This window comes from Serratia sp. YC16 (genome assembly GCF_009707615.1).
GTDB classification, from domain to species: domain Bacteria; phylum Pseudomonadota; class Gammaproteobacteria; order Enterobacterales; family Enterobacteriaceae; genus Serratia; species Serratia surfactantfaciens.
In genome coordinates this window covers 792,196-847,769 of sequence record NZ_WLYN01000002.1, presented here as the reverse complement: position 1 = coordinate 847,769, position 55,574 = coordinate 792,196, and the positions used below count along the sequence as shown (strand labels likewise).

54 protein-coding genes (2 of these 54 only partly in view) are annotated in these 55,574 nt (G+C 60.5%); 27 read left to right on the top strand and 27 right to left on the bottom strand.

The annotated features are described in order from the left end of the window. Positions 1 to 738, top strand: the 3' portion of a protein-coding gene (gene mnmA / locus GKN89_RS11555) for a tRNA 2-thiouridine(34) synthase MnmA (protein ID WP_019454808.1). The gene continues 363 nt to the left of window position 1, outside the view; the window shows 738 of its 1,101 coding nt (coding positions 364-1,101); its start codon lies beyond the left edge, outside the window; its stop codon occupies positions 736 to 738. Positions 739 to 784: 46 nt separating this feature from the next. Here the strand turns inward: mnmA and kup are convergent, their stop codons facing one another. Beyond that, positions 785 to 2,653: a low affinity potassium transporter Kup gene (kup, locus tag GKN89_RS11550; protein ID WP_019454807.1), complete on the bottom strand. Its 1,869-nt coding sequence runs from the start codon at positions 2,651 to 2,653 to the stop codon at positions 785 to 787. Between the two features lie 331 nt (positions 2,654 to 2,984). Here kup and hflD point away from each other — a divergent pair, with 331 nt between their 5' ends. Beyond that, complete coding sequence (gene hflD / locus GKN89_RS11545; RefSeq protein ID WP_019454806.1) at positions 2,985 to 3,611, top strand: high frequency lysogenization protein HflD; 627 nt, start codon at positions 2,985 to 2,987, stop codon at positions 3,609 to 3,611. A 22-nt stretch (positions 3,612 to 3,633) separates the two neighbouring features. After that, the gene (purB, locus tag GKN89_RS11540) at positions 3,634 to 5,004 is read left to right on the top strand and encodes an adenylosuccinate lyase (protein ID WP_154747010.1); all 1,371 of its coding nucleotides are present in this window, start codon (positions 3,634 to 3,636) and stop codon (positions 5,002 to 5,004) included. A 48-nt stretch (positions 5,005 to 5,052) separates the two neighbouring features. Here the strand turns inward: purB and GKN89_RS11535 are convergent, their stop codons facing one another. The 3 genes from GKN89_RS11535 to GKN89_RS11525 all read right to left on the bottom strand — a co-directional run bounded on the left by GKN89_RS11535 (position 5,053) and on the right by GKN89_RS11525 (position 7,859). Continuing rightward, positions 5,053 to 5,760, bottom strand: coding sequence for a GNAT family N-acetyltransferase (locus GKN89_RS11535; RefSeq protein ID WP_195934005.1), 708 nt, complete (start codon positions 5,758 to 5,760; stop codon positions 5,053 to 5,055). 15 nt (positions 5,761 to 5,775) lie between these two features. Beyond that, positions 5,776 to 6,228 carry a GNAT family N-acetyltransferase gene (locus GKN89_RS11530; protein ID WP_154747009.1) on the bottom strand — a complete coding sequence of 151 codons (453 nt, stop codon included), beginning with the start codon at positions 6,226 to 6,228 and terminating at the stop codon, positions 5,776 to 5,778. 116 nt (positions 6,229 to 6,344) lie between these two features. After that, a complete protein-coding gene (locus GKN89_RS11525) occupies positions 6,345 to 7,859 on the bottom strand; it encodes a PLP-dependent aminotransferase family protein (RefSeq protein WP_025160270.1) in 1,515 nt (504 codons plus the stop codon). Positions 7,860 to 7,991: 132 nt separating this feature from the next. On the opposite strand from GKN89_RS11525, the gene GKN89_RS11520 reads away from it, so the two are divergent. Continuing rightward, complete coding sequence (locus tag GKN89_RS11520) at positions 7,992 to 8,756, top strand: GntR family transcriptional regulator (RefSeq protein WP_063919253.1); 765 nt, start codon at positions 7,992 to 7,994, stop codon at positions 8,754 to 8,756. Here GKN89_RS11520 and GKN89_RS11515 read toward each other — a convergent pair. After that, the gene (locus GKN89_RS11515) at positions 8,753 to 9,781 is read right to left on the bottom strand and encodes an ADP-ribosylglycohydrolase family protein (protein WP_154747008.1); all 1,029 of its coding nucleotides are present in this window, start codon (positions 9,779 to 9,781) and stop codon (positions 8,753 to 8,755) included. The two genes, GKN89_RS11520 and GKN89_RS11515, sit on opposite strands and share 4 nt — an antisense overlap. A 379-nt stretch (positions 9,782 to 10,160) precedes the next feature. On the opposite strand from GKN89_RS11515, the gene phoP reads away from it, so the two are divergent. The 3 genes from phoP to GKN89_RS11500 all read left to right on the top strand — a co-directional run bounded on the left by phoP (position 10,161) and on the right by GKN89_RS11500 (position 13,501). Then, a complete protein-coding gene (gene phoP / locus GKN89_RS11510) occupies positions 10,161 to 10,832 on the top strand; it encodes a two-component system response regulator PhoP (RefSeq protein WP_004941169.1) in 672 nt (223 codons plus the stop codon). A gap of 5 nt (positions 10,833 to 10,837) precedes the next feature. After that, positions 10,838 to 12,295 (top strand): two-component system sensor histidine kinase PhoQ, encoded by a 1,458-nt coding sequence (phoQ, locus tag GKN89_RS11505; protein WP_025160271.1) that lies wholly within the window; start codon positions 10,838 to 10,840, stop codon positions 12,293 to 12,295. An 84-nt stretch (positions 12,296 to 12,379) separates the two neighbouring features. Further along, positions 12,380 to 13,501, top strand: coding sequence for a cupin domain-containing protein (locus GKN89_RS11500; RefSeq protein ID WP_019454798.1), 1,122 nt, complete (start codon positions 12,380 to 12,382; stop codon positions 13,499 to 13,501). A 40-nt stretch (positions 13,502 to 13,541) separates the two neighbouring features. Here the strand turns inward: GKN89_RS11500 and GKN89_RS11495 are convergent, their stop codons facing one another. From GKN89_RS11495 to pepT, 5 genes are all read right to left on the bottom strand, one after another. Next, entirely contained in the window at positions 13,542 to 14,630 is a 1,089-nt protein-coding gene (locus GKN89_RS11495) for a malate/lactate/ureidoglycolate dehydrogenase (protein WP_154747007.1), read from the bottom strand. A 262-nt stretch (positions 14,631 to 14,892) separates the two neighbouring features. After that, the gene (locus tag GKN89_RS11490) at positions 14,893 to 15,165 is read right to left on the bottom strand and encodes a hypothetical protein (protein ID WP_154747006.1); all 273 of its coding nucleotides are present in this window, start codon (positions 15,163 to 15,165) and stop codon (positions 14,893 to 14,895) included. Continuing rightward, on the bottom strand, positions 15,162 to 15,755 hold the full coding sequence (locus GKN89_RS11485; protein WP_370520196.1) for an S-type pyocin domain-containing protein: 594 nt from the start codon (positions 15,753 to 15,755) through the stop codon (positions 15,162 to 15,164). Before GKN89_RS11485 ends, GKN89_RS11490 begins: the two co-directional genes overlap by 4 nt. 129 nt (positions 15,756 to 15,884) lie before the next feature. Further along, entirely contained in the window at positions 15,885 to 16,142 is a 258-nt protein-coding gene (locus tag GKN89_RS11480; RefSeq protein WP_154747004.1) for an immunity protein, read from the bottom strand. 292 nt (positions 16,143 to 16,434) lie between these two features. Then, positions 16,435 to 17,664: a peptidase T gene (pepT, locus tag GKN89_RS11475; RefSeq protein WP_063919251.1), complete on the bottom strand. Its 1,230-nt coding sequence runs from the start codon at positions 17,662 to 17,664 to the stop codon at positions 16,435 to 16,437. A 57-nt stretch (positions 17,665 to 17,721) separates the two neighbouring features. Here pepT and GKN89_RS11470 point away from each other — a divergent pair, with 57 nt between their 5' ends. From GKN89_RS11470 to potD, 5 genes are all read left to right on the top strand, one after another. Continuing rightward, positions 17,722 to 18,012 carry a hypothetical protein gene (locus tag GKN89_RS11470; RefSeq protein ID WP_139285533.1) on the top strand — a complete coding sequence of 97 codons (291 nt, stop codon included), beginning with the start codon at positions 17,722 to 17,724 and terminating at the stop codon, positions 18,010 to 18,012. Between the two features lie 8 nt (positions 18,013 to 18,020). Further along, on the top strand, positions 18,021 to 19,136 hold the full coding sequence (gene potA, locus GKN89_RS11465; protein WP_019454793.1) for a spermidine/putrescine ABC transporter ATP-binding protein PotA: 1,116 nt from the start codon (positions 18,021 to 18,023) through the stop codon (positions 19,134 to 19,136). After that, positions 19,120 to 19,980 carry a spermidine/putrescine ABC transporter permease PotB gene (potB, locus tag GKN89_RS11460; protein ID WP_154747003.1) on the top strand — a complete coding sequence of 287 codons (861 nt, stop codon included), beginning with the start codon at positions 19,120 to 19,122 and terminating at the stop codon, positions 19,978 to 19,980. Before potA ends, potB begins: the two co-directional genes overlap by 17 nt. Next, positions 19,977 to 20,759 (top strand): spermidine/putrescine ABC transporter permease PotC, encoded by a 783-nt coding sequence (gene potC / locus GKN89_RS11455; protein ID WP_019454791.1) that lies wholly within the window; start codon positions 19,977 to 19,979, stop codon positions 20,757 to 20,759. The genes potB and potC overlap by 4 nt, the downstream gene beginning before the upstream one ends. Before the next feature lie 227 nt (positions 20,760 to 20,986). Further along, complete coding sequence (potD, locus tag GKN89_RS11450) at positions 20,987 to 22,030, top strand: spermidine/putrescine ABC transporter substrate-binding protein PotD (protein WP_154747002.1); 1,044 nt, start codon at positions 20,987 to 20,989, stop codon at positions 22,028 to 22,030. A gap of 48 nt (positions 22,031 to 22,078) precedes the next feature. Here the strand turns inward: potD and cobB are convergent, their stop codons facing one another. From cobB to lolC, 5 genes are all read right to left on the bottom strand, one after another. Further along, positions 22,079 to 22,915, bottom strand: a complete 837-nt coding sequence (gene cobB, locus GKN89_RS11445; RefSeq protein WP_015377583.1) for a Sir2 family NAD+-dependent deacetylase — start codon at positions 22,913 to 22,915, stop codon at positions 22,079 to 22,081. Between the two features lie 91 nt (positions 22,916 to 23,006). Then, positions 23,007 to 23,924 (bottom strand): N-acetylglucosamine kinase, encoded by a 918-nt coding sequence (nagK, locus tag GKN89_RS11440; RefSeq protein WP_154747001.1) that lies wholly within the window; start codon positions 23,922 to 23,924, stop codon positions 23,007 to 23,009. A 53-nt stretch (positions 23,925 to 23,977) separates the two neighbouring features. Then, positions 23,978 to 25,225 carry a lipoprotein-releasing ABC transporter permease subunit LolE gene (gene lolE / locus GKN89_RS11435; RefSeq protein ID WP_154747000.1) on the bottom strand — a complete coding sequence of 416 codons (1,248 nt, stop codon included), beginning with the start codon at positions 25,223 to 25,225 and terminating at the stop codon, positions 23,978 to 23,980. After that, entirely contained in the window at positions 25,225 to 25,929 is a 705-nt protein-coding gene (lolD, locus tag GKN89_RS11430) for a lipoprotein-releasing ABC transporter ATP-binding protein LolD (RefSeq protein ID WP_004941120.1), read from the bottom strand. Before lolD ends, lolE begins: the two co-directional genes overlap by 1 nt. Beyond that, on the bottom strand, positions 25,922 to 27,124 hold the full coding sequence (lolC, locus tag GKN89_RS11425) for a lipoprotein-releasing ABC transporter permease subunit LolC (protein WP_154746999.1): 1,203 nt from the start codon (positions 27,122 to 27,124) through the stop codon (positions 25,922 to 25,924). Before lolC ends, lolD begins: the two co-directional genes overlap by 8 nt. 38 nt (positions 27,125 to 27,162) lie before the next feature. Between lolC and GKN89_RS11420 the strand changes: the two genes are divergently transcribed. Together GKN89_RS11420 and mfd are read left to right on the top strand one after the other, a co-directional pair. Beyond that, entirely contained in the window at positions 27,163 to 27,423 is a 261-nt protein-coding gene (locus GKN89_RS11420; protein WP_019454785.1) for a hypothetical protein, read from the top strand. 10 nt (positions 27,424 to 27,433) lie between these two features. Further along, entirely contained in the window at positions 27,434 to 30,907 is a 3,474-nt protein-coding gene (mfd, locus tag GKN89_RS11415; RefSeq protein WP_019454784.1) for a transcription-repair coupling factor, read from the top strand. A gap of 32 nt (positions 30,908 to 30,939) precedes the next feature. On the opposite strand, the gene GKN89_RS11410 is transcribed toward mfd, so the two are convergent. After that, positions 30,940 to 32,040: a GGDEF domain-containing protein gene (locus tag GKN89_RS11410; RefSeq protein WP_154746998.1), complete on the bottom strand. Its 1,101-nt coding sequence runs from the start codon at positions 32,038 to 32,040 to the stop codon at positions 30,940 to 30,942. Positions 32,041 to 32,241: 201 nt separating this feature from the next. Here GKN89_RS11410 and GKN89_RS11405 point away from each other — a divergent pair, with 201 nt between their 5' ends. Together GKN89_RS11405 and dauA are read left to right on the top strand one after the other, a co-directional pair. Continuing rightward, positions 32,242 to 32,727, top strand: coding sequence for a heme-degrading domain-containing protein (locus GKN89_RS11405; protein ID WP_154746997.1), 486 nt, complete (start codon positions 32,242 to 32,244; stop codon positions 32,725 to 32,727). Positions 32,728 to 32,959: 232 nt separating this feature from the next. Next, positions 32,960 to 34,648 carry a C4-dicarboxylic acid transporter DauA gene (gene dauA / locus GKN89_RS11400; RefSeq protein WP_074054455.1) on the top strand — a complete coding sequence of 563 codons (1,689 nt, stop codon included), beginning with the start codon at positions 32,960 to 32,962 and terminating at the stop codon, positions 34,646 to 34,648. Between the two features lie 47 nt (positions 34,649 to 34,695). On the opposite strand, the gene kdsA is transcribed toward dauA, so the two are convergent. The 6 genes from kdsA to hemA are packed head-to-tail and all read right to left on the bottom strand — an operon-like array spanning position 34,696 to position 40,070. Continuing rightward, positions 34,696 to 35,550, bottom strand: coding sequence for a 3-deoxy-8-phosphooctulonate synthase (kdsA, locus tag GKN89_RS11395; RefSeq protein WP_004941087.1), 855 nt, complete (start codon positions 35,548 to 35,550; stop codon positions 34,696 to 34,698). 58 nt (positions 35,551 to 35,608) lie between these two features. Beyond that, the gene (gene sirB1 / locus GKN89_RS11390; RefSeq protein WP_015377575.1) at positions 35,609 to 36,418 is read right to left on the bottom strand and encodes an invasion regulator SirB1; all 810 of its coding nucleotides are present in this window, start codon (positions 36,416 to 36,418) and stop codon (positions 35,609 to 35,611) included. After that, a complete protein-coding gene (locus GKN89_RS11385; protein WP_171455054.1) occupies positions 36,415 to 36,816 on the bottom strand; it encodes a SirB2 family protein in 402 nt (133 codons plus the stop codon). Before GKN89_RS11385 ends, sirB1 begins: the two co-directional genes overlap by 4 nt. Before the next feature lie 41 nt (positions 36,817 to 36,857). Beyond that, the gene (gene prmC / locus GKN89_RS11380; protein ID WP_019454780.1) at positions 36,858 to 37,691 is read right to left on the bottom strand and encodes a peptide chain release factor N(5)-glutamine methyltransferase; all 834 of its coding nucleotides are present in this window, start codon (positions 37,689 to 37,691) and stop codon (positions 36,858 to 36,860) included. Then, the gene (prfA, locus tag GKN89_RS11375) at positions 37,691 to 38,776 is read right to left on the bottom strand and encodes a peptide chain release factor 1 (RefSeq protein WP_019454779.1); all 1,086 of its coding nucleotides are present in this window, start codon (positions 38,774 to 38,776) and stop codon (positions 37,691 to 37,693) included. Before prfA ends, prmC begins: the two co-directional genes overlap by 1 nt. Positions 38,777 to 38,807: 31 nt before the next feature. Beyond that, on the bottom strand, positions 38,808 to 40,070 hold the full coding sequence (gene hemA, locus GKN89_RS11370) for a glutamyl-tRNA reductase (protein WP_019454778.1): 1,263 nt from the start codon (positions 40,068 to 40,070) through the stop codon (positions 38,808 to 38,810). A gap of 308 nt (positions 40,071 to 40,378) precedes the next feature. Here hemA and GKN89_RS11365 point away from each other — a divergent pair, with 308 nt between their 5' ends. The 4 genes from GKN89_RS11365 (at position 40,379) to prs (ending at position 43,376) form a co-directional block, all read left to right on the top strand. Then, positions 40,379 to 40,645, top strand: coding sequence for a hypothetical protein (locus GKN89_RS11365; protein WP_154746996.1), 267 nt, complete (start codon positions 40,379 to 40,381; stop codon positions 40,643 to 40,645). 122 nt (positions 40,646 to 40,767) lie between these two features. Beyond that, positions 40,768 to 41,391, top strand: a complete 624-nt coding sequence (gene lolB / locus GKN89_RS11360) for a lipoprotein insertase outer membrane protein LolB (RefSeq protein WP_025160275.1) — start codon at positions 40,768 to 40,770, stop codon at positions 41,389 to 41,391. After that, positions 41,388 to 42,254, top strand: coding sequence for a 4-(cytidine 5'-diphospho)-2-C-methyl-D-erythritol kinase (gene ispE, locus GKN89_RS11355; RefSeq protein ID WP_154746995.1), 867 nt, complete (start codon positions 41,388 to 41,390; stop codon positions 42,252 to 42,254). Before lolB ends, ispE begins: the two co-directional genes overlap by 4 nt. Before the next feature lie 174 nt (positions 42,255 to 42,428). Then, complete coding sequence (gene prs, locus GKN89_RS11350; RefSeq protein ID WP_004941061.1) at positions 42,429 to 43,376, top strand: ribose-phosphate diphosphokinase; 948 nt, start codon at positions 42,429 to 42,431, stop codon at positions 43,374 to 43,376. A gap of 185 nt (positions 43,377 to 43,561) precedes the next feature. On the opposite strand, the gene ychH is transcribed toward prs, so the two are convergent. Further along, entirely contained in the window at positions 43,562 to 43,840 is a 279-nt protein-coding gene (ychH, locus tag GKN89_RS11345) for a stress-induced protein YchH (protein WP_025160276.1), read from the bottom strand. Between the two features lie 301 nt (positions 43,841 to 44,141). Here ychH and pth point away from each other — a divergent pair, with 301 nt between their 5' ends. Further along, a complete protein-coding gene (pth, locus tag GKN89_RS11340; RefSeq protein WP_004941053.1) occupies positions 44,142 to 44,732 on the top strand; it encodes an aminoacyl-tRNA hydrolase in 591 nt (196 codons plus the stop codon). Between the two features lie 37 nt (positions 44,733 to 44,769). On the opposite strand, the gene GKN89_RS11335 is transcribed toward pth, so the two are convergent. Continuing rightward, complete coding sequence (locus GKN89_RS11335) at positions 44,770 to 46,299, bottom strand: SulP family inorganic anion transporter (RefSeq protein WP_019454771.1); 1,530 nt, start codon at positions 46,297 to 46,299, stop codon at positions 44,770 to 44,772. A 334-nt stretch (positions 46,300 to 46,633) separates the two neighbouring features. On the opposite strand from GKN89_RS11335, the gene ychF reads away from it, so the two are divergent. After that, positions 46,634 to 47,725 (top strand): redox-regulated ATPase YchF, encoded by a 1,092-nt coding sequence (gene ychF, locus GKN89_RS11330; protein ID WP_004941048.1) that lies wholly within the window; start codon positions 46,634 to 46,636, stop codon positions 47,723 to 47,725. Positions 47,726 to 47,853: 128 nt separating this feature from the next. On the opposite strand, the gene GKN89_RS11325 is transcribed toward ychF, so the two are convergent. Beyond that, entirely contained in the window at positions 47,854 to 48,798 is a 945-nt protein-coding gene (locus GKN89_RS11325; RefSeq protein WP_154746994.1) for an amidohydrolase family protein, read from the bottom strand. Positions 48,799 to 48,978: 180 nt separating this feature from the next. Here GKN89_RS11325 and GKN89_RS11320 point away from each other — a divergent pair, with 180 nt between their 5' ends. Continuing rightward, positions 48,979 to 49,860 carry a LysR family transcriptional regulator gene (locus GKN89_RS11320; RefSeq protein WP_154746993.1) on the top strand — a complete coding sequence of 294 codons (882 nt, stop codon included), beginning with the start codon at positions 48,979 to 48,981 and terminating at the stop codon, positions 49,858 to 49,860. 85 nt (positions 49,861 to 49,945) lie between these two features. On the opposite strand, the gene GKN89_RS11315 is transcribed toward GKN89_RS11320, so the two are convergent. Further along, on the bottom strand, positions 49,946 to 50,398 hold the full coding sequence (locus tag GKN89_RS11315) for a tautomerase family protein (protein WP_063919240.1): 453 nt from the start codon (positions 50,396 to 50,398) through the stop codon (positions 49,946 to 49,948). Between the two features lie 166 nt (positions 50,399 to 50,564). On the opposite strand from GKN89_RS11315, the gene GKN89_RS11310 reads away from it, so the two are divergent. Next, the gene (locus GKN89_RS11310) at positions 50,565 to 51,059 is read left to right on the top strand and encodes a helix-turn-helix domain-containing protein (RefSeq protein ID WP_019454767.1); all 495 of its coding nucleotides are present in this window, start codon (positions 50,565 to 50,567) and stop codon (positions 51,057 to 51,059) included. A gap of 5 nt (positions 51,060 to 51,064) precedes the next feature. Here the strand turns inward: GKN89_RS11310 and GKN89_RS11305 are convergent, their stop codons facing one another. Then, positions 51,065 to 51,748 carry a LuxR C-terminal-related transcriptional regulator gene (locus tag GKN89_RS11305; RefSeq protein WP_230328965.1) on the bottom strand — a complete coding sequence of 228 codons (684 nt, stop codon included), beginning with the start codon at positions 51,746 to 51,748 and terminating at the stop codon, positions 51,065 to 51,067. A gap of 375 nt (positions 51,749 to 52,123) precedes the next feature. On the opposite strand from GKN89_RS11305, the gene GKN89_RS11300 reads away from it, so the two are divergent. The 3 genes from GKN89_RS11300 to GKN89_RS11290 form a co-directional block, all read left to right on the top strand. Continuing rightward, complete coding sequence (locus GKN89_RS11300) at positions 52,124 to 52,657, top strand: fimbrial protein (protein ID WP_154746992.1); 534 nt, start codon at positions 52,124 to 52,126, stop codon at positions 52,655 to 52,657. Positions 52,658 to 52,746: 89 nt separating this feature from the next. Continuing rightward, entirely contained in the window at positions 52,747 to 53,469 is a 723-nt protein-coding gene (locus tag GKN89_RS11295) for a molecular chaperone (RefSeq protein ID WP_154746991.1), read from the top strand. Between the two features lie 20 nt (positions 53,470 to 53,489). Beyond that, positions 53,490 to 55,574, top strand: partial view of a fimbria/pilus outer membrane usher protein gene (locus tag GKN89_RS11290; protein ID WP_154746990.1) — the 5' portion only. It continues 447 nt past the right edge of the window; 2,085 of the gene's 2,532 nt are visible here — the first part of the coding sequence; its start codon is at positions 53,490 to 53,492; its stop codon lies off the right edge, out of view.

The following is a 55,574-nucleotide window of genomic DNA, read 5'->3' as shown; positions in this document are numbered from 1 at the left end:
GCCGATTTCATCGCCACCGGTCACTACGTGCGCCGCCAGGACGTGGACGGTAAAAGCCGCCTGCTGCGCGGCGTCGACGGCAACAAAGACCAGAGCTACTTCCTCTACACCCTGAGCCACGAGCAGGTAGCGCAAAGCCTGTTCCCGGTCGGCGAGCTGGAGAAGCCGGAGGTGCGCCGCATCGCCGAGCAGTTGGAGCTGGTCACCGCCAAGAAGAAAGACTCCACCGGCATCTGCTTTATCGGCGAGCGCAAGTTCCGCGACTTCCTCGGCCGCTACCTGCCGGCGCAGCCGGGCCCGATCGTCAGCGTCGACGGCCAGACCGTCGGCGAACACCAGGGCCTGATGTATCACACCCTGGGCCAGCGCAAAGGGCTGGGCATCGGCGGTCTGAAAGACAGCAGCGAAGACCCGTGGTACGTGGTGGATAAAGACGTGGCCAACAACGTGCTGGTGGTCGCGCAGGGGCACGATCATCCGCGCCTGATGTCCACCGGCCTTATCGCGCAACAGCTGCACTGGGTGGATCGTCTGCCGCTGAGCGGCCCGTTCCGCTGCACGGTGAAGACCCGCTATCGCCAGCAGGACATCCCTTGCACCGTGACCCCGCTCGACGATGAACGCATCGAAGTGCGTTTCGACGAGCCGGTTTCCGCCGTCACTCCGGGCCAATCGGCGGTGTTCTATCAGGGCGAAATCTGCCTCGGCGGCGGCATCATCGAACAGCGCCTGGCGTAATTGGCCGGCAACGAAAAACGCTGCGTTATCGCAGCGTTTTTTTTATTCAAAATTCCACCTGCGCCCCCAGTTCGATCACCCGGTTCGGCGGGATTTCGAACAGATCCGGCGCCCGCAGCGCGTTGCGCTGCAACAGCTGGAACACCTTGCCGCGAATGCGCAGATACCAGGGCCGTTTGCCCAGCACCAGCGTATCGCGCGACATGAAGAACGAGGTCTCGTTCATGGTGAAACTCATCCCTTCCAGCCCGCAGCGGTAAAGAATGTCCGTCACGTTGGGCGTCTCGCGCCAGCCGTAGCTCGCCACCACCCGCCAGAAGCTCGCCGACAGCTGTTCGATCGTCACCCGCTGCACGTTGTGTACGTACGGCATGTCGGTAGTGACGATGGTCAGCAGCACCACGCGCTCATGCAGCACCTTGTTGTGCTTCAGGTTATGCAACAGCACCAGCGGCACCGCATGCGGCGTGCGCTCCATAAATACGGCGGTGCCCGGCACCCGTTTCGGCGGCGCCTTCTCCAGCGATTCGATCAGCGCGGTCAACCCCTCCTGATTGTCGCGCAGCCGGCGGATCAGACGCGAACGCTCGGTCTTCCAGGTCAGCATGATCAGCAGAATGGTCAACCCCAGCGCCACCGGCAGCCAGCCGCCGGTCGCCAGCTTGATCAGGTTGGCGCCGAACAGCGGCACGTCGATGCACAGCATGACCAGCAGCATCAACCCGCCCAGATAGCGCGGCCAGCCCCAGTTTTTCACCGCCACGATGCTCAGCAGAATCGACGACAGCAGCATGGTGCCGGTCACCACGATGCCGTAAGCCGAGGCCAGGTTGCTGGAGTGTTTGAAGCTGATAATCACGATCAACACCGCCGCGAACAGCAGCCAGTTCACCACCGGGATGTAGATCTGCCCGGACTCCTGATCGGAGGTATAGATGATGCGCATCGGCGGCAGATAGCCCAGCCGCACCGCCTGGCGCGTCAGCGAGAAGACGCCGGAGATCACCGCCTGCGAGGCGATCACCGTCGCCAGCGTGGCGATCACCAACAGCGGGATCAGCGCCCAGGTCGGCGCCAGCAGGAAGAACGGGTTGTTGATCGCCGCCGGATTGGCCAGCAGCAGCGCCCCCTGGCCGAAATAGTTAAGCACCAGCGCCGGCGCCACCAGCGTAAACCACGCCAGGCGGATCGGTTTTTTGCCGAAGTGGCCCATGTCGGCGTACAGCGCTTCGGCACCGGTGACCGACAGCACCACCATGCCCAGCGCGAAGAACGACACCGCCTTGTACTCGAGGAAGAAATTCACCGCCCAGTAAGGGTTCAGCGCCCGCAGCACGCCGGGGTGCTGCAGAATGCCGCCGATGCCCAGCAGCGCCAGCGTCAGGAACCAGATGACCATCGCCGGGGCGAACAGTTTGCCGACGCTGCCGGTGCCGTGCTTTTGGATTGCGAACAGCGCGGTCAACACCAGCAGCGACAGCGGCACGATGAAGCTGTCCAGCTCGGGGGCGATAATCTGCAGCCCTTCGATGGCCGAGAGCACCGAAATGGCCGGGGTGATGACCCCATCGCCGTAAAAGAAGCTGCCGCCCACCAGCCCGATCAGCACCGCCGCCGGTACCCAGCGCGCATCCAGCTTGCGGATCGCCAGCGACATCAGCGTCAGAATGCCCCCTTCGCCGTCGTTGTCGGCGCGCATCACGAAACAGATGTATTTAATCGACACCACCAGCGTCAGCAGCCAGAAAATCAGCGATAAAAAACCGTAGATCGAGGCCGGCGTCATGGTGATGCCCTCCTCTGCCGTCAGGCATTCGCGCAGGGTATACAACGGGCTGGTGCCGATATCGCCATACACCACGCCGATAGCCGCCAGCGTCACCGCCGGCAGCGGCTGCTTGTTTTTCACGTGCATATAAAGGTCTTTATTTGAGGGTTCACGTTGGCAGTATAGATGCAGCCGCCGCACTTTATTTGCCGCCGCAACAATATGTTCGCGTCGCCACGCCGGCCATTTTCGCCGCCTATTTGCGCAGTTCTGCGCCGCATGGCGCATCCGCTTCACCGCAGGCGTATTAGACGCTGGGTTTACCCTCGATTTTATGGCATGATCCGCGGCATTCGTTGTCATCGTTGTTACAGCCACGCCCGATCGTTCCCGTTCGCGGCCGCCGCCGTTACCCTGGCGATACACACAACCTTATGCAGTAAGCCATGTACCGTTCACAGCGTTTACAGGAGTAATCGTGGCGAAGAATTATTATGACATCACGCTGGCCATGGCGGGAATCAGCCAGGCGGCGCGTTTGGTTCAGCAGTTGGCCCATGAAGGGCAATGTAACCGCGAAGCGTTTCAGACCTCGCTGAAAAGCCTGCTGCAGATGGACCCGCCCTCCACGCTGGCGGTGTTCGGCGGTGAAGAACGCCATTTGATGGTCGGCCTCGAAACCCTGATGGGCGTGCTTAACGCCAACAACAAAGGGCCTGGCGCGGAACTGACCCGCTATACCATCAGCCTGATGGTGCTGGAGCGCAAGCTCAACGCCAACAAACAGGCGATGAACACGCTCGGCGAACGCCTCGGCCAGCTCGAGCGCCAGCTGGCGCACTTCGATCTGGAGTCGGACACCATCATCAGCGCGCTGGCCGGCATTTACGTCGACGTGGTCAGCCCGCTCGGGCCGCGCATCCAGGTGACCGGCTCACCGGCCATCCTGCAGAACCCGCAGGTGCAGGCCAAGGTTCGCGCTGCACTGCTGGCCGGCATTCGCGCCGCCGTGCTGTGGCAACAGGTCGGCGGCAGCCGCCTGCAGTTAATGTTTTCCCGTAATCGTCTGTTCAAGCAGGCGCAAAATATCGTTGCTCATTGTTAATCGATCCCAGGAGTTGCTACCGATGGAATTATCCTCACTGACCGCCGTTTCCCCCGTTGATGGACGCTACGGTGATAAAGTCAGCGCACTGCGCCCCATTTTCAGCGAATACGGTCTGCTGAAATTCCGCGTACAGGTTGAAGTACGTTGGCTGCAAAAACTGGCGGCCTGCGCAGAAATCAAGGAAGTTCCCGCTTTTGACGCCGACGCAAACGCTTTCCTCGACAAAATCGTCGCGGAATTCAACGAAGAAGACGCTCAGCGCATCAAAACCATCGAGCGCACCACCAACCACGACGTGAAAGCGGTCGAGTATTTCCTGAAGGAAAAAGTGGCGGCGGTGCCTGCGCTGCACGCGGTGTCCGAGTTCATCCACTTCGCCTGCACCTCCGAGGACATCAACAACCTGTCGCACGCGCTGATGCTGCAGAGCGCCCGTCAGGACGTGGTGCTGCCTTACTGGCGCAAAATCATCGACGCCCTCAGCGGACTGGCGCAGGAATACCGCGATATCCCGCTGCTGTCGCGCACCCACGGCCAGCCGGCGACCCCGTCGACCGTCGGCAAAGAGTTCGCCAACGTAGTCTACCGCATGGAACGCCAGTTCCGTCAGCTGGAGCGCGTGGAGATCATGGGTAAAATCAACGGCGCGGTCGGCAACTACAACGCCCACATCGTCGCTTACCCGGAAGTGGACTGGCACCAGTTCAGCGAAGCGTTCGTCACCTCGCTCGGCATCACCTGGAACCCGTACACCACCCAGATCGAGCCGCATGACTACATCGCCGAGCTGTTCGACTGCGTGGCGCGTTTCAACACCATCCTGATCGACTTCGACCGCGACATCTGGGGCTACATCGCCCTGAACCACTTCAAGCAGAAGACCATCGCCGGCGAGATTGGCTCCTCGACCATGCCGCACAAGGTCAACCCGATCGACTTCGAGAACTCCGAAGGCAACCTGGGCCTGGCCAACGCCGTGCTGGGCCACCTGGCGGGCAAGCTGCCGGTGTCCCGCTGGCAGCGCGATCTGACCGACTCCACCGTGCTGCGCAACCTGGGCGTGGGCCTGGGTTACGCGCTGATCGCCTATCAGTCCACCCTGAAGGGCATCAGCAAGCTGGAAGTGAACCAGGCGCACCTGCTGGACGAACTGGATCACAACTGGGAAGTGCTGGCCGAGCCGATCCAGACCGTGATGCGCCGCTACGGCATCGAAAAGCCTTACGAGAAGCTCAAAGAGCTGACCCGTGGCAAGCGCGTGGACGCTGCCGGTATGCAGGCGTTCATCGACGGTCTGGCGCTACCGGAAGAAGAGAAAACCCGTCTGAAGGCGATGACCCCGGCCAACTACATCGGCCGCGCCACCACCATGGTCGACGAGCTGAAGTAAGCGCTTTAGCCCCACGACGACAAGGCGGCCCACGGGCCGCCTTTTTGCTTATGATTCGCCGCGTAACACCTGCAGCCGGGCTCTCTGCCGCCCTTGCGCATCGAAGTTGTCCGGGCTCAGCCAGCTGTCCAGCGCCTGCCGGACTTCCGGCCAGCGATCGCCGGTGATGGCGAACCAGTCGGTATCCCGGCTGCGCCCCTTGGTGATCACCGCAAAGCGGAAGTTGCCCTCATAACGAAAACCAAAGCGCAGCGCGGCCTGGCGGGACGGCGCGTTATGGCTGTCGCACTTCCATTCGCAGCGGCGGTAGCCGAGCGTGTCGAAGGCGTAGCGCAGCAGCAGCGCAATAGCTTCGGTGGCGCTGGAGCGCTGCTTCATCAACGGCGACCAGCTGACGTGGCCAATTTCCAGCACGCCGTTGGCTTCGTCGATGCGCATCAGCGCCACCGTCCCCACCGGCTCCCCGTTAACGGCGTCGAACACCGTCAGGTTGACCAGCGTCGGGTTGGCCTGCAGCGTCTCCAGATGCTGCAGCATCGCCGCCGGCGTGTCGGGCCGTTCGATAGACAGATAGGTCCAGTCGCGGCCGTCCGGCGCCAGCTGAAACGCCTCGAACAGCGCGGCGTAATCCCGCTGCGGCTCGAGCGGCGCCAGCGAACAGAAACGCCCGCCGAGCGTCGCGCCGCCCGGGCGGCGAGCCGGTTGCCAATCCGGCATCGGTTCGCCAACCGGCTGACCATAACGATTCATTGCCATACACGCCTCCTGCGGTTAACGGGTATACACGATAAACGAGCTTCTTCTGCCGATTTTGTCGTACAGCGAGCGCGCCGGCGCGTTGTACTCCTGGGTCATCCAATACACCCGATCGCTGCCGCGCGCCTCCGCCAGCCGATACGCCTGCTCGAACAGTTTTTCCGACACCTTATGGCCGCGCGCCTGCGGCGACACATAGAGATCTTCGATATAACAATAGCCGACCGCGCTCCAGGTGGACGGGTGGAACACCAGATTCATCAGCCCCAACAGCCGGCCTTCGGCATCCTCCGCCACCAGCCCGAACACCTGTTCATCCTGCCCCAGACGTTCAAAGGTGCGATCGGTCACCTGCGGCGCCACGTCGGCGCGGTAAAAGTCGAGATAGCCCTGCCACAGCGCCAGCCATTGCGCTTTGTCATCGCCATTGATTCTGCGGATAGTCACTTCAGGGTTTGATGGATTCATAGCGCCTCACGGGGTTAAGATATTATTTCCACTAGGGAAACAATCGGATAGCGGCAGAATACACCGCGCGACGGCGGCGCAATACGGACCAATTCAAAACAAAGAGCAGACCAATGCTAGCCGTCGCTTTCTACCGGCAGCGCGTTGAACACCTGCGCCAACGCGGCGATAAAGCGCACGATCTCATCCGGCGTATAGGCCGAGAAACCGAGCACCAGCGCCCCGCGCTGCGGCGCACCGGTGTAAAAGTCCGCCAGGCCGTACAGCCGCATTCCCCGTTCGGCAGCGGCCGCCACCAGCCGTCGCTCCGTCGCCGCATCCGCCAACGGGCAAACCAGCTGCAGGCCGCCCTGCGGCAGCGCCGGGCGCGTCCAGGCCGCGAGATACCGGAGTACCGCGCCGTACAACACATCCAACCTTGCCTTGTACAGCGTGCGCATATTGCGCAGATGCTCGGCGTAACCGCCCTCATGCAGAAAGTGGAATAGCGTCATCTGCGCCAGCGCCGACGTGTAGCCGTCCTGAAACTGCCTGGCGGCGACCAGCGGGCGCACCAGCTGCGGCGGCGCAATCATGAAACCGATGCGCAGCCCCGGAAACAACGTCTTGCTGAAGGTGCCGATGTACAGCGTGCGCCCACCGTTGTCCAGCCCCTGCAGCGCCGCCTTGGTTTGTCGGTCGTAGTTGAACTCGGCGTCGTAATCGTCTTCGATGATCCAGGCCCGCCGGTGCTGCGCCCACTGCAACAACGCCAGACGCCGCTCGAGGCTCAGCGAATACCCCAGCGGATAGTGATGGGACGGCGTGATGTAAACGCCTCGCCCGCCACCTGGCGCGCGCGTCAATTGCCCGACATCCAGCCCCTTCTCATCGATGCCGATCGGCCGCGCCTGCAGCCCCGCCGACTGCACCAGCTTTTTCGCCCCCTGGTAGCCCGGTTCTTCGACGAACACCGCATCGCCGGGATCGAACAGCACCTGGGTACACAGCGCCAGCGCCTGCTGCGAGCTGGTTACCACAATCACCTGCTCCGCCGTCGCCTTGACACCCCGCTCCCGCTGCAAATAGAGCGCGATCTCCGCGCGCAGCTCCGGCAGCCCCTGCGGATCGGCATAGCCCAACAGCCGCTCGCCGTGCCGCCGCAGCGCCTGCTTTTCCCACTGCAGCCACGCGTCGATGGGAAACGCCCGCAGATCCGCCAGCGAAGGCGTCAGCGACGCCTGGCGGTTGGTATGCGGCGTATGGCTGACCGCCAGCAGCGCCCGGCCGCGATCGCTCAGCTCGCGCTCCGCCAGCTGCGCCTCTTGCCCCGCTGCCGTCGCCAACAGTTCACGGCCGAGCAGCGTGTCGCAACGGTAGCGAACAAAGCTGCCGCGCCCCACCGACCGGCTGATGTAGCCCTCCGCCTCCAGCCGCGCGTAGGTCTGCTCCACCGTATCGCGCGCCACCGCCAGCCGGGCCGCCAGCGCGCGGCTCGGCGGCAACTGGGTTCGCCAGGCCAGCTCCCCGGCGGCGATCAGTTGCAGCAGGGCCTGATGCAGCGCCGAACGCCGGGTCAGGCCCTGCTGACGCTGCTGCGCGAAAGCGGCCAGGATCGCCGCGTCGTGCATGTAGGATGGGTTGTCGCTCATGGGCAATCTGTTTCTCCGAACTCGGGGCGATGGCACTCTACTCTACCTCATTTCACACCCTCGGCGGCGGCGGTTGCGCTGCCCGGCGAAATCCCCTTAAATAAGCCATCGCATTGAGGCTACAGGACGGCTATGAGCAAGGAGACCAACCAGCGCCTGCTGGACAAACTGCAGCGAGATCTGGCCAGCGCGGGCGCGATGCCGCTGTATCTGCGCTTCAACGCCTCGGTGCGCCAAGCCATCGAGCAAGGATTGCTGAACGCGGGGGACTTCCTGCCCAGCGAGCGCCTGTTCACCGAACAGCTCGGCATCTCGCGCATCACGGTGCGCAAAGCGCTGGCTTGTCTGGAGCAGGACGGCATCATCGGCCGTTCGCGCGGTTACGGCACCTTTATTCAACCGCAGCGGCCCGAGCCGAAGCTGTGCTATTCGTTGGCGGACGTCAAAGGATTCTCGGGCGAGGTGATATCGCAGGGGCGCCGGCCGGATACGCAATGGATCAGCCGCGAACGGGTTCCGGCCAGCGTCGAACTGGCGGAAAAGCTCCAACTGGCGGCCGGAACGCCGATCTACCAACTCAAACGCATTCACTTTATCGATCGACGGCCGATGTCGGTGGCGGTGTCCTACGTGGTGACGGCGGCGATTGCCAACGTCGACGAGATCGGCATCTCGCTGTACGACTACTTCCGGCGCAATAACGTGGGGATGGGATCGCTGCGCAGCCAGGTCAGCGCGGCGATGGCCGACGACGAGACCCGTCAGGCGCTGCTGTTGTCAGAACCGATGCCGCTGCTGATCGTGCGCCAGACGCTGTTCGACCACCATAAAAAGCCGATCGAATACAGCGAGAGCTTCTGCCGCAGCGACATGTACGAGTTTACCAGCGAAAGTTAGCTCGTTGACGCTTCGCCCTGCCGCCGACGGCGAAAACGCACCAACGCCTGGGCATAAGCCTCGACGTCCAGCGGGTTCACCCGCCGCAACTCGGCCAGCAGCGCAGGGTCCATCGCTTCGGCGCCGTGCAGCGCGCCGCAAATCGCCGTGGCCATCGCGCCAATGGTGTCGGTATCGCCGCCCAGGTTGGCGCACAGCACGGCGCAACGGGTAGGATCGGTGTGCGCCAGATGCACCATCGCCAGCGCCGCCGGCACCGACTCGATGGTGCTCACCCCGGCGCCGATCAGCTGATACACCCGCTCGGAGGCCTGCTCGGGATCGCCTGCCTCATCCACCACCTGAAACGCCAGCTCAATGCGCGCCGCCAGCGAGGGGCTGAAGGTCGTTTCTTCGCGGCGCTGGGCATATTCCGCTACGCCCGGCAGCGCCTGGCGAATCGAGACCCAATCCGCGCCCTCTACCGCCCGCGCCACCGCCCAGGCGATCGCCACCGCACCGGCGACGGCGATGTCGGATTTGTGCGTCGGGCTGGAGGCCAGCCACACCTGCCGGCAGAAATCCTCCAGCGGTGCAGACGGCAGCACGCAGCCCAACGGCGAAATGCGCATCGCCGCGCCGTTGGTGACGCCGTTGTTTTCCAACTCGGCGATCGGCGTTCCCGCTTTCTGCTCGCTCAACGCCAGCTTGGAACTGGGGCCGAGAATGTTCTTGTTGAAGGCATCAAAACTGTCTACCCAGCGGATTACGTTGCGGGCGATCAGCGCCGGCACCACCTCACCTTCCGCTTCCAGCAGCGCATCGGCCAGCGCCAACGCCATCGCGGTATCGTCGGTATATTGCCCGGCCTTGAAGTAACAGGCGGCCGAGTTCTCCGCCGGCCCATCGAGAAAGCCGTCTATCCAGCCGAAGTGGCGCTTAACCCGCTCGCGCGGCCACAGCTCGGAAGGCATGCCGAGCGCGTCGCCCAGCATCTGTCCGTAAAGTGCGCCCGCTACGCGTTCTGCCTGGGTTAACTGCTTCATCCTTCGCTCCTGAAAAGTGTGCCGACACATTAATAATACCTTATTAGTACCTTTAAAGCTTTTCAAGCGCGCCGGTTCATACTTTCTCCTGTCGATAATGCCCGACGTGTTTAAGTTGCGTTTAACGTTGCCCCGCCGCTGTTTATCCGACGTTTATCAGAACTTGTCGATAATGGCGGCGAACAAATTGATAGCGCTTATTTTAATACATTGCTTCGGCTCTCTTGCGGGCCGGGCGGGTTATACCTACCATAGCCTCAGCACTTTTTGCCAAAATGGTTCAGGTGACCGCGCGCTATCCCCTGACACGCCGCAGAGCGTGTTCCTTTTTATCGCGTGGGTGACAGGACGTTCACCCGCATAGTCTCAGGAGTTCGCCATGCGAGTACTGGTTGTTGAAGATAATGGTTTGCTGCGCCACCACCTTTCCGTTCAGATGCGCGAGATGGGCCACCAGGTTGACGCGGCGGAAGACGCCAAAGAAGCCGATTATTTCCTGCAGGAGCATGCGCCGGATATCGCCATCGTCGATCTCGGCCTGCCGGGTGAAGATGGCCTGAGCCTGATCCGCCGCTGGCGCGCGCACCAGACCAAGCTGCCGATCCTGGTGCTGACCGCCCGCGAAAGCTGGCAGGACAAAGTGGCGGTGCTGGAAGCCGGCGCCGACGACTATGTCACCAAGCCGTTCCACCTGGAAGAAGTGATCGCCCGCATGCAGGCGCTGATGCGCCGCAACAGCGGCCTGGCCTCACAGGTGATCGTGCTGCCGCCGTTCCAGATCGATCTGTCGCGCCGCGAACTGAGCGTCAACGATCAGCAAATCAAGCTGACCGCTTTTGAATACACCATCATCGAGACCCTGATCCGCAACGCCGGCAAGGTGGTGAGCAAGGATTCGTTGATGCTGCAGCTCTACCCTGACGCCGAACTGCGCGAGAGCCACACCATCGACGTGCTGATGGGCCGCTTGCGCAAGAAGGTGCAGGCGGAATACCCGCATGAAGTGATCACCACGGTACGTGGCCAGGGCTATCGTTTTGACGCGAAGTGAACATGATGTTCAACAAGAATAAAAAACCGTTTTCGCTACGCGCCCGTTTCCTGATGGCGACCGCCGGGGTGATCCTGGCGCTGTCGCTCTCTTACGGTTTGGTGGCGGTCGTCGGCTATATCGTCAGCTTCGATAAAACCGCCTTCCGCCTGCTGCGCGGCGAAAGCAACCTGTTCTTCAGCCTGGCGCAGTGGAAAGACAACAAACTCACCATCGCCATTCCCCCCGACATCGATCTCAACTTCCCCACGCTGGTGTTTATCTACGACGATAAAGGCAACCTGCTGTGGAGCCAGCGTAAGGTGCCGGAGCTGGAGAAGCTGATCAACAAAGAGTGGCTGGAGGAGTCCGGCTTCTACGAAATTGACACCGATACCCGCATCAGTAGCGAAGTGCTGGGGGATAACCCCAAAGCGCAGGATCAGCTGAAGAATTATGATGATACCGATCAGAATGCGCTGACCCACTCGGTGGCGGTCAACACCTATGCCGCAACGGCGCGGCTGCCGGCGCTGACCATCGTGGTGGTCGACAGTATTCCGCAAGAGCTGCAGCGCTCCGACGTGGTGTGGGAGTGGTTCAGCTATGTGCTGCTGGCCAACCTGCTGCTGGTGGTGCCGCTGCTGTGGCTGGCGGCCTATTGGAGCCTGCGGCCGATCAAGGCGCTGGTCAATCAGGTGGGCGAGCTGGAGAACGGCGAGCGCGATCAGCTGGATGAGAATCCGCCCAGCGAGCTGCGCGGGCTGGTGCGCAATCTGAACATTCTGGTGCGCAACGAACGCCAGCGTTACACCAAATATCGCACCACCCTGTCGGATCTGACCCACAGCCTGAAAACGCCGCTGGCGGTGCTGCAAAGCACCCTGCGTTCACTGCGCAGCGGCAAGCAAACCACCATCGAAGAAGCCGAGCCGATCATGCTGGATCAGATCGGGCGCATCTCGCAGCAGATCGGTTACTACCTGCACCGGGCCAGCATCAACTCCGGCCAGACGGTGTTGACGCGCGAGATCCACTCGGTGCCGGCACTGCTCGACAGCCTGGTGGTGGCGCTGAACAAGGTTTATCAGCGCAAAGGGGTGGTGATCACGCTGGACATCTCGCCGGAAGTGACCTTTATGGGCGAAAAGAACGACTTTATGGAAGTGATGGGCAACGTGTTGGAAAACGCCTGCAAATACTGCCTGGAGTTCGTGGAAATCACCTCGCTGCACTCCGAGAAAAACCTCACCATCGTTATCGACGATGACGGCCCGGGCATCCCGGAAAGCAAGCGCCAGCTGATCTTCCAGCGCGGCCAGCGGGTGGATACTCTGCGGCCCGGTCAGGGCCTTGGCCTGTCGGTGGCGGCGGAGATCATCGAGCAATACGACGGCGAAATCGTCATCAGCGACAGCCCGCTCGGCGGCGCGCGCATGCAGGTTACCTTCGCCCGCCAGCACGACACCCACCACAACGAGTAAATTATGCCTCTGCGGCCCCGATCCACGGGGCCAAACTTCCGTTATAATCGCACTCAGGCTCACTCCTCTATCCTGGAATAGAACATGGATTATCAATTAGATCTGGACTGGAACGATTTTTTGCAACGTTATTGGCAAAAGCGTCCGGTGATTCTGAAGCGCGGCTTCAAAAACTTTATCGATCCGATCTCCCCGGATGAGCTGGCCGGGCTGGCGATGGAAAACGAAGTGGACAGCCGTCTGGTCAGCCACCAGGACGGCCGTTGGCAGGTTGCGCACGGCCCCTTCGAGAGCTTCGACCACCTGAGCGAAAACAACTGGTCGCTGCTGGTGCAGGCGGTGGACCACTGGCATGAGCCTTCCGCCGCGCTGATGCGCCCGTTCCGCCAACTACCGGACTGGCGGATGGATGACCTGATGATCTCCTTCTCGGTGCCGGGCGGCGGCGTCGGCCCGCACCTCGATCAGTACGACGTGTTCATCATTCAGGGCACCGGCCGCCGTCGCTGGCGCGTTGGGGAAAAAACGCCGCTGAAACAGCACTGCCCGCACCCGGATCTGCTGCAGGTGGAGCCGTTCGACGCCATCATCGACGAAGAGATGGAGCCGGGCGACATTCTCTACATTCCGCCGGGCTTCCCGCATGAAGGCTACGCGCTGGAAAACGCGCTCAACTACTCGGTGGGCTTCCGCGCGCCGAACGGCCGCGAGCTGGTGAGCGGCTTCGCCGACTACGTGCTGGCACGCGAGCTGGGCAGCAAGCGCTACGGCGATCCGGACGTTACACTGCGCGAACACCCGGCGGAGATCCTGCCGCAGGAAGTGGACGCCTTACGGCAGATGATGCTGGATCTGGTGCAACAGCCGGAACACTTCCAGCACTGGTTCGGCGAGTTTATCTCCCAGTCGCGCCACGAGCTGGATCTGGCGCCGCCGGAGCCACCGTATCAGGCCGGGGAAATCTACGAACTGCTGCAACAGGGTGAAGCCCTGCAGCGCCTGGGCGGGTTGCGCGTGCTGCGCATCGGCGATCGCTGCTTCGTCAACGGCGAGCTGATCGACACCGACCAGCTGCAGGCCGCAGACGCCCTGTGCCAGCATTTCAGCGTCGACGCCGCCCTGCTCGGCGAAGCGATGGACGATCCGTCGTTCCTGGCACTGCTGACCGCGCTGGTCAACAGCGGCTATTGGTACTTTAACGACTGATTGCCGTCACGCGAACAAGCCACCCTTCGGGTGGCTTTTTTTATGCCTGCCGCGCCTGCGCGCGATAATCCGCCAGTTCCCCCGCCGTCATGCCGGCCTGCTCCGCCGCAGCGCAAATCTGCTGCCAGGTCGTGGCGTCGATCGGAATGCCCTGCTCCAGCCGCGCCGCGCGGTTGGCCTCCTCCCACTCTCCCGGCACCGCAATCGGCTGTTCGCCGCTCGGCGGCGAAGCTTTGACCCAGCCGATAAACGCTTCGGCTTCGGCCTGCATTTGCGGGGCGTCGAAAGCCTGAGGATCGAGGATCAGGGTCGTCATGCAGTTGAAGATGGCGTCGCTGTCGGCTTTCAGCGTAGCGTCATGGGTGGTGCGGCCGCCGGAGAGCGCGCCGCCGAGGATTTCGCACATCGCCGCCAGCGCGTAGCCTTTGTGCAAACCGAACGGCAACAGCGAACCGAACGGCGCTTCGTGCATCACTTTCGGCTCGGTGGTCGGCTGACCGTGTTCGTCAATCAGATAGCCCGGCGCCACCGACAACCCTTTATTATAAGCCACCCGCGTCTTGCCGAAAGCGATGCCGCTGGTGGCGAAGTCCAACAGCAGCGGCGTGCGGCCCGGCCGCGGGAAAATGGCACAGAACGGGTTGGTGCCGAAGCGGCGATCGCTGCCGCCAAACGGCGCCACCATCGGATCGCCCACCACGTTGACGAAGTGAATCGAGATGAAACCGGCGCGGGCGCACTGTTCCGCCCAATGGCCGATGCGGCCGATATGGTGTGCGTTGTGTAGCGCCACCGCCGCCAGACCCAGCTCGCCGGCGCGCTCAATGCCCAGCGCCATCGCTTCGCTGGCCACCACCTGACCGAAGCCGCGTGCGCCGTCGAGCGTCAGCACTGCGCCGGCGTCGCGCACCACCTCGGCATGTTGATTAAGCTGCAATTGCCCCTGCGCCAACGACGCCATGTAGCTGGGGATCATGCCGACGCCGTGCGAGTCGTGCCCGGCCAGATTGGCCTGCACCAGATGGTCGGCCACCAGCTCGGCTTCACGCGCCGTGCTGCCGGCCTGGCGCCAAATCGCCTGAACGAACTGCGCCAAATGCGGGCTGGCGATGCGGTATTCGGTGCTCATCATGCGGTCCTTATGCGTGGGGAATAGGCTTCCACACTATGAGCAACGCCTTGTTGCGGCAAGCGATTATGCCGATCGCAAGCGTCCCGTTTTACCTACAGTATCCGCACGTTAACCCAGGCGACAAAAAAGCGAGGGCCGCTACTTTAGCCACCCGGCATAAAGGCTTGCGTTATGGCGCCCCCACCAGCCAAAAAAGAAACCCCCAACAAAATTTCGTTTGCCGGGGGTTAAAGAAGCACGAATCAGACCATAACCACGGCTATTCGATACCGTATTTTTTCTCGGCTACGAATTTCGGCTCTTTCCAATTGGGACCTTTTTTAACAAGCATTTTGTCACCCCATTCAATCACGCCATTCTGACGTAACTGTTCGAACACCCGCCTGAATTCACCATTCCCAATTACTGTAAAATTATGGCGACTAAAGAATCGATCCATTTGGGGATAACCAAACCCATCCTCATTTCTCACCAAAAAGGCAATGACGTCAGAAATTTTTTCTTCTTTTGCCAAGCGTTCTAAATCAATCATTTTAGCATCCTCAACTCTTGTTGTTCAGCAACGTCTAAAGCCTCCTGCGTATAGAGCAAAGCCTCGCTGTTGCCTAATTGATAATCTTCCAACGTCGCAGTATGCGTATTATTCCACACTTCCCCTTGATTATCTGGCACCGAGCCATCTCTAATACCCAAATTGCGATAACGCTCCAATTCTCTGATCTCATGTGTATAAAACCGCCTGTCAGTATCGGTGGGGTGCAGTTCTCCCTTCAGGATCTTTTCCAGGCGGCCGATCATCACTTTGTTAGCGTCTGACTCTGTAAAACGCCCAGTATGCAGTTTCACTTTATCCACGCCGGCACGGTCGATGCTGGCCCCTTTCCAATCCAGATTCTGAATGGGGCCTCCAGCTTTATTGGTGTTGTATTCACGACCGCTGTATTTGCCCCTGGCGTTGGTTTCACCATAGGGCTTGCTCACCATCACATAGACAGCTTCAACTCCGGTTTCCAGCGCATCCGGCTGCCACAGGATAAAGTCTTGCAGATCCTGCACCACATCCGCCGGGAAGGTGGTGACCACGATGCTGTCCGCCTGCCTGATGCCGGTGCCGGTATGCACTGGCGCTGCCAGCCCGGTCGGTACTAGGTTTATTAGTTTCGTTCTGCCCGGTTCATCACCAAAAGAAAACCCCCAACAAACTTTCTTTTGCTGGGGGTTAAAAATACACTAATCAGACCATAACTATAGCTATTCGATACCGTATTTTTTCTCGGCTACGAATTTCGGCTCTTTCCAGTTGGGGCCTTTAACTACTTTTCCATTTTGATCTTGAAGCACCCCTTTTTGGAATAATGCATCGTAAGTAGAAGAGAGTTCCCCGCTGGAAATTGCATCAAAGCGATTGTAGGTATATAGACGATCCAATTTACGGTAATCAGAGGTCAGCCCCAAAAAAGTTAGCACATCTTCTACACTTTCATTTTTAACGATATCTTTTAAAGGCATTATTCTTCCCTCCCATAGCATCTTTCAGCTCTTGTTCATATGCGGCTTGTAGGGCCCCATCTGTATAAAGCGACTGTTCCTTTTCATTTATTCTATAGTCTTCAAGCGTAGCAGTATTTGTCCTGTATGCATAACCAGCACTTTATCTCTGCGGATAACGGGATTTCCTCACCACAAGTTGTATGGTGAAGGGGACAACAATGAGGCAGAGAACGGCGGGCACGCTGAGCCCGCCGGGCGTATCAGAAAAGGGAATGCGGGCCGGCGCAAGCCGGCCGGGGAACAAAGGCGTTTACCGCGCCCGCTCGGCGGCCAGCGCCGCGATGCGCATGATTACCGCTACCGCTTGCTCCATGCCCTCCAGGGTCACGAATTCATGCTTGCCGTGGTAGTTGTAGCCGCCGGTGAACAGGTTCGGGCACGGCAGGCCGCGGAACGACAGCTGCGCGCCGTCGGTGCCGCCGCGGATCGGTTTCATCACCGGTTCGATGTCGCAATCGCGCATCGCCTGCTGCGCCAGCGCGATCACGTGCGGGTGCTCCGCCACCTGTTCGCGCATGTTGTAATAGCTGTCTTCGATGCTCACTTCGATATAGCAATCGCGCGGCAAGCCTTTGCCGACCTCGCGGGCGATGTCCACCATCTTGCGCTTGCGCGCCTCGAACCCCTCGCGCTCGAAGTCGCGCAGGATGTAGTGCATTTCGGCGCGCTCTACGCTGCCCTTGATGCTGCTGAGGTGATAAAAGCCCTGGTAACCTTCGGTGGTTTCCGGCGCTTCGTCCGCCGGCAGCGCCTGATGAATGCGGGTGGCCAGCGACAGCGCGTTGACCATCACGCCCTTGGCGCTGCCGGGGTGCACGCTGTTGCCAAGGATTTTGATCGTCACCGAGGCGGCGTTGAAGTTTTCGCACTCCAGTTCACCGACGCCACCGCCGTCCACGGTATAGGCCCATTCAGCATTAAAAGCTGCGACGTCGAACAGCTGCGCCCCCTTGCCCACCTCTTCATCCGGGGTAAAGGCCACGCGAATGTCGCCGTGCGGGATGTTGCGCGCGCGCAAGCGCGCCATGGCGGTGAGGATCTCGGCAATGCCGGCCTTGTCATCGGCGCCCAACAGCGTTTTGCCGTCGGTGGTGATCAGCGTCTGCCCCAGCATCTGATGCAGGATTGGGAACATCACCGGCGACAACACCTCATCGCCGATGCCCAGCGCAATGTCGCCGCCGCGATAGTTCTCAACGATCTGCGGATTGACGTGCTTGCCGCTGAAATCCGGCGAGGTATCCAGATGGGCGATAAAGCCGACCGCCGGCACCGGCCAGGCGACGTTGCCCGGCCAGGTGCCCATCACGCAGCCGTGTTCGCTGAGCGACACCCGCTCGAAGCCGAGCGCGATCATTTCCTGCTGCAACGCGCGCGCCAGCTTCAACTGCCCGTCGGTGCTCGGCACATGCTTTACGTTCGCTTTGGATTGAGTGTCGAAAGAGACGTAGTTGAAAAAGCGGTCAAGTAATTTGTCCATGGTAGCGGCCCCTCAGAATATCGCGTTTCATTATGCGGAACCGATCAGGATCAAATATTGCGTCAGGTCATTTTTAACCAGAATTCGCCAATATCATTAATCTTTGTGATGATTTCAGAGGGAAATAACACTGTCATCACAGGGTCATTTGTCGCTATCATGATGAAAAACGCGGCATCTGGGCCGGATCGGCTTTCAATTCCGGCATTCAGCGTCTATCATGCGCGCTCGAAAAATTTCCATTGGCGCAACTGGTTTGAGCTTCATTTGATCAGCGGGCATTCCCGCAAGCTCCGGCAGTCTTTTCCAGTTGCGGTTCTATCTGCATTAGCCCACGGGATAGAGTAAGACGATAAATGACTGAGACATCCTCTCGCGCACCCCTTGTTGAACTGCATGCCCTGAGCAAAGCGTTCGATGGCAAAACCATCATTGCCGATCTCGGACTGACCATTAACCACGGCGAATTCCTCACTATTCTCGGCCCCTCCGGCTGTGGCAAAACCACGGTGCTGCGCCTGATCGCCGGGCTGGAAGACGCCGATCGGGGCCGCATCGTGCTCGACGGCCAGGACATCACCGCTATCCCGGCCGAACATCGCCACGTCAACACCGTGTTTCAGAGCTATGCCCTGTTTCCGCACATGTCGGTGTTCGATAACGTCGCCTTTGGCCTGCGCATGCAAAAGGTGCCGGCGGCCGAACTGACGCCGCGCGTCGAAGAAGCGCTGCGCATGGTGCAGCTGGACGACTTCGCCCAACGGCGGCCGGGCCAGCTCTCCGGCGGCCAACAGCAGCGCGTGGCCATCGCCCGCGCGGTGGTCAACAAGCCGAAGGTGCTGCTGCTGGACGAATCGCTGTCGGCGCTGGACTACAAACTGCGCAAGCAGATGCAGAACGAACTCAAGGCGCTGCAGCGCAAGCTCGGCATCACCTTCGTGTTCGTCACCCACGATCAGGAAGAAGCGCTGACCATGTCGGATCGCATCGTGGTGATGCGCGAAGGCCGCATCGAGCAAGACGGCACGCCGCGTGAGATCTACGAAGAGCCGAAGAACCTGTTCGTCGCCAGCTTCATCGGCGAGATCAACATCTTCGACGCGGTGGTCCTGCAACGCCTCGATCCACAGCGGGTGCGCGCCAACGTCGAGGGCCGCGAATGCGACATCTACGCCGATCTGCCGGTAGAACCGGGCCAAAAACTAAAGGTGCTGCTGCGTCCGGAGGATCTGCGGGTGGAAGAAGTGAACGACAGCGCGCAACACGACGGGCTGATCGGCTACGTGCGCGAGCGCAACTACAAAGGCATGACGCTGGAATCGGTGGTCGAGCTGGAGAGCGGCAAGACGGTGATGGTCAGCGAGTTCTTCAACGAAGACGATCCGGACGTCGATCACTCGCTCAATCAGAAGATGGCGGTGACCTGGGTCGAAAGCTGGGAGGTGGTACTGGCCGATGAAGAAATCGCGTAAAGTCTTCCAGAATGTGGTGATCGTCGGCGTCGTCGCCTGGCTGCTGCTGTTCGTCTTCATGCCGAACCTGATGATCATCGGCGCCAGCTTCCTGACCCGCGACGACGCCAACCTGGTGCAAATGGTGTTCACGCTGGACAACTACCGCCGCTTGTTCGATCCGCTGTATGCCCAGGTGCTGCTGCACTCGCTGAACATGGCGCTGATCGCCACCCTGTGCTGCCTGGTGATCGGCTACCCGTTCGCCTTTATCCTGGCGCGGTTGCCGCAGAAGATGCGGCCGCTGCTGCTGTTTCTGCTGATCGTACCCTTCTGGACCAACTCGCTGATCCGCATCTACGGCCTGAAGCTATTTCTCAGCACCCGCGGCTATCTCAACGACGCGCTGCTGTGGATCGGCGTCATCGACAAGCCGCTGCGCATCATGTACACCTCGGAAGCGGTGATCCTCGGCCTGGTGTATATCCTGCTGCCGTTTATGGTGATGCCGCTCTACTCCAGCATCGAAAAGCTCGATAAATCCTGCCTGGAGGCGGCGCGCGATCTCGGTGCCAGCAAGCTGCAAACCTTTGTCCGCATTATCGTGCCGCTGACCATGCCGGGCATTATCGCCGGCTGCCTGCTGGTGGTGCTGCCGGCGATGGGGCTGTTCTTCATCGCCGATCTGATGGGCGGCGCCAAGAATCTGCTGATCGGCAACGTGATTAAAAGCCAGTTCCTCAATATCCGCGACTGGCCGTTCGGCGCGGCCACCAGCATCTGCCTGACGCTGGTGATGGGGCTGTTGCTGCTGGTTTATTACCGGGCCGCACGCCTGCTGAACAAGAAGGAGGATCTGGCATGATCGGACGTCTGCTGCGCGGCGGCTTTATGACGCTGGTATACGCCTATCTGTATATCCCGATCGTCATTCTGATCGTCAACTCCTTCAACGCCTCGCGCTTCGGCATCAGTTGGCAAGGGTTCACCACCAAGTGGTACAGCACGCTGCTCAACAACGACAGCCTGCTGCAGGCGGCGGGCCACTCGCTGACCATGGCGGTGCTCTCCGCCACCTTCGCCACACTGATCGGCTCGCTGACCGCGGTAGCGCTGTACCGCTACCGCTTTCGCGGCAAACCATTCGTCGGCGGCATGCTGTTCGTGGTGATGATGTCGCCGGATATCGTGATGGCGATTTCGCTGCTGGTGCTGTTCATGCTGCTCGGCATTTCGCTCGGCTTCTGGTCGCTGCTGTTCTCGCACATCACCTTCTGCCTGCCGTTTGTGGTGGTGACCGTCTACGCGCGCCTGAAAGGCTTCGACGTGAAGATGCTGGAGGCCGCGCGCGATCTCGGCGCAAGCGAGTTCACCATTCTGCGCAAGATCATCCTGCCGCTGGCATTGCCGGCGGTAGCGGCCGGCTGGTTGCTGAGCTTCACCCTGTCGATGGACGACGTGGTGGTCTCCTCCTTCGTCACCGGACCGAGCTACGAGATCTTGCCGCTGAAGATCTATTCGATGGTTAAAGTCGGCGTTTCGCCGGAGGTCAATGCGCTGGCCACCATTTTGCTGTTGCTGTCGCTGGTTCTGGTGATCGCCAGCCAGTGGGTGATGCGCGATCGCTCGCCCAAGGCCGAGTAATCCTTCCCGTCGGGCGCTGCGGCGCCCGTCTCTTTCATTGGCCGCAGTGATATGCCAGCGGCCGTTTTTGCTCACCCCGACTCGGTTAACCCGCTGATTTGCCGCTGGGATAACCGCCTTTACCCACCCCGCCCCGGCCCCTATAATGGCCCCTTTCTGGGGTATGGCGCAGCCGACAAACGGCGGCTCATACGGGTTCGGCTCAATACTGCTGAAGGATACGCTGCATGAAAAAGTGGTCACATCTGCTCGCAGCCGGGATGATGGCGCTGAGTATCTGCTCTGCAAACGCCTCTGACGGCAAAACACTGTACTTCTATAACTGGACTGAATACGTCCCGCCGGGGCTGCTGGAGCAGTTCACCAAAGAAACCGGCATCAAGGTGATCTATTCCACCTATGAATCCAACGAAAGCATGTACGCCAAGCTGAAGACCTACAAGGACGGCGCGTACGATCTGGTGGTGCCCTCCACCTACTTCATCGCCAAGATGAGCAAGGAAGGCATGCTGCAAAAAATCGACAAGAGCAAGCTCAGCCACTTCAAGGATCTCGATCCTGCCCTGCTGAACAAGCCGTTCGATCCCAACAACGACTACTCCATCCCTTACATCTGGGGCGCCACCGCCATCGGCGTCAACAGCGACGCGCAGGATCCGTCCACCGTCACCGCCTGGGCCGATCTTTGGCAACCGCAGTACAAAGGCCGCCTGCTGCTGACCGACGACGCGCGTGAAGTGTTCCAGATGGCGCTGCTCAAGCTGGGCTATTCCGGCAACACCACCGATCCGAAAGAGATCGAAGCCGCCTACCACGAGCTGCAAAAATTGATGCCGAATGTGCTGGCCTTCAACTCCGATAACCCGGGCAATCCGTTTATGGAAGGGGAAGTCAACGTCGGCATGGTATGGAACGGTTCTGCCTTCGTGGCACGCCAGGCCGGCACGCCGCTGGAGATCGTCTGGCCGAAGGAAGGCGGCATCTTCTGGATGGATAGCCTGGCCATTCCGGCCAACGCGCGCAACGTAGAAGGAGCGCTGAAGCTGATCGACTTCCTGCTGCGGCCGGAAATCGCGGTGCAGGTAGCGGAAACCATCGGTTACCCGACGCCGAACCTGGCGGCGAAGAAGCTGCTGTCGCCGGAGATCGCCAACGACCCGTCACTCTACCCGGATAAAGCGGTTATTGAGCACGGCGAGTGGCAAAACGACGTCGGCGACGCCAGCACGCTGTACGAGAGCTACTTCCAAAAGCTGAAAGCCGGGCGCTAACACGCCCCGCCATCCTATCAGGGCGCGCATTGCGCCCTGATGCCTTTCTCAGGGCCGGTCGGCCCGCGCCACCTTGCCCACCAGGAACTTGTGCACAAAACGCGGCACCACTTCGCTGGCCAGGCCGTAGTGTTTCTCGTCGAACTGGCTCTCCACCTGGCTCGGTTCCAGGTTCAGCTCCATGGCGTAAGCGCCGCCCAGCCGCGCCTCATGCACGAAGCCGGCCGCCGGATAGACGTGGCCAGAGGTGCCGATGGCGACGAAGAAATCGGCCTTGCTCAGCGCCTGGTAGATGTCGTCCATGCCCAGCGGCATCTCGCCAAACCACACCACGTGCGGCCGCAGCGGCGCCGGGAACTGGCAACAGTGGCAGCGATCGTCGACGCTGAGATCGCCGGGCCATTCGAACACCTGGCCCGACTGTGTGCAGCGCACCTTCAGCAATTCGCCGTGCATGTGCAGCACCCGCTTGCTGCCGGCGCGCTCATGCAGGTTATCGATGTTTTGCGTGACCAGCAGGAAGTTGTCCCCCAGCCACTCTTCCAGATCCGCCAGCGCGCGGTGCGCGGCGTTCGGGGCGATCTCTTCCGTCTGCAGCTGGCGACGGCGTTCGTTGTAAAACGCCTGCACCAGCGCCGGATCGCGCTGAAACCCTTCCGGCGTGGCGACATCCTCCACCCGGTGTTCTTCCCACAACCCATCCGCGGCGCGGAAGGTGCGAATGCCCGATTCGGCCGAAATGCCGGCCCCGGTCAACACCACCACAAACGGCTTTTTCAGCTCGGCCGCCGCCATGGTGTCACGGTGAAAAATGCGTGAACGAAAGCGCTGATGCAGCACATGCTTACTCTTGCGAAACTGACACAGCCGATGGCGAGTGTGCATTAACTCTCTCCTTACTTTTCCCTGTTTACCCTTCTTACTGGACGTTGAGGCGTTGTTGGCTGCATACATTCACGCCTGGCCTCAATGCCCATTACGTTGGGCGAGCCAAATTGAGGAACGCCGCGCCGCGCACGCCGCCGGCGTCGCCATAGCGCGCCTTCTCGATACGCGGCAGCCGGGCCACCCGCAGCAGGTGCGCCGGCAGCCGCTGCGGCAACGCCTGGTAGATGGCGTCGAAGTTCGACAACCCGCCGCCGATCACCACCAGGTGCGGATCCAGCACCGTCAGCAGGTTACCCAGGCAGATTGCCAACACGTCCATAAAGCGGTCTACATGAGCCGCCGCCTGCGGCTCACCCGCCTGATAATGCGCAATGATCTCGGTGGCGGGCAAGCGCCGGCCGTAGAAATGAGCGTACATCCATTCGAAACCGCGGCCCGATATGTAGTTTTCAATGCAACCCTGATGGCCGCATCCGCAGGCAACGCGAGGCACATCACGCCCCAGTACCTCAAGCACGTCCACCGGCAGGCGCAAATGACCGAACTCGCCGGCGATATAGTTGCGCCCCGGCACCGTCTTGCCGTCGACGATCAGGCCGCCGCCTACGCCGGTACCGAGGATGATGCCCAACACCGTCGGGTAGCGGCGGAACTCCTCGTCCCAGGCCTCCGACAGCGCAAAACAGTTGGCGTCGTTGTCGACCCGCACCTCGCGCCCGATCAGCGCCGCCAGATCGCGCGGCAGCGGCCGCCCCATCGCCGCCGGCACGTTGGCGGTAAACAGCGTGCCGTCATCGTCGTTGGGCAAGCCCGGTATGCCGATGCCGACGCTGCCGCGCCGGCCGCAAAACGCATCCGCCTCAAGGGTCAGATCGCACAGCGTGGCCAGCAGCTGCCGGTAATCTTCACGCGGCGTCGGCACCCGCTTTTGCCAAATGCGCTGCAGGTTATCGTCGAACACCCCCAGCTCAATCTTGGTGCCGCCCATATCGAAACCGTAGTACATAACCGATCCCCCGGCTAAAAAAACGGGGCGGCATCGCTGCCTCCCCGTGGGTTTTATTGTCCGCTCAGCACCCGCGCCGGATCGATGCGGCTGGCGCGCCTGGCCGGATACCAACTGGCCAACAGGCTGAGCACGATGGCGGTCGCCAGCACGATCAGCACGTCCAGCCAATGCAGCTCCGAAGGCAGGAAGTCGATGAAGTAGATATCGCCCGACAGGAAGGAATGGCCGACCAGCGTCTCGATGCCGCGGATAATGTTGGTCAGCTGCAGCGAAGCGATCACCCCGATCACCACGCCGCTCAGGCTGCCCAGCAGCCCGGCCAACAGCCCGTACCAGATGAAGATGGCGCGGATAAAGCCGTCTTTGGCGCCCAGGGTGCGCAGCACTGCGATGTCGGCGCTTTTGTCTTTTACCGCCATCACCAGCGTGGAAACGATATTGAAGCAGGCCACGCCGATCACCAGCACCATCGCCAGATACATGATGGCGCGGATCATCTGGATGTCGCGGTACATGTAGCCGTATTTGCCGATCCAACTTTTGATGTAGATATACGAATTGGTCACTTCGCCGGCGTCGCGCACCAGTTTGTTGGCGGCGAACACGTCGTTCACCTTGATGGCGATACCCGTGACGCTGTCACCTATGTCGAGATACTGCTGCGCGTCGGCCAGCGGCACCAGCGCCAGGCTGTGATCGAGCTGGCCGCTGAGCTGCAGAATGCCGGTCACGTGCAGGCGAATGCGCTTCGGCTGCAGCAGCTTCATCTCCGGGTCGCTGTTGGGAATCATGACCGTCACATAAGCGCCCTGCTTGACGCCCAGCGCGTCGGCCACGCCTTTGCCGAGGATCACCTGCTGCTCGCCGGGCTTGAAGTTGGCCCAGGCGTCGCCCTGCACATACTGCGGCAGCGCGCTCAGCCGGCTCTCCTGCTGCGGATCAACGCCTTTGACTTCCACTGCGCGCAGTTGCGCGCCGTTTTCCATCAGGCCGGTGAAATTGATGTAAGGCGCGGCGGCCAAAATGCCCGGCACCTTTTCCACCCGCTGCAGAATCGACGGCCAGCCGCTGAACGGCTGATTGACCGGCTCCAGCTCGCCGTGCGGCACCACCGCCAGAATGCGGTTCTTCAGCTCGCGCTCAAAACCGTTCATCGCGCTCAGCCCGACGATCAGCACCGCCACCCCCAGCGCAATGCCGATGGTGGAGATAACCGAGATCAGCGACACCATGCCGCCGCGTTTACGGCCGCGGCTGAAACGCAGGGCCGTCAGGAAGGACAGTGAGGCTCCCGCCATTACTCGGCCCCCATCAGGGTCAGCTGCGCCTGCAGGTGGCCGTCGGCCATTTCCAGCTGGCGGCTCAGGCGCTTGGCCAGCTGCAGATCGTGCGTCACCACCAGAAATGCGGTGCCCTGGCGCACGTTCAGCTCGCCCAGCAGATCGAAGATGCTGTCCGCGGTGCGTTTGTCCAGGTTACCGGTCGGTTCGTCCGCCAGCACCAGCGCCGGGTTGTTGACCAGCGCACGCGCGATCGCCACGCGCTGACGCTCGCCGCCGGAGAGCTCTGACGGGCGGTGTTTGCTGCGTTTTTCCAGCCCGACCGCCGCCAGCATCTCCCGCGCCTTCTCCTGCGCCTGCGCCGGTTTGGCCCCACCGATCAGCAGCGGCATGGCGGCGTTTTCCAGCGCGGTGAAATCCGGCAACAGATGGTGGAACTGATAGATGAAGCCCAGCTGGCGGTTGCGCAGCTCGGCCTTGGCCGCCGAAGACATGGCGTTCAGCGATTCGCCCTTGAAAATCACCTCGCCGGAGGTCGGCGAGTCCAGCCCGCCCAGCAGGTGCAACAGGGTGCTCTTGCCGGAACCCGAGCTGCCGACGATCGCCATCATCTCGCCCTGCTGCATGGCAAAGCTGACATTGCGCAGCACATCGGTGTGCAGATTGCCTTCCTGATAGGTCTTGCACAGGTTGTCACACTGCAGCAAAAGATGGTTACTCATAACGTAAAGCCTCAGCGGGTTGTACGGCGGCAGCGCGCCATGAAGGATAAAGCGTGGACAACAGGGAAACCGCCATCGCCACCACGGCGATGATCGTCACCTGCAGCGGATCGACCGCCACCGGCAGCGAAGCGCCGTCGATCAAGGCGCCGAGGATCGGCATCAGATTGTTCAGGTTGGTGGCCAACAGCACGCCGAGCAGCGTGCCGAGCAGCGAACCGATAATGCCGGCGCTGGCGCCCTGCACCATAAACACCGACATGATCTGGCGGCGAGTCAGCCCCTGGGTCTGCAGAATGGCGACCTCGCCCTGCTTTTCCATCACCAGCAGGCCGAGCGAGGTAATGATGTTAAACGCCGCCACCGCCACGATCAGGCTGAGCAGCAGCCCCATCATGTTCTTCTCCATACGCACCGCCTGGAACAGCTCGCCCTTGCGATCGCGCCAGTCTTTCCAGACCGTGCCCGCCGGCAACGGCTGTTGGCTGAGCGTATCGACCGCCAGCGGCTGTTGCAGGAACAGGCGCCAGCCGGTGATATTGCCGGCCGGGTAGCGCATCAGGCGCGAAGCGTCCTGTTGGTTGACCAGCATCTGATAGCCGTCCACTTCGCTATTGGCGTGGAAGGTGCCGATAAGGGTGAACAGACGCTGGCTGGGAATGCGGCCCATCGGCGTGAATTGACTGGCGCTCGGCACCATCACGCGCAGCGAGTCGCCGCGCTTGACGCCGAGTTGCCCCGCCAGCTGTTCGCCGATGATGATGTTGTATTGGCCCGGCTGCAGCTGCTGCTGCTTGACGTTGACCAGATACGGCGTCAGCGGATCGGTTTCGTCGGGATTGACGCCGAGCATCACCCCGACCGCCACGCTGCGGGCGCTTTGCAGCACCACGTCACCGGTGGTCAGCGGCGCGACGCGCGTGACGCCCTGCAGCTTCTGCACCTCGGAGGCCGGCAGCTGCTGCGGGTTGACCGATCCTTGCGGACTGGTGACCAGCGCCTGCGGCATCAGGCCGAGGATGTTGTTCTCCAGATCCTTTTCGAAACCGTTCATCACCGACAGCACGGTGACCAACGCCATCACCCCCAGCGTAATGCCGATGGTGGAAAGCCAGGAAACAAACCGCCCGAAGCGGTCTGAGGCTCGCCCGCGCATGTAGCGCAGGCCAATGAATAACGCGACAGGTTGATACATGAAATCCGTTTGATAGCCGTGGCTTAAGCAAAGTGATCATGGATAATAAAGGCTCTCCCTCGTTTAGGGAACACCCGACGGCCTTTTATTGCGTGGCGGCGAAGAGGGAGACGGCGGCAGCTTCGCGCGTTCTTTATCCTCAGCCGCAAAAAACCGGTGGCATTAACCGGTTAAATAACAGGCAGAAAATTGATGGGCAGCGCTTTTTGCTGTGTCAGTTTGCCGGCCGCTGGGCTACTATAAACAGCATAAAGGCGCTGGGTTATCCGTGCCGGGACGCCATCCAACACATTGATTAAAGATACCTGAATGAGCACTTCCGATAGCCGTAACCGTTCCTCATCCCCCCGTTATTCTCTGCCCGATCGCGCGGGCGATCTGCGCCAACTGGGGCAACTGACCGGCGCGGCCTGCGCCGTGGAGTGCGCCGAGATCGTCGAACGCCACAATGGCCCGGTGATGTTGATCGCGCCGGACATGCAAAACGCCCTGCGGCTGCGCGACGAGATCCAGCAGTTCACCGACCAGATGGTGACCACCCTGTCCGACTGGGAGACCCTGCCGTACGACAGCTTCTCGCCGCACCAGGAGATCATCTCCGACCGTTTGTCGAGCCTGTATCATCTGCCGACCATGGCGCGCGGGGTGATCATTCTGCCGGTCAACACACTGATGCAGCGCGTCTGTCCACACGAGTTCCTGCACGGCCATGCGCTGGTGATGAAGAAAGGCCAGCGCCTGTCGCGCGACAAGCTGCGCGCGCAGCTGGAACAGGCCGGATACCGCAGCGTCGATCAGGTGATGGAGCACGGCGAATTCGCCACCCGCGGCGCGCTGCTCGATCTCTACCCGATGGGCAGCGACGAGCCTTACCGTATCGACTTCTTCGATGACGAAATCGACAGCCTGCGCATCTTCGACGTCGACACCCAGCGCACGCTGAGCGAAGTCGAAGCCATCAATCTGTTGCCGGCCCACGAGTTCCCCACCGACAAGAACGCCATCGAGCTGTTCCGCAGTCAGTGGCGCGAACAGTTTGAGGTGCGCCGCGACGCCGAACATATCTATCAGCAGGTCAGCAAAAGCGCCTGGCCCGCCGGTATCGAATACTGGCAACCGCTGTTCTTCAGCCAGCCGCTGCCCTCGCTGTTCAGCTACCTGCCGGCCAATACGCTGATCGTCAACACCGGCGATCTGGAGAGCGCCGCCGAGCGCTTCTGGCAGGACGTCAACCAGCGTTACGAAAGCCGCCGCGTCGATCCGATGCGCCCGCTGCTGGCGCCGGATACGCTGTGGCTGCGCGTCGATGCGCTGTTCGGCGAGCTGAAGGCCTGGCCGCGCATCGCGCTGAAAACCGATGAGCTGCCGGCCAAGGCCGGCAATACCAATCTGGATTACCATGCCCTGCCCGATCTGGCGGTGCAAGCGCAGCATAAATCCCCGCTGGATAACCTGCGCCGCTTTATCGAAGGCTTCGACGGCAGCGTGATCTTCTCCGTCGAAAGCGAGGGGCGGCGTGAAACGCTGCAGGATCTGCTCGGCCGCATCAAGCTGGCGCCGGCGCTGATCCAGCGTCTCGATCAGGCGGAAACCGCGGGCCGTTACATGATGGTCGGCGCCGCCGAACACGGTTTCCTCGACGGCCTGCGCCAGCGGGCACTGATCTGCGAAAGCGATCTGCTCGGCGAACGCGTCAGTCGCCGCCGACAGGACAACCGGCGCACCATCAACACCGATACCCTGATCCGCAACCTGGCGGAACTGCATCCCGGCCAGCCGGTGGTGCACCTGGAGCACGGCGTCGGCCGCTACGTCGGCCTGACCACGCTGGAAGCCGGCGGCATCAAGGCCGAGTACCTGATCCTCTCCTACGCCGGCGAGGACAAGCTGTACGTGCCGGTCTCATCGCTGCACCTGATCAGCCGTTACGCCGGCGGCGCAGACGAAAATGCCCCGCTGCACAAGCTGGGCGGCGACGCCTGGACGCGCGCGCGGCAGAAAGCGGCCGAACGGGTGCGCGACGTGGCGGCGGAGCTGCTGGATATTTACGCCCAGCGCGCCGCCAAGGCCGGTTTCGCCTTCAAGCATAACCGCGAACAGTACCAGCTGTTCTGCCAGACCTTCCCGTTCGAAACCACGCCGGACCAGGAACAGGCGATCAACGCGGTGCTGAGCGACATGTGCCAACCGCTGGCGATGGACCGCCTGGTGTGCGGCGACGTCGGCTTCGGTAAAACCGAAGTGGCGATGCGCGCCGCCTTCCTGGCGGTGGAAAACGGCAAACAGGTGGCGGTGCTGGTGCCGACCACCCTGCTGGCGCAGCAGCACTTCGACAACTTCCGCGATCGCTTCGCCACCTGGCCGATCCGCATCGAGATGATGTCGCGCTTCCGCAGCGCCAAAGAGCAGCAGCAGGTGCTGGACGACGCGGCCGAAGGCAAGGTTGACATCATTATCGGCACCCACAAACTGCTGCAGAGCGATCTGCGCTGGAAAGATTTGGGGCTGCTGATCGTCGATGAAGAGCACCGCTTTGGCGTGCGCCACAAGGAGCGTATCAAGGCGATGCGCGCCGACGTCGATATCCTGACGCTGACCGCCACGCCGATCCCGCGTACGCTGAACATGGCGATGAGCGGCATGCGCGATCTGTCGATCATCGCCACTCCGCCGGCGCGCCGGCTGGCGGTGAAGACCTTCGTGCGCGAATACGACAGCCTGGTGGTGCGCGAAGCGATCCTGCGCGAAGTGCTGCGCGGCGGCCAGGTTTACTACCTCTACAACGACGTGGAGAACATCGAAAAAGCGGCGCAGCGCCTGGCGGAGCTGGTGCCGGAGGCGCGCATCGCCATCGGCCACGGCCAGATGCGCGAGCGCGATCTGGAACGGGTGATGAACGATTTCCACCATCAGCGGTTCAACGTGTTGGTGTGCACCACCATCATCGAAACCGGCATCGACATCCCCAGCGCCAACACCATCATCATCGAGCGGGCCGATCGCTTCGGCCTGGCGCAGCTGCATCAGCTGCGCGGTCGCGTCGGGCGTTCGCACCACCAGGCTTATGCCTATCTGTTGACGCCAAACCCGAAAGCCATGGGCACCGACGCCCATAAACGGCTCGAAGCCATCGCGTCGCTGGAAGATCTCGGCGCCGGTTTTGCGCTGGCGACTCACGATCTGGAGATCCGCGGCGCCGGCGAACTGCTGGGCGAAGACCAGAGCGGCCAGATGACCACCGTCGGCTTCTCGCTTTACATGGAATTGCTGGAAAGCGCCGTCGATGCGTTGAAAAACGGCCGCGAACCGTCTCTGGAAGATCTCACCAGCAACCAGACCGAAGTGGAGCTGCGCATGCCGGCGTTGCTGCCGGAAGACTTCATTCCCGACGTCAATACCCGCCTGTCGCTGTACAAGCGCATCGCCAGCGCGAAGAACGAGGGTGAACTGGATGAGCTGAAGGTCGAGCTGATCGACCGCTTCGGTCAGTTGCCGGATGCGGCGCGCAACCTGTTGCAGTGCGCGGCGCTGCGCCTGCATGCGCAGAAGCTGGGGATCAAGCGCATCGAGAGCAACGAGCGCGGCGGCTTTATCGAGTTCGGCGATAACAACCGCGTCGATCCCGGCTATCTGATCGGTCTGCTGCAGGGCAATCCGCAGGTTTACCGCCTGGACGGCCCAAGCAAGCTGAAGTTCACGCTCGATCTGGCCGACCGTCAGAAGCGCCTGACGTTCACCGAAGAGCTGCTGAACGCCTTCCGCGAACACACGCTGGCGGCCTGAGGCAACGCCCCCGCCATCACGGTGGGGGCGGCCTATTCGCGCGGGAAACCGGCGCCCAGCGGGGCCAGCTGCATCACGCGACTGGTCACCACCCGGTTTTTACCGCCGCGTTTCGCCTCATACAAGGCTTCATCGGTCATGGCGATCGCTTTGTCCACCGTCATGCCGGGCAAATACAGCGACACGCCGATGGATATCGTGATGTGCGCCTCGTCGTGCGCATTCAGCAAGAACGTCGAACTTTCCACCGCGCTGCGAATGCGCTCCGCCACCCCGCCGATGACCTGCGGATCGTAGCTGGCGGTGATCACCATAAATTCCTCGCCACCGTAGCGCCCGACGAAATCCTCGTTGCGCACGCTGTTTTGCAGCAGCCGGCCGACGCTGGCCAGCAGCACGTCGCCTGCCGGGTGGCCGTAGGTATCGTTAACCTTTTTAAAGTCATCCAGATCGAGGATCATCAGCCCGCACGGGCGGCGCTCGACGCGCTGCAGCATCAGCTGGTAATCGACGCTGGCGCGGTTGTTGATATGGGTCAGGCTGTCGGTGGTGGCGCGTGCGCGCATCGCGAAATAGGCGTAAATATGACGCTCTTTGAAATTCAGCGCATGGTAACAAATCGCCAGACAGAGCGCGGACATCGCCTGATACAGCAGCACGTCCAGCCACAGCCCGCTCATATCCATCAATAACCACACCACGGCGATGCGATACAGTGCAATGGCGCCGATCGTCAGATAAAACGTCCAGTGGGATTTCTTCAGCCACACCCGCGACAGCAGCAGCGGCACCAGAATCGAGGCGATAAACAGATTATCGACGGTGAAGCCGCCGGTCAGCGCCATGGCGAACAGAAAGCTCACCAACCCGCTGACGCCGCCGCCGAAGAAGGTCACCAGCACCATCGGGATCATCGCAAAGCTGTAGTGCACCTTATCGTTCAGCAGCAGCCGATCCTGGCTTAAATAGAGCACCGCCACCCCGGCCAGCAGGCCGAAAACGATGCGTTTCCACAGTGCGGAACGGTAGGAGAAAGGGGCGTTTTTACTGAGGACGAAATAGCTTATCGACAACGTGGCGTAGGTAATGCAAGCGTCGCTGTAAATGGCGGGAATAGACACAATGTAAGTCATAAAGAATCAGCGCGCTCCTCGGGATCGCCAGGGGGGTAATGTACAGACGTTGAATAACGCATCCCTGTCGTTTCCGCTTCGGCGGCGGGTATTTTACACAGTCTAATAATAGAGTAGCAGTTCTATCTTATCACCAAGCCGTCTATCTCACGGCGAACGCTTCGGGCTACTCTGTGCAGGGTGTAATCAGGGGAGAACCGCATGAATATCGACGATGAACTGCACGCGCTAAGCGAACAGGAAGCGACGCTGGCCTTTACGCATTTTGACGCCGCTACCGCCTGGGAGCTGGGCGCCGCGCTGAAAACCGCCGCCGAACGGCGCGGCCTGAGCATCGCCATCGAGATCCAACTCGCCGGGCAGACGCTGTTTTATTACGCCATGCCGGGCGCAACGCCGGACATCGCCGACTGGGTGCGGCGCAAACGCAATCTGGTGAACCATTTTCACAAAAGCTCTTACGCCATCGGCCTGCGCCTGCAGCAGCGGCAAACGTCGCTGGAGGAGCGTTACGGGCTGAACGTGCGCGACTATTCGGTGCACGGCGGCGCCTTCCCGCTCAATCTCGCCGGCCTCGGCTGCGTCGGCAGCATCAGCATTTCCGGCGCGCCGCAGAAAGAAGATCACCAGCTGCTGGTGAGCACTTTAGCCGATTTTCTCGGCTTACCCTTACCCGCCCTTCACTAACCGTTAAAACCTCGCGTATTCCTGTGCTGTACAGCCGCAGAATCTGCGGCTGACTTACCCGACAACGGTATTTAGCGCCGGATAAAACGGCGACTCTCTGATTTCCTGCCCCAAATTGACACAGGTCTGGTAATCCGCTGAATAAAAGGCGTATGGTATCTGTCACGTGACAAGACGGACCTCATCGGGCCCGCCATTCCTTTCACTTTTGAAGATTTGGTACGCACCGTAGATGAAAACGCATGAAATAAACAGAATTCGCCCCTTCAGCGCGCTGATAGACGCCTGCTGGCGGGAACCTTATAGCCTGGCGCGGTTGCTGAAAGACGCCATCGCCGGGGTGACGGTCGGCATTATCGCCATCCCGCTGGCGATGGCACTGGCGATCGCCAGCGGCGTGCCGCCGCAGTACGGCCTGTATACCGCCGCCATCGCCGGTATCGTCATCGCCGTCAGCGGCGGTTCGCGCTACAGCGTCTCCGGCCCCACCGCCGCCTTCGTGGTGATCCTCTATCCGGTCTCGCAGCAGTTCGGCCTGGCCGGTCTGCTGGTCGCCACGCTGATCTCCGGCATATTTCTGCTGCTGATGGGGCTGGCGCGTTTTGGCCGGCTGATCGAGTACATTCCGCTGCCGGTGACGCTCGGCTTTACCTCCGGCATCGCCATCACCATCGCTACCATGCAGATCAAGGACTTCTTTGGCCTGCAGCTGGCGCACACACCGGAAAATTACGTCGGCAAGCTGTACGCCTTGCTGCAAGCGCTGCCAACGTTGGATCTCGGCGATACGCTGATCGGTGCGGTGACGCTGCTGATCCTGATCTTTTGGCCCAAACTCGGCCTGCGCGTGCCCGGCCACCTGCCGGCGCTGCTGGCGGGCACTGCGCTGATGGGGTTGCTGACCCTGTTTGACCACCCGGTGGCGACCATCGGCTCCCGCTTCAGCTACCTGCTGGCCGACGGCAGCAGCGGTCAGGGCATTCCGCCAATTCTGCCGCAGCTGCTGCTGCCCTGGCATCTGCCGGGCGGCGGCGGGCAACCGTTCAACCTGAGCTGGCAAACCGTTTCCGCGCTGCTGCCGGCGGCATTTTCAATGGCGATGCTCGGCGCGATTGAATCGCTGCTGTGCGCGGTGGTGCTCGACGGCATGACCGGCAAGAAACATAACTCCAACAGTGAACTGATCGGCCAGGGCGCGGGCAACATCATTGCGCCGTTCTTCGGCGGCATCACCGCAACCGCCGCGATTGCCCGTTCGGCGGCCAACGTGCGCGCCGGCGCCACCTCGCCGGTGTCCGCCATCATCCACGCGCTGCTGGTGCTGTTGGCGCTGCTGGTGTTGGCGCCGTGGCTCTCGTATCTGCCGCTGGCGGCGATGGCGGCGCTGCTGCTGATGGTCGCCTGGAACATGAGCGAGGCGCACAAGGTGGTTTATCTGCTGCGTCGGGCGCCGAAGGACGACATTTTGGTGCTGCTGCTGTGCATGTCGCTGACGGTGCTGTTCGACATGGTGATCGCCATTACCGTCGGCATCGTGCTAGCGTCGCTGCTGTTCATGCGCCGCATCGCCCGCATGACGCGGCTGAGCGAGCTGAGCGCCGGCGACGGCCGCCTGGTGCTGCGGGTGAATGGCCCGCTGTTCTTCGCCGCCGCCGAGCGCATCTTCACCGAACTGCTGGCGCGCAGTGAGGGCTACCGGACGATCGTGCTGCAGTGGGATGCGGTGCCGGTGCTCGACGCCGGCGGCCTGAGCGCCCTGCGACGCTTTATCGACGTGCTGCCGGCGGACAAGAAACTGGTGATCACCGACGTGCCGTTCCAGCCGCTGAAAACCCTGGCGCGCGCGCGGGTGCAGCCGATCGAGGGCCGCCTGCAGTTCTACCCGACGCTGCCGGAAGCGCTGGCGGCCACCGAGGCCTAAACGTAAAAAAGCCCGACGAGTCGGGCTTTTTTTATGGCGCGGAGCACTTAGTTGCTGGTATCCAGCTCCGGGAAGCTCTTCACCAGGTCGTCGATGGCTTTCATCTGCGCCAGGAACGGTTCCAGCTTGTCCAACGGCAGCGCGGACGGGCCGTCGCACTTGGCGTTGTTCGGATCCGGGTGCGCTTCGAGGAACAGCCCTGCCAGGCCGACCGCCATACCGGCGCGCGCCAGCTCGGCCACCTGAGCACGACGGCCGCCGGACGCGGCGCCGAACGGATCGCGAGTCTGCAATGCGTGGGTCACGTCGAAGATCACCGGATGGCCGCCGGTGACGTTCTTCATCACGTTGATGCCGAGCATGTCGACCACCAGGTTGTCATAGCCAAAGTTGCTGCCGCGATCGCACAGGATCACCTGATCGTTGCCGCCTTCTTTGAACTTGTCGACGATATTGCCCATCTGCCCCGGGCTGACGAACTGCGGCTTCTTGACGTTGATCACCGCGCCGGTTTTCGCCATCGCTTCCACCAGATCGGTCTGACGCGCCAGGAAGGCCGGCAGCTGGATCACGTCAACCACCTCGGAAACCGGCTGCGCCTGCGCCGCTTCGTGCACGTCGGTGATGATTTTCACGCCGAAGGTTTTTTTCAGCTCTTCGAAGATCTTCATCCCTTCTTCCAGGCCCGGACCGCGGTACGAGTGAATGGAAGAACGGTTGGCCTTGTCGAAAGAGGCTTTGAATACGTAAGGAATCCCCAGTTTTTGCGTCACGGTGACGTAGTGCTCGCAGATGCTCATCGCCAGATCGCGCGATTCCAGCACGTTCATACCGCCAAACAGCACAAACGGCAGGTCGTTTGCTACGTCGATGTCGCCAATGCTAACCACTTTCTGTTTCATGCTTTCGCCTTTGTTAAGGTTGTAACCGTCGCCTTGCAAACTGCACGGAGTCATTGAATTAATGCAGCGTCACCTGTTTCGGCTCAATCGAGTGGATCTGTACTTTGATCACTTCGCTGACCGGGTCTTCAGGACACTGCTCGACAAAATAGTTGAGATCGGAAATCGCGATGTGGTTGCACTCCAGCTGGGCGTAAATCAGCCCGCGGTCGCGGATCTCGTAGGGATCTTCCGGATCGAAGCACAGCACCGTTTCGCTGGTGCGCAGCGCCATTTCCAGCTGTTTTTCCTCCATCAGGGCAGCCTTCAGCGTATCCAGCATCTTGCGCACCACCATGATGTTCTCCGACTCGTCGAGATCGTCGTCTTCCAGTTCGGCGCCCAAGCCCAGGTTGCCCTTGATCCACACCTCCAGCTGGTGCTCGCTCAGGGTTTCGCCGTTCAGCGGGTTGATCAGCCACAGCTCTTCGTCCAGCCAGTCGGCGCGCAGGATCAGCTGAGTGGGGAAAATCACCGGCAACAGCGGCAGATCCAGCGCGTTGGCGATGTGCAGGAAAATGGTGCCCAGCGAGACCGGCGTACCCTGTCGCCCTTCCAGCACCTTGTCCAGCCAGATGGCGTCCGACAGGCGGTACACGCCGCTGGCGCCGCCGAATCCCCAGGTCTTGTAGAACAGTTCAATGAGCGCATCCAGTTGCTGCTCCTGAGTGATATCGGCCGGCACCACCGCACGCGCTTCGTCCACCAGCTGTTGCAGCTTGCGCTCCACGTCGGCAGCGGGAAAATCGCGCCGCACCGACTGCGACACCAGGATCACCCCTTCGCTCAGCGGCGAGGTGTTAAATTCAAAATCAGCAATGCTACTCATAGGTATCCCATCAGAAACGGTATTTTCGTCGTGGCAAGTTTAATTATCAGATACAGACAGCCCAACGCCAGCACGAACGCCACGGTTCGCAGCCGCTGACTTTTGGTCTTCTTGCCCAATGCGACGTAGCCAAGCAGGATATAGATAATAACGCCAAACAGCTTCTCGGTCAGCCATGAGTCCATACCCAGCAGCGGATAAAACCCGAACGTCACCACCAGCGCGATGCCGCTGACGAACAGCAGCGTGTCGTTCAGGTGCGGCGCTATCTTGACCCAGCGGCGACCCATGATCGGCGAGCGGCGCCACTGCCAAAAGAAACGCAGCACAAACAAGGTAATACTGATGGCGACCGTCAGCAAATGGAAATGTTTCAACGCGGTGTATGCAGTCATGATGCTCCCTTAAATGGCTCGGGCGTCGTTATTATCAGAGGCGCTTATCCCGGCCATTGGCCGAGCGTCACACGGTCGTTGTCGCCGTAATCACGGTGGGTGGCGACAGCGGAAAATCCGGCGGTCTGCAGCAGCGTGCGCACGCTCTCACCCTGCTGCCAACCATGTTCCAACAGCAGCCAGCCCTGCGGCTGCAGATAGTGCGGCGCCTGACGCACGATGGCGGCCAGATCCGCCAAGCCATGCTCGGCGGCGACCAGCGCACTGCCCGGCTCGAAGCGCACGTCGCCCTGCGACAAATGCGGATCGGCGGCGTCGATATAGGGCGGATTGCTGGCGATCAGCGCGAAGCGTTGCCCCGCGACGGGCGTAAACCAGCTGCCCTGCAAGAATCGGACGTTGTCGATCTTCAGCTTGTGCGCGTTGTGCTGCGCCAGCGCGACCGCATCCGGCTGCACATCGACGCCGACTGCCGAACAATCCGGGCGCTCGCTGGCCAGCGCCAGCGCGATGGCGCCGGTGCCGGTGCCGAGATCGAGGAAATGACAGGGTTGCGGCGGCAGGCGCGCCAGCGCCAGCTCCACCAGGCATTCGGTATCCGGGCGCGGGATCAACGTTGCGGGCGAGACCGACAGCGGCAGCGACCAAAACTCGCGCTCGCCCACCAGATAGGCCACCGGCTCACCGCGCTCGCGGCGCGCCAGCAGCGTTTCCAACTGCTGTTGCTGCGGCGGCGTCAGCAAGGTTTCACCGAACGCCATCAGGAAGGTTCTGGCCTTGCCGGTCACGAAACCCAACAGGATTTCCGCGTCGCGCCGGGCGCTGTCGCTGTGGGTCAAACGCGCGGCGGCGGCTTGCAGCCAGTGTTGATAATCCATCACTCTTGCTCGGCGGACAGCGCCGCCAGCTGATCGGCCTGATACTCCTGCACGATCGGCTGGATCAGCATGTCCAGTTTGCCTTCCATCACCTCGTCCAGACGGTAGAGCGTCAGGTTGATGCGGTGGTCGGTCACCCGCCCCTGCGGGAAGTTATAGGTGCGGTTGCGATCGGAGCGATCGCCGCTGCCCAGCAGGTTGCGGCGCGTGGACGCCTCGGCCTGCTGGCGCTTGGCCATCTCGGCGGCGCGAATGCGCGCGCCCAGCACCGACATCGCCTTGGCTTTGTTTTTGTGCTGTGAACGTTCGTCCTGGCACTCCACCACGATGCCGGTCGGCAGGTGGGTGATGCGGATCGCCGAGTCGGTGGTGTTAACGTGCTGGCCGCCGGCGCCGGAGGAGCGGAAGGTGTCGATTTTCAGATCGCCCGGGTTGATGTCCGGCAATTCGGCCTCCGGCACTTCCGGCATCACCGCCACGGTGCAGGCGGAGGTGTGGATGCGCCCCTGGGATTCGGTTTCCGGCACGCGCTGCACGCGGTGGCCGCCGGATTCAAACTTCAGCTGGCCGTACACGCCGTCGCCGGAAACTTTGGCGATCACTTCCTTGAAGCCGCCGTGCTCGCCTTCGTTGGCGCTCATCACCTCGACGCGCCAGCGGCGGCTTTCGGCGTAGCGGCTGTACATGCGGAACAGATCGCCGGCGAAGATCGCCGCCTCATCGCCGCCGGTGCCGGCACGCACTTCGAGGAAGCAGCTGCGCTCATCGTCCGGATCTTTCGGCAGCAGCAACACCTGCAGCTGTTGTTCCAGCTCTTCGCTGGTCGCCCGCGCCTGTTTCAGCTCTTCCTGCGCCATCTCGCGCATTTCCGGATCGTCCAGCATCATTTCCGCCGTCTCCAGATCCTCCTGCACCTGACGCCATTCCAGGAAGCAGCGGCTGACGTCGGTCAGCTGCGCGTATTCTCGCGACAGCGCGCGGAACCGGTCTTGGTCGGCGATAACGCCGGCATCGCCGAGCAGCGCCTGCACTTCTTCATGGCGCTCTTGTAACGCTTCCAGTTTGGCAACAATAGAAGGCTTCATGCGTGGTAATAAACCCTGTTAATAGAGAAAACTAATGCTGATCCAGCCCGAGGCTGTCGCGTAATAACTGCAACCGCTCCACGTCGCCGTCGCCGGCGGCCTGCTGGAGGGATTTGGTGGGGGCATGAATAAGGCGGTTGGTCAGTTTATGGGCCAGCTCGTGAATAACCTGCTCCACGTTGGCGCCCTGAGCGATGGCGGCCAGCGCTTTGGCCTCCATTTCTGCGCGGATCTGGTCGGCCTGCGAGCGGTAGTCGCGAATGGTTTCCACCGCGCCCTGCGAACGCAGCCAGGCCATAAAGTTGGTGCTTTCCTGCTGCACGATCGACTCCGCCTGCACCGCCGCCGCTTTGCGCTGCGCCAGGTTGCTTTGAATGATGGCGTGCAGATCGTCCACGCTGTACAGATAAGCGTTGGCCAGCTTGCCGACTTCCGGTTCGATATCGCGCGGTACGGCGATATCCACCAGCAGCATCGGCTGGTTGCGGCGCGCTTTCAGCGCCCGCTCCACCATCCCCTTGCCGATGATCGGCAGCGGGCTGGCGGTGGAACTGATAATGATGTCGGCGTCCGCCAGGCGTTCGTCGATCTCCGGCAGGGTGATCACTTCCGCGCCAACTTCGTCCGCCAGCAGCTGCGCGCGCTCGCGGGTGCGGTTGGCGATGATCATGTGCCGCACTTTGTGTTCGCGCAGGTGGCGCGCCACCAGCTCGATGGTTTCACCGGCGCCCACCAGCAAGACGTTGAGATCGGCCAGCGATTCGAAAATCTGCCGCGCCAGCGTACAGGCGGCGAAAGCAACGGAAACTGCGCTGGCGCCGATTTCGGTTTCGGTGCGCACGCGCTTGGCGACGGAGAAGGATTTCTGGAACAGGCGCTCCAGCTCGCCGGACAGCGACTGGCCGCGTTGCGACTCGGCGAAGGCCTTTTTCACCTGGCCGAGGATCTGCGGTTCGCCCAGCACCAGCGAGTCCAACCCGCTGGCCACCCGCATCAGATGGCTAACCGCGTCGTTGCCCTGATGCCAGTACAGGCTTTTCTTCACCTCTTCCGGGCGCAGGTTGTGGTAGGCGCACAGCCAGGCGACCAGTTGCTCGTGCATGTGTTCCTGCTGCTCCACGCTGAGATACAGCTCGGTGCGGTTGCAGGTGGACAACACGACGCCGCCCTGCACCAACGGTTGTTGGAGCAAGCTGGTCAGCGCCTCATCGATGGACTCTGGCGAGAAGGTCACCCTTTCACGCAGAGAAACCGGAGCAGTTTTGTGATTTATACCTAACGCCAGCAGGGTCATTGCTTCGAGTAATACTTCTGTTGGTACGGGTTCTCGTTGAACGGCATTCTACTTGATGCGCGGGATCAATAAAAGTAACAACCGCATCTTCCGTTCAATCGCTGTCATAGACGACATCAATTAATGAATAAGTAATAAATACAGTGAGATGATTTATAATTTGACGGCATAACATACTGAATTTTAGCGCAAGATGCGGTATCCCGCGCAGGATTCGGTAAAACCTGCAGGCTATCCGCTTATAATCCGCGCGTTTACCACCCCAGCGTGCCGCAACGATAGGATGGATCCAAGATAAAAGAGACCTGTTGGCAAAAAACCTGCTTGGCCTGAAAATAAAAAAATACCGCACCGGCAAAGCACAGAAGCGAAATGATTATTCGCACCGCTATCTTCATTCGATTATTTCCCGCAACAAAAACCCCCGGCAGCATACCGAGACAAACATCAACCAAACGCTAACGGCGGCCCCCTGCCGTAACGAAAATTGTTGCGCCGGGGCAGCGCTACGAAACGATTGTGTTAATCTTAATGGCGACCCCGACGCGCGCGCCGGGTTGGCATTGCGCCGGTAAAAGCGGCAAGATTCAACGCGATGCAGCAAAAAATTGACGCGTCGCCGCCGCCCCGTTAGCGTGAGCGCTGAATCCGGGTTTCGTCGCGCATGCCCGCAAGGACAAAAGGACAAGAGAAAGTTATGCCAATACGCAAAGTTAGTTTGCTCCGTCTGATCCCGCTGGCCAGCCTGGTGTTGGCCGCCTGTACCACCACCAAGCCGAGCGGCCCGGCCACCAGCCCGACCTCACCGCAGTGGCGCGCCCATGAGCAGGCGGTGCAGCAGCTCAGCACCTATCAGACCCGCGGCTCCTTCGCCTACTTGTCTGATCAGAAAAAAGTCTACGCCCGCTTCTTCTGGCAGCAGTTCTCGCCGGAGCGCTACCGCCTGTTGCTGACCAACCCGCTGGGCAGCACGGAAATGGATCTCAACGTGCAGAAAAACGTGGTGCAGTTGACCGATAACCAGGGCAAACGCTACGTCAGCGATAACCCGGACGAGATGATCCGCAAGCTGACCGGCATGGCGATCCCGCTGAACAACCTGCGTCAATGGATGCTCGGTCTGCCGGGCGAAGCCAACGATTTTGCGCTGGATGACCAATATCGTCTGAGCAAGCTTACCTATCAGCAGGGCGGCCAGACGTGGAAAGTGGATTACCAGGGCTACAGCACCGAGGTGCAGCCGACGCTGCCGAACCGCCTGGAGCTGCAGCAGGGCGACCAGCGCATCAAGCTGAAAATGGATAACTGGACGCTCAAATGATCCACCAGTGGCCCTCCCCCGCGAAGCTCAACCTGTTTCTGTACATCACCGGCCGTCGTGAAGACGGCTATCACCTGCTGCAGACGCTGTTCCAGTTTTTGGACTACGGCGACACCCTGACCATTGACCCGCGCCAGGACGATCGCATCAACCTGCTGACGCCGGTCGACGGCGTGCCGGACGAGCAGAACCTGATCGTGCGCGCCGCCCGCCTGCTGCAGCGCTATTGCGATGAGCGCGGCCTGCAGACCGCACCGCGCGGCGCCGACATCAGCATCGACAAGCGTCTGCCGATGGGCGGCGGTTTGGGCGGCGGCTCCTCCAACGCCGCCACCGTGCTGGTGGCGCTCAACGAACTGTGGCGCTGCGGCCTTGGCGACGACCAACTGGCAGAGCTGGGGCTCAGCCTCGGCGCCGACGTGCCGGTGTTCGTGCGCGGCCACGCCGCTTTCGCCGAAGGCATCGGCGAGCGCCTGCAGCCGGCCGAACCGCAGGAAAAATGGTATCTGGTGGCCCATCCCGGCGTCGGCATTCCGACGCCGGTTATCTTCGGCGACGCCGAATTGAAAAGGGATACCCCGGTTCGCTCCTTAAATGAGCTGTTGCGGGCGCCGTACGCAAATGATTGCGAACCGATCGCAAGAAAACGTTTTCGCGAGGTTGAACAGCTTCTTTCATGGCTGTTAGAATACGCCCCGTCACGCCTGACAGGCACAGGTGCTTGTGTGTTTGCTGAATTCGACACAGAAATCGCCGCCCGTCAGGTGTTAAATCAAGCCCCGGAGTGGTTGCGTGGTTTTGTAGCGCGCGGCGTTAACGTCTCCCCACTACATCGCATTCGTTCCGGGCGGTTTGAGTCGTAGCTCAACGTTTCGCTGCGCAGGGTCATGCACACCTGGCCCTGTTATCCCTGCGCTGCCTGCGGTCTCAATTTTAGTTTTACATACCCGTATGTATATTGCGCCGGCGTCGCCGACTGCCCCTTGGCGATGTCGTATGACAATATCTTCTCTGGACGCAAGCCTGAGGTTCTTCTCGTGCCTGATATGAAGCTTTTTGCTGGTAACGCCACCCCGGAACTAGCACAACGTATTGCCAACCGTTTGTACACCAGCCTTGGTGACGCCGCTGTAGGTCGTTTTAGCGACGGCGAAGTGAGCGTGCAAATCAACGAAAATGTACGCGGCGGTGATATTTTCATCATCCAGTCCACCTGTGCCCCGACCAACGACAACCTGATGGAACTGGTTGTGATGGTCGACGCCCTGCGTCGCGCCTCCGCAGGTCGTATTACCGCCGTTATCCCTTACTTCGGCTATGCCCGCCAGGATCGCCGCGTGCGTTCCGCGCGTGTGCCAATCACCGCCAAGGTTGTCGCCGATTTCCTCTCCAGCGTAGGGGTTGACCGCGTTCTGACGGTGGATCTGCATGCTGAGCAGATTCAAGGCTTCTTCGACGTACCGGTAGACAACGTGTTCGGCAGCCCGATCCTGTTGGAAGACATGCTGCAGCAGAACCTGGAAAACCCGATCGTGGTTTCTCCGGACATCGGCGGCGTCGTGCGCGCCCGCGCCATCGCCAAACTGCTGAACGACACCGACATGGCCATCATCGACAAACGCCGCCCGCGCGCGAACGTTTCTCAGGTGATGCACATCATCGGTGACGTGGCAGGCCGCGACTGCGTGCTGGTCGACGACATGATCGACACCGGCGGCACCTTGTGTAAAGCGGCTGAAGCGTTGAAAGAACGCGGTGCCAAGCGCGTATTCGCCTACGCGACGCACCCGATCTTCTCCGGCAACGCCGTGGACAACATCAAGAACTCGGTGATTGATGAAGTGATCGTCTGCGACACCATTCCGCTGTCGCCGGAAATCAAGGCACTGAAAAACGTTCGCACTCTGACCCTGTCCGGCATGCTGGCTGAAGCCATCCGCCGTATCAGCAACGAAGAGTCGATCTCTGCGATGTTCGAGCATTGATGCGTCGTCTTTCCGGTGCGGCGCCCACCGTGCCGGAAAGATAACGTGCCCGACAGCAGAAAAAGAAAAACCCGTTGGTGCGTACGCAACAACGGGTTTTCTACTCGTAGTCCAACATGACCTCAGACCTTAATGCACGGCAGATATTCCCTTGCCCTGCTCTCGCTTCCCTTCTGATTTTTTAATCAATGCGACGAACGATGTTGGTCGTTACGGCACCGTTTATCAAAGTGTTTTACCCACCAGTAGCGATCCGCCACCTGCTCGCGGCCGCCGATACGCGCGCCCACCAGCCACAACAGCGCGCCGACGAAGATGCTCATGATGGCGCCGTGGGCGAAAAATTGCGGTAAATCGAACTGGGATACTTCAGCAATAATGGAGTATCCGACGCCGCCGATCATCACGACCAGCCCCAGCCCCATAAAAAAGTTGCCCATTCTGTCCGCGTTTCTACGTTTCATATGCCACCTCCATGATTGCCATGTGCCAACCGGGATAACGCTGCAACTTGTTAACCCACTTTGATAAGTTAAGTATAGTCCTTGTGGCGGCAAGGGGATTGCGGGGGCGATCACAAATGGTAAAGAATTATTGACACTTCTTAACACGGCGCTGAAAATTAGCGGACAAATTGAATTATTCAGCTAATGAATCATTCGTCTTTCTTACCTAAGACGATGGCGGAGATCGGATTTTGTCATTCGCCGCCCCGACAGGTAGACTAAGGCCCTTTCCATTACCCTGATCATAGCGAATCTCCCAGTGAGCAGTATTAAATTGATAGTCGGCCTGGCCAACCCGGGCGCGGAATACGCCCAGACGCGCCACAACGCCGGCGCCTGGTACGTCGATCTGCTGGCCCAGCGCCACAATCAGCAGTTGAAAGAAGAGAGCAAGTTCTTCGGTTACACCGCCCGCTTGAACCTGGCGGGCAACGACGTGCGCCTGCTGGTGCCGACCACCTTCATGAACCTGAGCGGCAAAGCGGTGCTGGCGATGGCCAACTTCTACCGCATCGAACCGAACGAGATCCTGGTGGCGCACGACGAACTGGATCTGCCGCCCGGCGTGGCCAAAATCAAGCTCGGCGGTGGCAACGGCGGTCACAACGGCCTGAAGGACATCCAGAACAAGTTCGGCAACAACCCGAACTTCTATCGCCTGCGCATCGGTATCGGCCATCCGGGTGACAAGAACAAGGTGGTGGGCTTCGTGCTCGGCAAGCCGCCGGCCAGCGAGCAGAAGATGATTGACGAAGCGATCGACGAGTCGCTGCGCTGCACCGAAATGCTGATGAAGGACGGGCTGGAAAAAACCGTTCAGCGCCTGCACAGCTTCAAGGCGCAGGCCTGAACCTTGCCGCAGCGGGCGCCCTGCCCGCTGCCTGCTTTTAGCCGCGCGGGTTGAAGGTTTCCTCTCCCACCCGGCGATCGTCGGCGGTGAAGCCCTCTTCCGCCACGTAATACTGCGGATCGTCCAGCTCATGGCTGCAGAACGGCCCGGCGCGCTTGAGCAAGCGCACGCAGTCACCGCTCAGGTGGCGCAGGCGGATGCTTTTTCCCGCCGCCAGATAACGCGCCGTCAGCTTATCGATAGCCTCTACGCCGCTGGAATCCATCACCCGGGTGCCAGCAAAATCCAGCACCACATTCTGCGCATCGCTCTGCGGATCGAACAGTTCGGCGAAAGCGGCGGCGGAGCCGAAGAACAGCGGGCCATCCAGTTGATACACCGCCACGTCGCCCGCCACCTGCCGCTGGCGCACGCGGATGCGCGCCTGCTGCCAGGCGAACACCAGCGCCGAGATAATCACCCCGCTGATCACCGCCACCGCCAGATCGGTAAAGATGGTAATTAGCGTGACGATGATCATTACCAGCGCATCGGCTTTCGGCATGCGGCGCAAACGGCGCAGCGAGCTCCACTCGAAGGTGTTGTAACACACCACCAGCATCACCCCCGCCAGCGCCGCCACCGGCAACAGGCCGATATAGCGCGACAGGCTGACCACGAACAGAATCAACAGAATGGCGCCCACCGTGCCGGAAATGCGCCCGCGCCCGCCCGAGGTGAAGTTGATGATCGACTGGCCGATCATCGCGCAGCCGGCGAAGCAGCCGAACAGGCCGCATACCGCGTTACCGGCACCCTGTGCGATGCTCTCGCGGTTGCCGTTCCCCTTCTTGCCGCCCATTTCATCCAGCACCGTCATGGTCAGCAGCGATTCAATCAAACCGACCAAGGCGATCACCACCGCGTAGGGCAGCACTACCCGCACCATCTCCAGGGTGAACGGCGCCGTCGGCAGGCTGAAGTGCGGCAGCGCGCCGGAAATGTCCGCCAGATCGCCCACCCGCAGCGTGTGCAGATTGAGACCGATTGCCAACGCCGAGACCACCAGCAGCGCCGCCAGCGAAGACGGAATGGCTTTGGTCAGGCGCGGGAACAGCACCACCACCGCAATTGCCAGCGCCACCAGGCCGTACATCAGCGGCCCCTGCCCGGCGATCATCTTCAGCTGCGCCAACATGATGACGATCGCCAGACCGTTGACGAAGCCGTGGATCGCCGGCAGCGGCACCAGACGAATGAACTTGCCCAGCCGGAAGGCACCGATCAGGATTTGAATCGCCCCGGCGAACAGCGTGGCCCACAGCACGTAACCCATGCCGTACTGCGCCGCCAGACTCATCAGCACCACCACAATGGAGCCGGCGGCACCGGAGACCATGCCCGGCTTGCCGCCGAACAGCGCCGTGACCAGGCCGATAATAAACGCGGTGTGCAAACCGACGATCGGCGAAAGACCGGCGACCAGCGAAAAGCCGACCGCCTCGGGGATCATCGAAACCGCCACCACAAAGCCCGCCAGGACTTCATTTTTAACGTCCGCGATCCTGACGTTACTCAGATTAAACATGCATTATTCACTTATGACAGATGACATCATCTCCCCGCGTAGCGGGTATGGAGAGCCGCAAGGGGCGGCAGACTGCAGGCGGGCACAACTCAGGGTGGCGTAGGCAAGAAATACATCCGGCGCGTTTCCTGTCGGTTAATCGGAATGGCCAGTATGGGTAAATGTGATCCAAATCTCAAATAAAAACCGGCCGCCCGCGCTGCGTTCGCCCCGGCCAAGCAAGTCTGATCGAGATAAACGCCCATTACGTGTATAATGGCGGCATTATTTTGCCCTTTATGCAGTCGATTAAACCTAACCGACTGATAGTTAAGATATTTAAGGTGATTACAACATGGGATTCAAATGCGGTATCGTCGGCCTGCCTAACGTAGGCAAATCCACCCTGTTCAACGCGTTGACCAAAGCGGGCATTGAAGCAGCCAACTTCCCGTTCTGCACCATTGAACCGAACACCGGTGTGGTGCCGATGCCCGATCCGCGTCTGGATAAGCTGGCCGAGATCGTCAAGCCGCAGCGCATTCTGCCAACTACTATGGAATTCGTCGACATCGCCGGCCTGGTGAAAGGCGCGTCTAAAGGTGAAGGCCTGGGCAACCAGTTCCTGACCAACATCCGCGAAACCGAAGCCATCGGCCACGTGGTGCGCTGCTTCGAGAACGACAACATCATCCACGTCAACAACAAGGTCGATCCGGCCGAAGATATCGACGTGATCAACACCGAGCTGGCGCTGTCTGACCTGGACACCTGCGAGCGCGCCATCCACCGCGTGCAGAAGAAAGCCAAAGGCGGCGACAAAGACGCCAAGGCCGAGCTGGCGGCGCTGGAGAAATGCCTGCCGCACCTGGAAAACGCCGGCATGCTGCGTGCGCTGGATCTGACCGCAGAAGACAAGGCGGCGATCAAATACCTGAGCTTCCTGACGCTGAAGCCGACCATGTACATCGCCAACGTCAACGAAGACGGCTTCGAGAACAACCCGTACCTGGACACCGTGCGTAAAATCGCCGACGCCGAAGGCTCCGTGGTAGTTGCCGTGTGCGCCGCCGTGGAATCCGACATCGCCGAGCTGGAAGACGAAGAGCGCGACGAGTTCATGGCCGAGCTGGGCCTGGAAGAGCCGGGCCTGAACCGCGTGATCCGCGCCGGTTACGAGCTGCTGAACCTGCAGACCTACTTCACCGCCGGCGTGAAAGAAGTGCGCGCCTGGACCATCCCGGTCGGCGCCACGGCCCCGCAGGCGGCCGGCAAGATCCACACCGACTTCGAGAAAGGCTTTATCCGCGCGCAAACCATCGCCTTTGACGACTTCATCACCTACAAGGGTGAGCAAGGCGCCAAAGAAGCCGGCAAAATGCGCTCCGAAGGTAAAGACTACATCGTCAAAGACGGCGACGTGATGAACTTCTTGTTCAACGTCTAACCCCTTCCCCGCAGCGTTTCTCTCCGCTGCCGGAAACGGAAAAATCCACGCTTCGGCGTGGATTTTTTATTCTCGGCAAGGAACCCGCCAGCACTTGAAGCAGTGCGGCATCGCCCCAGCAGAAACCCTTATTTATTTAACCGCGCGAAAAGCGCCAGACCGTTATTTCGGTTGAAGCTTGCTTTTTGCGCATCAGTCAGGTTTGTTTCGGCGTCGAGAATATGATTAAACTTAGCGGCGACGGACTCCGGTGCATAAGGATAATCGCTGCCGAACAGAATATTATTATGATTCGCAAAGGTCAGCAGGCTGGAGAATGCATTCGGGCCGGAAGACAATGCGGTATCAAAATAAAAACGCTTAAACTTATCGTTCAATTCCTGAGCTGACGGCCCATTTGGATTAAGCGACTCCGCCAGCAATGTAAAACGCAAGGCGGCATAAGGCAGGAAGCCGCCGGCATGCGAAAGAATAATTTTCACGTCAGGGTAATTGTCCATAACGCCGTTCAGCACCATATGGACGGCATTGCGGGTAGTATCAAACGGATAATCAACCAAGGGGCCCGGAACGCCATCCAGCAAATCCATGATGGGATGACCAGGGTGAATGAAAACAACGGCAGAGCGTTGGTTAAGCGCCGCCCAAAGCGGAGCCCACTTTTTATCCCCTAAATAAACCCCTTCATAGTTGGTTAATAACACCACGCCATCGGCTTTCAGCACATCCAGTGCATACTCAACTTCACGCACCGCCCCCTCAACGTCCGGCAACGGCACAGTCGCGAAGTTGCCAAACCTCGTGGGGTATTTCGCCACCAGATCCGCCGTATATTCATTGACTTTCCTGGCCATATCGCGGCGCGCCTGGCCTTCCCAGCCAACCACGCTTGGCGCGGTTAACGACAAGACGCTGGTCGCTATTTGCTGTCTGTCCATATAGCGCAGATGGTCGTCCGCCGTCCATTTGGGCAAGGTCCATCCGGACGGATCGCCGCCGTGGCTCGGCAGCGCACTGCCCCAAAAGGGCGGAACCAGGTGAGTATGAACATCGATTCTGGCTAATGAATTCATTTAGCGCCTCCACTATATATATTTGTTCGTTGGAAACATATAGCAACACGCTGAGTGTTGTTGACTAGCCCGCATTTCAGAAATAACCTACACTTTAACGCGAGTTCTATTAGAGGGTATTTTCATGGGCACTATATATCCAATTCATTTTTTTGAACGACTGATACAGGAATCTAATCCATGAATTTTCGCCATATCCAGGCATTCCTGGCCCTCGTTGAAGAAAAACACTTTGGCAAAGCGGCCAAACGCATTCATATTACGCAGTCGGCTTTCAGCATGCAGATAAAAGCGCTGGAAGAAGAGATTGGCGCACCACTTTTTATTCGTAACAACCGCAATGTAGAACTCACCGAAGTGGGAGAGATATTTTTAAAGAATGCGCCGGATATTTATGAAAAAATAAAAAGCACGCTTGACGAAACCAAAGCGGCGGCGAAAGGTGAGAATGGCAATGTGCGCATCGGATTTGTCGGCAATGCCGTGGCGGCAGGATTAGTCACCGCCGATATTCATCGATTTAAAGCAGAGCATCCCGGCGTAAACTTCCGCGCCAAAGAGATGTCTTACTGGAAACAAATCGATGAGATCGTCAACGGAAATATCGACGTCAGCTACTGCCCCAATCTGGATCTCAACATCCCACCGGAGCTCGGCTTTATAGCCATAAAAAAATTTGACTGGGTTGTCGTGATTCAGGAAGACTCCGATCTGGCGAAAAAAGAGGCCTTGAACAAGGAAGACCTCTCTGGACGAGACTTTATCATCTACTCGGAAAACAGCGGAGACGATGGCCAGCTTCGTATCCTGAACGCCATTATTGAAGAAGACATCAAGGTGGCCTATCGGTTGGACAGCACCTTAAGCGTGCTCGCCATGGTGGCCTCCGGCCTGGGCATCGCCATCGTTCCCTCAACGCTATCTTCAATCAAACTGCCTAACATCACCTACAGGCCGATCCCCGCCGTCGATAACGCAACTGAGGTTTTTTTCATCTATCGCAAGAATGAAAAATCCGCCATCGTTAATGCATTCATATCAGATGTACAACATAACCTATGAGGCCTGCCGGGTTACTCTCACAGCCCCCACACGGTGATGCCGCTTCTGTTTAAGCGAGATAATAACCCGGCACTCATCGTCGCCTTTAAGCATCGGATATTCCGCCAGCGCCGCTACCCTCCCACACCGAAGGCCGGTTCTCCTTGCGCCACCGCTCTCCCGCCGCCGTCCCCGGCGCCGGCGGTTTTAAACCTTCGATAGTCCACAGCGAGAACGGCGTTTCGTCCACGTGCAGCTCCCAGCGCAGCCCGCGGGCGGCGATGTAGGGTTGCAGGATGCGGGTGCAGGCCGCCAGAAATTGCTGCTGCTCCGCGTCGTTGTCCATGGCGCGCGCGATATGGTCGATGGTCACCCGCACGAAGTCATCGGCCGGTTCGCCGCCGAGATAAGCCGAACCTGTCGGCAACGCATGGAAGAAGACGTTGACGTAGAAACGTGGCAAAAAGTCCTGGTACAGGGCGGTGACCTGCTGCGCAATCGCGCGTTTATCGGCAGCGCTGAAGGCCGGTTCGGGGTGGTAGATCTGCCACAGTGGCATCGCATTGTCTCCTCGGTGTGGGCGTAGGCTATCGGCAACCGCTTTGATCGGTAGCCGGTCTAAAACACCAACTTCAATAATTAGAGTAATAACTCCAATTATTGAAGTTATCAAGCGGAGGCGATAAAATTATCGGCATTCCGGTGGCAAGCAGAGGCACAACAGGATGAAGGCAAAAGATTTTGAAGGCATGACGTGTTCGGTGGCCCACGTGCTGTCGGCGTTGGGCGATCGCTGGGGCGCTATCCTCATGCGCGATCTGCTGTTGGGGCTCTCGCGCTATGACGATCTGCGCCAGTCGACCGGCATCACCAACAGTACGCTGGCCAATCGGCTCAAAGCGCTGGAAAGCGAAGGCCTTATCGAAAAGCGGCAATACCAGACCCGCCCCGATCGCTATGAGTATCTGCCGACGGAGAAGGGAAAAGATCTCGGGCTGCTGGTGATGGCGATGATTCAGATTGGCGACAAGTGGAATCTGTCCGAGCTGGCCGGGCCGCCGCTGCGCGTGGTCGACCGCATGACCGGCCACCCCGCCACCCTGCGCGTAGTGGATGCCGTGACCGGCGAATCGCTGCCGCCGCAAAGCCTGGCGCTGACGGCCGGACCCGGCGCCGATGAGATCACGCGATGGCGGCTGGCCGTCGGCCAGGCCCGATAACGGCGCTACAGCAGCGCAATCATCTTCAACAATTCCACCCGATTGCGAATACCGAACTTTTTGCCGGCGTTATTGAGGTGCGAATAAACGGTTTTCGGATGCAGGTTTAGCCGCCGCGCGGTCAGGCGGATATCTTCCGTACGGGCGGTTTCACACAGCACCGCCGCCTCGCCAGGCGTGATCGCCGCCACCCGATGCCGGTTCATCACGCGCCGCTCACCTTCCTCCTCACGGCGGACCAGCGCCGTGCAAGTCTCTCGCACCATCTGCAACGCTTCCCGTTTGTGCAAAATCGCATCCGGCTGCGCCGCAGCGATAAACGCCAGAATCAGCGGCGAAGTCTTATCGACGAAGAACAGTAATCTCACGCCGTTATATTCACGGCGGGTATAATTAATGAATTTCAAATAGGCTTCGAACCGGTAAATCTCATGGGGAAAGTCCATGATAATTAAATCAGGCGCCGGGCTTATATTTTTAACGATGTTAATATCTGGCAAGGATAAGGTTATCACCCCGCCACCCAATAATGTTTTCATGCCCAGCCGGCACAGCGGCGAGCCGTCGATATAAATCACTCTCACTTTAATTCTCCTTATCAGCATGGCAGCATGCTTCCATACCTCAGGCGACTTGTCGCCGTTCTTTTTTGGGGTAATTCGCCGGCAAAGCACACCAATAAAAAACATCTTGATAACATGTTTTTCAAATAATCACGCAACCGCCAGTGCGTTGATTAATCCGCAAAAAAGGCATGAATGTTTCAAATTATTTCCATCACAAAATCCGGCGATCCAATAAAAACGCAACGCAATGATATAGATCTATTTTCCATTTTGTATGATATAAGCAAAAATGAAAATAAATGTAACAACCCACGCCGCCGCCTTATTACCATGCGGAAAACACCTATAGGGAAAATTCTTAGTTTGTTAGGATGAAAATCCATGTTTGCCGACGCGTTTAAAAAACAATTGCGCAACATGATTAACCCACAACCGCACGTCAGTAATTTATTACTGTCAGGAAAGCTTTTCTCTAAAGTTAATTAAAGGGCATTTCACATGAATGTTAAATTAGTCGCATTATCCCTGCTGGCTCTCTCCGGCGCCTGTGCGGCCGCCTCGTCCAATACGGTGCAATTCAAAGGCGAAGTCAGCACGCAAACCTGTTCGGTGAATATTAACGGCAACCAATCCAACCCGGTCGTGCTGCTGCCGACCGTCGCCGCCAGCAAACTCGCCACCAAAGGCGCCACCGCCGGCGACACCACCTTTACCGTTAACGTGACGGGCTGCGCGGCGGCGAGCAGCGATACGGCGATCAAAACCGTGCTGGCGGGCAACAACCCGACCACCAACGGCAACCTGGGCAACGCGGGCGATGCCGCCAAGGTGTCCATTCAACTGCTGGACAGCGACGCCACCACGCCGCTGTCGTTCGCCAGCGGTTCGACCGTCACCACGTCGGCGATGACGCTGGCGAAAGACGCCACCTCCACCTCGCAGAACCTGGTGGCCCGCTACTACGCGGAAGACACCGGCGTAGCGGCCGGTTCGGTGATCGCCACCGCCCAGTTCGCCATTAGCTACAAATAAGCCGGCGTCAGGCGCCATACCTGTTGATGCCAGCGCCGTTCCTTAGCGGACGGCGCTGAATGACTCGCTCCCTTTATCGGTTCACGTTTATGCCGCAGATATCCCGTTCCGCCCGCCGATGGGCCGCCCTGTCGCTTTGCCTGATGAGTTTTGCCGCCACCCACGCCTTGGCCAGCGTAACACTGCTCGGCAACCGCGTGATCTACCCCGCCGAGGCGCGGGAGAAAACGCTGCAGTTCACCAACGATGACGGCGTCCCGGCGCTGATGCAGATCTGGCTCGACATCAACAACCCGCAGTCCACGCCGGAAAACGCCGATGCGCCCTTTGTCGCCTCGCCGCAAATCTTCCGCATGAATCCGCACAGCGGGCAAATGGTGCGGCTGTCGTTCGTCGGTCAGCCGCTGGCGCGCGATCGCGAATCGCTGTTCTACCTTAACTTCCTGCAGGTGCCCGCCGTACGGCAGACGGACAACGACAAGAACAAACTACTGCTGGTGGTCACCAATCGGCTGAAGGTGTTTTATCGCCCCGCCGGGCTGGCCGGCGACGCCAACCACGTCATCGATCGCCTTAGCCTGCGCCAGGTCGGCAACGCGCTGCGCGTCGACAACCCGACCGGCTACTACGCCAACATCAGCCAAGCGGTCATCCTGAGCGGCGCGAAGCGCAGCGCCATTCCGCAGGCGGATCTGATCCCGCCGTATTCACAGGCCAATTGGCCGGTGAACGGGGAGGTACGGCAGGTCGCACTGCGCGTCATCAATGACTATGGGGTGGAAATCACGCGCACCCTGAACGTCGCGCGCTGAAACCAGACAGGGAGGTTCCCATGTTCGATGTCCGCAAGGCGACGCCGCTGCCCGCACGCTGGTGCTGCGCGCTGCTGGCGCTGCCGCTGGGCTGCGCCGCCGCCGACGGCTATACCTTCGATCCCGCGCTGCTGCGCGGCAGCGTGCTGAGCAACAGCGCCCTGAGTCAGTTCAACCAACAGGACGCCGTCGCCCCCGGCAGCTATCAGATCGATCTGTACCTCAACGGCCAGTTTCTCGAGCGCGACCAAATTCGCTTCGTGCGCGCAGGCCAGCAGGTGCTGCCCTGTTTCGATCGGCCGCAGCTGACGCGCTTCGGGCTGAAGAACCCGCCGGCGGCCGAGGCGGAATGCCTGCTGCCCGGCCGGGATCTCAAAGACATCACGGTGAACGCCGATATCTCGCGGCTACGGCTGGATCTCAGCGTTCCGCAGGCGCTGTTGAACGGCCGGCCGCGCGGCAGCGTCAACCCCGCCAGCCTGGATAGCGGCGAATCGATGGCCTTCGTCAATTACAACCTCAACCAGTACCACGTCAGCTACCGGCAGGGGCAAACCCGCGATCTCGACTCGACCTACGCCAACCTTAACGGCGGGTTCAACCTCGGGCTATGGCGCTACCGCCAGCAGTCCAGCTACCGCTACGATCGGGAGTTCGGCGGTCACCTGGACACCAGCCGCCGCTACGTGCAGCGCGCAATCCTGCCCTGGCGCAGCGAAATGCTGTTGGGCGAAGGCTTTACCGACGGGCACTTCTTCTCCGGCCTGGGCTTTCGCGGCATTCAGCTCAGCTCGGACGATCGCATGCTGCCGGATTCCCAGCGCGGCTATGCGCCGGTGGTGCGCGGCGTGGCGAAAAGCAACGCGCGCGTGACGGTGCTGCAGGGCAAAAGCACGCTGTATGAAACCACGGTGGCGCCGGGGCCGTTCGCCATCAACGATCTGTACGCCACCAACTACGCCGGCGATCTCACCGTGGTGGTGACCGAAGCCGACGGCAGCGTCAGCACCTTCACCGTGCCGTTCGCCGCGGTGCCGGAATCCATTCGCCCCGGCCAGTCGCGCTACTCCGCGATCGTCGGCCGTTCCCGCTACGTCGGCGACAACGATCTGTTCAGCGAAGTGACCTGGCAGCACGGCCTGACCAACGCTCTGACCTTCAACCTCGGCAACCAGCTGGCGGACGGCTATCAGGCGGTGATGCTGGGTGGCGTGTACAGCAGCTGGCTGGGCGCCTTCGGCATGGATACCACCTATTCCCACGCCAGCCTGCCGGACGGCGGCGCCTCCGGCTGGATGCTGCACCTCTCTTACAGCCGAACCTTCAGCCCGACGGACACCACGCTATCCATCGCCGGCTACCGCTACTCTACCGAAGGCTTTCGCGATCTCAGCGACGTGCTCGGCGTGCGGCGCGCCGCCGTTACCGGTCAAAACTGGCAGTCCGACTCCTACCGCCAGCGTTCGCGTTTCGAGGTCGCCGTCAATCAGGGCATGGGCGCGTTCGGCAGCCTGACGATGTCCGGTTCGACTCAGGACTACCGCGACCAGCGCGGCCGCGACAATCAGCTCCAACTGGGCTGGGGAAAAACCTTCGGCAACGGCGTGGCGCTTAACCTCTCCGTCACCCGCACTCGCAGTCTGGGCTACAGCAACGGCGACTACCGCGGCTACGGGCCGCTGGATAACGTCTACAGCGCGCCGCTGGCGCAGAACGCGCAGACCGTCACCGCCCTGTCGCTGAGCTTCCCGCTCGGGCGCTCATCATCCGCCCCCAGCGTCTCGCTGCTGGCCAATCATAGCCAGGGTCAGGGCGGCAATTATCAGGCTGCGCTCTCGGGCAGCGTCGGCGACGAACAGCCGGTCAGCTACGGCCTGAACTTCACCACCGACGACGATCGCCAGCAAAGCATCTGGGGCGGCAACCTGCAAACCCGTCTGCCTTACGCCAACGTCACCGGCTCGTTCTCCACCGCGCGCCAGTATCGACAAGGTTCCCTGTCGCTGCAGGGCGCCGTGGTGGCGCACCACGGCGGCGTGACATTAGGGCCGTATGTCGGCGACACCTTCGCCCTGATCGAAGCGCCCGGCGCCAGCGGCGCACGG

Excerpts from the sequence above, each read along its gene's own strand:
- kup (WP_019454807.1), bottom strand. The coding sequence starts at position 2,653 with ATGCACGTGAAAAACAAGCAGCCGCTGCCGGCGGTGACGCTGGCGGCT.
- purB (WP_154747010.1), top strand. The coding sequence starts at position 3,634 with ATGGAATTATCCTCACTGACCGCCGTTTCCCCCGTTGATGGACGCTAC.
- GKN89_RS11535 (WP_195934005.1), bottom strand. The coding sequence starts at position 5,760 with ATGGCAATGAATCGTTATGGTCAGCCGGTTGGCGAACCGATGCCGGAT.
- GKN89_RS11530 (WP_154747009.1), bottom strand. The coding sequence starts at position 6,228 with ATGAATCCATCAAACCCTGAAGTGACTATCCGCAGAATCAATGGCGAT.
- GKN89_RS11525 (WP_025160270.1), bottom strand. The coding sequence starts at position 7,859 with ATGAGCGACAACCCATCCTACATGCACGACGCGGCGATCCTGGCCGCT.
- GKN89_RS11520 (WP_063919253.1), top strand. The coding sequence starts at position 7,992 with ATGAGCAAGGAGACCAACCAGCGCCTGCTGGACAAACTGCAGCGAGAT.
- GKN89_RS11515 (WP_154747008.1), bottom strand. The coding sequence starts at position 9,781 with ATGAAGCAGTTAACCCAGGCAGAACGCGTAGCGGGCGCACTTTACGGA.
- phoP (WP_004941169.1), top strand. The coding sequence starts at position 10,161 with ATGCGAGTACTGGTTGTTGAAGATAATGGTTTGCTGCGCCACCACCTT.
- phoQ (WP_025160271.1), top strand. The coding sequence starts at position 10,838 with ATGTTCAACAAGAATAAAAAACCGTTTTCGCTACGCGCCCGTTTCCTG.
- GKN89_RS11500 (WP_019454798.1), top strand. The coding sequence starts at position 12,380 with ATGGATTATCAATTAGATCTGGACTGGAACGATTTTTTGCAACGTTAT.
- GKN89_RS11495 (WP_154747007.1), bottom strand. The coding sequence starts at position 14,630 with ATGAGCACCGAATACCGCATCGCCAGCCCGCATTTGGCGCAGTTCGTT.
- GKN89_RS11490 (WP_154747006.1), bottom strand. The coding sequence starts at position 15,165 with ATGATTGATTTAGAACGCTTGGCAAAAGAAGAAAAAATTTCTGACGTC.
- GKN89_RS11480 (WP_154747004.1), bottom strand. The coding sequence starts at position 16,142 with ATGCCTTTAAAAGATATCGTTAAAAATGAAAGTGTAGAAGATGTGCTA.
- pepT (WP_063919251.1), bottom strand. The coding sequence starts at position 17,664 with ATGGACAAATTACTTGACCGCTTTTTCAACTACGTCTCTTTCGACACT.
- potA (WP_019454793.1), top strand. The coding sequence starts at position 18,021 with ATGACTGAGACATCCTCTCGCGCACCCCTTGTTGAACTGCATGCCCTG.
- potB (WP_154747003.1), top strand. The coding sequence starts at position 19,120 with ATGAAGAAATCGCGTAAAGTCTTCCAGAATGTGGTGATCGTCGGCGTC.
- potC (WP_019454791.1), top strand. The coding sequence starts at position 19,977 with ATGATCGGACGTCTGCTGCGCGGCGGCTTTATGACGCTGGTATACGCC.
- potD (WP_154747002.1), top strand. The coding sequence starts at position 20,987 with ATGAAAAAGTGGTCACATCTGCTCGCAGCCGGGATGATGGCGCTGAGT.
- cobB (WP_015377583.1), bottom strand. The coding sequence starts at position 22,915 with ATGCACACTCGCCATCGGCTGTGTCAGTTTCGCAAGAGTAAGCATGTG.
- nagK (WP_154747001.1), bottom strand. The coding sequence starts at position 23,924 with ATGTACTACGGTTTCGATATGGGCGGCACCAAGATTGAGCTGGGGGTG.
- lolE (WP_154747000.1), bottom strand. The coding sequence starts at position 25,225 with ATGGCGGGAGCCTCACTGTCCTTCCTGACGGCCCTGCGTTTCAGCCGC.
- lolD (WP_004941120.1), bottom strand. The coding sequence starts at position 25,929 with ATGAGTAACCATCTTTTGCTGCAGTGTGACAACCTGTGCAAGACCTAT.
- lolC (WP_154746999.1), bottom strand. The coding sequence starts at position 27,124 with ATGTATCAACCTGTCGCGTTATTCATTGGCCTGCGCTACATGCGCGGG.
- GKN89_RS11420 (WP_019454785.1), top strand. The coding sequence starts at position 27,163 with ATGGATAATAAAGGCTCTCCCTCGTTTAGGGAACACCCGACGGCCTTT.
- mfd (WP_019454784.1), top strand. The coding sequence starts at position 27,434 with ATGAGCACTTCCGATAGCCGTAACCGTTCCTCATCCCCCCGTTATTCT.
- GKN89_RS11410 (WP_154746998.1), bottom strand. The coding sequence starts at position 32,040 with ATGACTTACATTGTGTCTATTCCCGCCATTTACAGCGACGCTTGCATT.
- GKN89_RS11405 (WP_154746997.1), top strand. The coding sequence starts at position 32,242 with ATGAATATCGACGATGAACTGCACGCGCTAAGCGAACAGGAAGCGACG.
- dauA (WP_074054455.1), top strand. The coding sequence starts at position 32,960 with ATGAAAACGCATGAAATAAACAGAATTCGCCCCTTCAGCGCGCTGATA.
- kdsA (WP_004941087.1), bottom strand. The coding sequence starts at position 35,550 with ATGAAACAGAAAGTGGTTAGCATTGGCGACATCGACGTAGCAAACGAC.
- sirB1 (WP_015377575.1), bottom strand. The coding sequence starts at position 36,418 with ATGAGTAGCATTGCTGATTTTGAATTTAACACCTCGCCGCTGAGCGAA.
- prmC (WP_019454780.1), bottom strand. The coding sequence starts at position 37,691 with ATGGATTATCAACACTGGCTGCAAGCCGCCGCCGCGCGTTTGACCCAC.
- prfA (WP_019454779.1), bottom strand. The coding sequence starts at position 38,776 with ATGAAGCCTTCTATTGTTGCCAAACTGGAAGCGTTACAAGAGCGCCAT.
- hemA (WP_019454778.1), bottom strand. The coding sequence starts at position 40,070 with ATGACCCTGCTGGCGTTAGGTATAAATCACAAAACTGCTCCGGTTTCT.
- lolB (WP_025160275.1), top strand. The coding sequence starts at position 40,768 with ATGCCAATACGCAAAGTTAGTTTGCTCCGTCTGATCCCGCTGGCCAGC.
- ispE (WP_154746995.1), top strand. The coding sequence starts at position 41,388 with ATGATCCACCAGTGGCCCTCCCCCGCGAAGCTCAACCTGTTTCTGTAC.
- ychH (WP_025160276.1), bottom strand. The coding sequence starts at position 43,840 with ATGAAACGTAGAAACGCGGACAGAATGGGCAACTTTTTTATGGGGCTG.
- GKN89_RS11335 (WP_019454771.1), bottom strand. The coding sequence starts at position 46,299 with ATGTTTAATCTGAGTAACGTCAGGATCGCGGACGTTAAAAATGAAGTC.
- ychF (WP_004941048.1), top strand. The coding sequence starts at position 46,634 with ATGGGATTCAAATGCGGTATCGTCGGCCTGCCTAACGTAGGCAAATCC.
- GKN89_RS11325 (WP_154746994.1), bottom strand. The coding sequence starts at position 48,798 with ATGAATTCATTAGCCAGAATCGATGTTCATACTCACCTGGTTCCGCCC.
- GKN89_RS11320 (WP_154746993.1), top strand. The coding sequence starts at position 48,979 with ATGAATTTTCGCCATATCCAGGCATTCCTGGCCCTCGTTGAAGAAAAA.
- GKN89_RS11315 (WP_063919240.1), bottom strand. The coding sequence starts at position 50,398 with ATGCCACTGTGGCAGATCTACCACCCCGAACCGGCCTTCAGCGCTGCC.
- GKN89_RS11310 (WP_019454767.1), top strand. The coding sequence starts at position 50,565 with ATGAAGGCAAAAGATTTTGAAGGCATGACGTGTTCGGTGGCCCACGTG.
- GKN89_RS11305 (WP_230328965.1), bottom strand. The coding sequence starts at position 51,748 with ATGTTTTTTATTGGTGTGCTTTGCCGGCGAATTACCCCAAAAAAGAAC.
- GKN89_RS11300 (WP_154746992.1), top strand. The coding sequence starts at position 52,124 with ATGAATGTTAAATTAGTCGCATTATCCCTGCTGGCTCTCTCCGGCGCC.
- GKN89_RS11295 (WP_154746991.1), top strand. The coding sequence starts at position 52,747 with ATGCCGCAGATATCCCGTTCCGCCCGCCGATGGGCCGCCCTGTCGCTT.